Annotated in this window: 37 protein-coding genes (1 of these 37 cut by a window edge); 6 read left to right on the forward strand and 31 right to left on the reverse strand. The window is 37.3% G+C overall.

The window, feature by feature from the left end:
* The first annotated feature begins 333 nt into the window (after window positions 1-333).
* The gene (locus KO02_RS20420) at window positions 334-804 is read left to right on the forward strand and encodes an Lrp/AsnC family transcriptional regulator (protein WP_038701295.1); all 471 of its coding nucleotides are present in this window, start codon (window positions 334-336) and stop codon (window positions 802-804) included.
* A 488-nt stretch (window positions 805-1,292) separates the two neighbouring features.
* Window positions 1,293-2,372, forward strand: a complete 1,080-nt coding sequence (locus KO02_RS20425; protein ID WP_038701297.1) for a DUF6695 family protein — start codon at window positions 1,293-1,295, stop codon at window positions 2,370-2,372.
* Here KO02_RS20425 and ung read toward each other — a convergent pair.
* The gene (ung, locus tag KO02_RS20430) at window positions 2,369-3,043 is read right to left on the reverse strand and encodes a uracil-DNA glycosylase (protein WP_038701299.1); all 675 of its coding nucleotides are present in this window, start codon (window positions 3,041-3,043) and stop codon (window positions 2,369-2,371) included. The two genes, KO02_RS20425 and ung, sit on opposite strands and share 4 nt — an antisense overlap.
* A gap of 210 nt (window positions 3,044-3,253) precedes the next feature.
* Between ung and KO02_RS20435 the strand changes: the two genes are divergently transcribed.
* Window positions 3,254-3,793, forward strand: coding sequence for a tetratricopeptide repeat protein (locus KO02_RS20435; protein WP_038701301.1), 540 nt, complete (start codon window positions 3,254-3,256; stop codon window positions 3,791-3,793).
* Window positions 3,794-3,830: 37 nt separating this feature from the next.
* On the opposite strand, the gene KO02_RS20440 is transcribed toward KO02_RS20435, so the two are convergent.
* Both KO02_RS20440 and KO02_RS20445 read right to left on the reverse strand, forming a co-directional pair.
* Window positions 3,831-4,298 carry a hypothetical protein gene (locus KO02_RS20440; protein ID WP_144243364.1) on the reverse strand — a complete coding sequence of 156 codons (468 nt, stop codon included), beginning with the start codon at window positions 4,296-4,298 and terminating at the stop codon, window positions 3,831-3,833.
* A gap of 65 nt (window positions 4,299-4,363) precedes the next feature.
* A complete protein-coding gene (locus KO02_RS20445; protein ID WP_038701305.1) occupies window positions 4,364-4,843 on the reverse strand; it encodes a DUF4293 domain-containing protein in 480 nt (159 codons plus the stop codon).
* 126 nt (window positions 4,844-4,969) lie between these two features.
* On the opposite strand from KO02_RS20445, the gene KO02_RS20450 reads away from it, so the two are divergent.
* Window positions 4,970-5,506 carry a hypothetical protein gene (locus KO02_RS20450; RefSeq protein WP_051960109.1) on the forward strand — a complete coding sequence of 179 codons (537 nt, stop codon included), beginning with the start codon at window positions 4,970-4,972 and terminating at the stop codon, window positions 5,504-5,506.
* Window positions 5,507-5,582: 76 nt separating this feature from the next.
* Here the strand turns inward: KO02_RS20450 and KO02_RS20455 are convergent, their stop codons facing one another.
* From KO02_RS20455 to KO02_RS20560, 22 genes are all read right to left on the reverse strand, one after another.
* Entirely contained in the window at window positions 5,583-7,346 is a 1,764-nt protein-coding gene (locus tag KO02_RS20455; protein WP_038701308.1) for an ABC transporter ATP-binding protein, read from the reverse strand.
* Window positions 7,347-7,351: 5 nt separating this feature from the next.
* Window positions 7,352-8,113 carry a tRNA pseudouridine(38-40) synthase TruA gene (truA, locus tag KO02_RS20460; protein WP_200878575.1) on the reverse strand — a complete coding sequence of 254 codons (762 nt, stop codon included), beginning with the start codon at window positions 8,111-8,113 and terminating at the stop codon, window positions 7,352-7,354.
* 490 nt (window positions 8,114-8,603) lie between these two features.
* On the reverse strand, window positions 8,604-9,629 hold the full coding sequence (locus KO02_RS23000; RefSeq protein ID WP_051960111.1) for a PKD domain-containing protein: 1,026 nt from the start codon (window positions 9,627-9,629) through the stop codon (window positions 8,604-8,606).
* A 47-nt stretch (window positions 9,630-9,676) separates the two neighbouring features.
* Complete coding sequence (locus tag KO02_RS23005; protein ID WP_051960113.1) at window positions 9,677-11,047, reverse strand: DUF1735 domain-containing protein; 1,371 nt, start codon at window positions 11,045-11,047, stop codon at window positions 9,677-9,679.
* Between the two features lie 11 nt (window positions 11,048-11,058).
* Window positions 11,059-12,798, reverse strand: a complete 1,740-nt coding sequence (locus KO02_RS20475) for an alkaline phosphatase family protein (protein WP_038701313.1) — start codon at window positions 12,796-12,798, stop codon at window positions 11,059-11,061.
* 27 nt (window positions 12,799-12,825) lie between these two features.
* A complete protein-coding gene (locus tag KO02_RS20480; RefSeq protein ID WP_038703105.1) occupies window positions 12,826-14,442 on the reverse strand; it encodes a DUF5008 domain-containing protein in 1,617 nt (538 codons plus the stop codon).
* Window positions 14,443-14,465: 23 nt separating this feature from the next.
* Window positions 14,466-15,215 carry a fasciclin domain-containing protein gene (locus KO02_RS20485; RefSeq protein ID WP_158500321.1) on the reverse strand — a complete coding sequence of 250 codons (750 nt, stop codon included), beginning with the start codon at window positions 15,213-15,215 and terminating at the stop codon, window positions 14,466-14,468.
* A gap of 10 nt (window positions 15,216-15,225) precedes the next feature.
* Entirely contained in the window at window positions 15,226-16,770 is a 1,545-nt protein-coding gene (locus KO02_RS20490; RefSeq protein ID WP_038701317.1) for a RagB/SusD family nutrient uptake outer membrane protein, read from the reverse strand.
* 12 nt (window positions 16,771-16,782) lie between these two features.
* On the reverse strand, window positions 16,783-19,935 hold the full coding sequence (locus tag KO02_RS20495) for a SusC/RagA family TonB-linked outer membrane protein (RefSeq protein WP_235212298.1): 3,153 nt from the start codon (window positions 19,933-19,935) through the stop codon (window positions 16,783-16,785).
* Window positions 19,936-19,947: 12 nt separating this feature from the next.
* On the reverse strand, window positions 19,948-21,057 hold the full coding sequence (locus tag KO02_RS20500; RefSeq protein ID WP_038701321.1) for a DUF5007 domain-containing protein: 1,110 nt from the start codon (window positions 21,055-21,057) through the stop codon (window positions 19,948-19,950).
* A gap of 21 nt (window positions 21,058-21,078) precedes the next feature.
* Complete coding sequence (locus tag KO02_RS20505) at window positions 21,079-22,185, reverse strand: ATP/GTP-binding protein (RefSeq protein WP_038701323.1); 1,107 nt, start codon at window positions 22,183-22,185, stop codon at window positions 21,079-21,081.
* Between the two features lie 12 nt (window positions 22,186-22,197).
* Window positions 22,198-23,712: a RagB/SusD family nutrient uptake outer membrane protein gene (locus KO02_RS20510; RefSeq protein WP_038701325.1), complete on the reverse strand. Its 1,515-nt coding sequence runs from the start codon at window positions 23,710-23,712 to the stop codon at window positions 22,198-22,200.
* 11 nt (window positions 23,713-23,723) lie between these two features.
* The gene (locus KO02_RS20515) at window positions 23,724-26,663 is read right to left on the reverse strand and encodes a SusC/RagA family TonB-linked outer membrane protein (RefSeq protein ID WP_158500322.1); all 2,940 of its coding nucleotides are present in this window, start codon (window positions 26,661-26,663) and stop codon (window positions 23,724-23,726) included.
* A gap of 659 nt (window positions 26,664-27,322) precedes the next feature.
* Complete coding sequence (locus KO02_RS20520; RefSeq protein ID WP_038701327.1) at window positions 27,323-28,660, reverse strand: DUF5125 domain-containing protein; 1,338 nt, start codon at window positions 28,658-28,660, stop codon at window positions 27,323-27,325.
* Window positions 28,661-28,670: 10 nt separating this feature from the next.
* On the reverse strand, window positions 28,671-30,143 hold the full coding sequence (locus tag KO02_RS20525) for a glycoside hydrolase family 30 protein (protein ID WP_144243365.1): 1,473 nt from the start codon (window positions 30,141-30,143) through the stop codon (window positions 28,671-28,673).
* A gap of 35 nt (window positions 30,144-30,178) precedes the next feature.
* Window positions 30,179-31,702 carry a RagB/SusD family nutrient uptake outer membrane protein gene (locus tag KO02_RS20530; RefSeq protein ID WP_038701332.1) on the reverse strand — a complete coding sequence of 508 codons (1,524 nt, stop codon included), beginning with the start codon at window positions 31,700-31,702 and terminating at the stop codon, window positions 30,179-30,181.
* 10 nt (window positions 31,703-31,712) lie between these two features.
* Window positions 31,713-34,691 carry a SusC/RagA family TonB-linked outer membrane protein gene (locus tag KO02_RS20535; protein ID WP_038701334.1) on the reverse strand — a complete coding sequence of 993 codons (2,979 nt, stop codon included), beginning with the start codon at window positions 34,689-34,691 and terminating at the stop codon, window positions 31,713-31,715.
* 213 nt (window positions 34,692-34,904) lie between these two features.
* Window positions 34,905-36,530 (reverse strand): DUF6377 domain-containing protein, encoded by a 1,626-nt coding sequence (locus KO02_RS20540; protein WP_144243366.1) that lies wholly within the window; start codon window positions 36,528-36,530, stop codon window positions 34,905-34,907.
* A gap of 320 nt (window positions 36,531-36,850) precedes the next feature.
* Entirely contained in the window at window positions 36,851-39,136 is a 2,286-nt protein-coding gene (locus tag KO02_RS20545; protein ID WP_038701336.1) for a GH92 family glycosyl hydrolase, read from the reverse strand.
* A 19-nt stretch (window positions 39,137-39,155) separates the two neighbouring features.
* Window positions 39,156-41,450: a GH92 family glycosyl hydrolase gene (locus tag KO02_RS20550; RefSeq protein ID WP_038701338.1), complete on the reverse strand. Its 2,295-nt coding sequence runs from the start codon at window positions 41,448-41,450 to the stop codon at window positions 39,156-39,158.
* 4 nt (window positions 41,451-41,454) lie between these two features.
* Window positions 41,455-42,177 carry a basic secretory protein-like protein gene (locus KO02_RS20555; RefSeq protein WP_038701341.1) on the reverse strand — a complete coding sequence of 241 codons (723 nt, stop codon included), beginning with the start codon at window positions 42,175-42,177 and terminating at the stop codon, window positions 41,455-41,457.
* Window positions 42,178-42,401: 224 nt separating this feature from the next.
* The gene (locus KO02_RS20560; RefSeq protein WP_038701343.1) at window positions 42,402-44,720 is read right to left on the reverse strand and encodes a GH92 family glycosyl hydrolase; all 2,319 of its coding nucleotides are present in this window, start codon (window positions 44,718-44,720) and stop codon (window positions 42,402-42,404) included.
* A gap of 254 nt (window positions 44,721-44,974) precedes the next feature.
* Here KO02_RS20560 and KO02_RS20565 point away from each other — a divergent pair, with 254 nt between their 5' ends.
* Complete coding sequence (locus KO02_RS20565) at window positions 44,975-45,166, forward strand: cold-shock protein (RefSeq protein WP_021190047.1); 192 nt, start codon at window positions 44,975-44,977, stop codon at window positions 45,164-45,166.
* Window positions 45,167-45,378: 212 nt separating this feature from the next.
* Here the strand turns inward: KO02_RS20565 and KO02_RS20570 are convergent, their stop codons facing one another.
* The 4 genes from KO02_RS20570 to KO02_RS20585 form a co-directional block, all read right to left on the reverse strand.
* Window positions 45,379-46,626 carry a glycoside hydrolase family 88 protein gene (locus KO02_RS20570; protein WP_144243367.1) on the reverse strand — a complete coding sequence of 416 codons (1,248 nt, stop codon included), beginning with the start codon at window positions 46,624-46,626 and terminating at the stop codon, window positions 45,379-45,381.
* Window positions 46,627-46,871: 245 nt separating this feature from the next.
* Window positions 46,872-48,779 carry a heparinase II/III family protein gene (locus KO02_RS20575; protein WP_038701346.1) on the reverse strand — a complete coding sequence of 636 codons (1,908 nt, stop codon included), beginning with the start codon at window positions 48,777-48,779 and terminating at the stop codon, window positions 46,872-46,874.
* A 3-nt stretch (window positions 48,780-48,782) separates the two neighbouring features.
* Entirely contained in the window at window positions 48,783-50,489 is a 1,707-nt protein-coding gene (locus tag KO02_RS20580) for a RagB/SusD family nutrient uptake outer membrane protein (protein WP_038701349.1), read from the reverse strand.
* A gap of 10 nt (window positions 50,490-50,499) precedes the next feature.
* Window positions 50,500-53,706 (reverse strand): SusC/RagA family TonB-linked outer membrane protein, encoded by a 3,207-nt coding sequence (locus tag KO02_RS20585; RefSeq protein WP_051960118.1) that lies wholly within the window; start codon window positions 53,704-53,706, stop codon window positions 50,500-50,502.
* Window positions 53,707-54,378: 672 nt separating this feature from the next.
* On the opposite strand from KO02_RS20585, the gene KO02_RS20590 reads away from it, so the two are divergent.
* A complete protein-coding gene (locus KO02_RS20590) occupies window positions 54,379-55,215 on the forward strand; it encodes an urea transporter (RefSeq protein ID WP_038701351.1) in 837 nt (278 codons plus the stop codon).
* A 173-nt stretch (window positions 55,216-55,388) separates the two neighbouring features.
* Here the strand turns inward: KO02_RS20590 and hmpA are convergent, their stop codons facing one another.
* A complete protein-coding gene (gene hmpA, locus KO02_RS20595) occupies window positions 55,389-56,594 on the reverse strand; it encodes an NO-inducible flavohemoprotein (RefSeq protein ID WP_038701353.1) in 1,206 nt (401 codons plus the stop codon).
* A 375-nt stretch (window positions 56,595-56,969) separates the two neighbouring features.
* Window positions 56,970-57,671, reverse strand: the 3' portion of a protein-coding gene (locus KO02_RS20600; RefSeq protein WP_038701355.1) for a chloride channel protein. 564 nt of this gene lie beyond the right edge of the window; 702 of the gene's 1,266 nt are visible here — the last part of the coding sequence; its start codon lies beyond the right edge, outside the window — the gene reads right to left on this strand; its stop codon occupies window positions 56,970-56,972.

Genomic DNA, 57,671 nt, shown 5'->3' on the forward strand with positions numbered 1-57,671 from the left:
TCACGGTTTAAAAAATTGCACATAGGTAAAACCCACAATCTTCTGAGCTACAAAGTTACGATTTACAAGCCAATAAATCGTTACTTTTAGCAGTTACAACGCTCATTTTGATGAAAAAAGTGACAAAAGTCACTTTCTAGGCGCTCTAGGCTTTACCTACTGCTCTTTTTTTACAAACAAATGATTCGACATAGTAAAAATCTATATTATCAAATGACATATATCAATTAATACTATATGTAAAATTAAAAATCAAAATCACACTACAACACCAAATTAAATTTGGAACAATTCCGTATATTTACAGGATATCACCAAATCAATCTTATAAATATGCCTTTTTTACCAGATAAAACAGATTTAAAAATCTTAAAGCTATTACAAGAGAATGGCCGAATCACAAACTTGCAATTAGCATCTAGCATAGGGCTTTCTCCTGCTCCAACATTGGAACGTGTTAGAAAACTTGAAAACTCGGGATTTATCAAAAGCTATCATGCCTTTGTTGATGAAGAAAAATTGGGATTGGGTATTAAATCATTCATCCAAATCTCCTTGGATTTCCATACACACAATGCTATTCCTGAATTTGTAGCTGCTGTCAAGATGATTCCAGAAGTTACAGAATGTCATCACGTTACTGGGAGTTGCGATTTTATGCTGAAGGTCTATGTCAAGGATATTAAAGCATACGAGACTGTGATTATGGAAAAAATCGCTAAAATTCCTTTCGTAAAAACTTTTCAGACCATGATGATCATGTCTACGAGTAAGAAGGAGCCTATTATTCCATTGGAATATTAAGAAAATCTAATACCAAAATTTTTTTATTCATACACGTTATATCGGGTCATATTGTCATTTATTTGGTGCAAGTTCAATTGTGTTCTCTATTTTCAAGATTATCTTGCAGCTTAATCAGCGACAATAAATCAATATTCAAAATTATATTTAGCAGTAAAATTACCACGTTTAAAGGTTTTAAGGCCTTCAATATAAAACAAGATGAGATAGCTATTACTCATCTTGTTAATCCTCATGCACATCCATCATTCATACAAGAGGCTTTATTTAAATTAACCGGTCTCAATTCTCCTTAATAACCACGACTAAAACCCTAACTTTTACTTTCCCTCCTCAGATGATCCAATATTAAATATTGCGTCCAACCAAACGATAAAATAATCAATTCATAAAATGACATCATAACCTAAAGTATATAACTGCACTTTGGGAGTTGGATATGGTAAAAAAGTCAATAAATTAAATTTTATTATCTTTACCAACCCATTATGACAAATAATACCGTATCATATCATGATTTTGCTTTCATCCTCTCTTGGCCTGATGCCACGATAAGGGGAGATGAGAAATGGATGATGTTTTTCAAAAAAATAGGGATTGTTAAAAATCTGAATTTCAAAGTTGGACATACCGGAATTGTCCTTGTCTCTGCTCAGACAGGAGAATTATTATATTATGATTTTGGTCGATACATTTCACCTCGAGGATACGGCAGAACTAGATCAAAGGAATCAGACCCACTGTTGAATATTCAGATAAAAGCGACCTTCAATGGCGATAACATTTCAAATGTAGCAGCAATTGCGTCTCACTTTGAAACTATGAAGATGGCTATGCAAGGAAGTGGGGAGCTGTACTTTTCTATTGTAAAGGGACTTAATTTCACACAAGCAAAAACATTTGCCGACAAGTGGGTCGAAATCGGATCATATCCTTATGGCGCAGTTGCGAAAGGCAACAATAACTGTTCGCGTTTCATTACACGATTACTTTTTGCTGCTTCTAAAGAATTTCACTGGTCGCACCCGATTAATTTCCCCGAAACGATAAAGGCGAGTCCTATTAGTAACATTGTCAACTCGGCAGAAAACAAGATGATTTACAGCTACTCGTCGCAATACGGTTTACAAAAATTCCGGATGTCACGTGTACAGTCTCTGCTATTTCTGATTAAAAAGCTAAGCGAGAATGTCTACAGCAAACAAGCTGCTTTACTACCAGAAGACATTAGTATAGGCGGCATGCTTCATAAGCATAAACCAATCGATATACCTGAAAGCGCACAATACTTGGGAGGTGTGGGCGAAGGTGCATGGTTTGACTTTACCCTTCTTAAAAGCAATCAGCTATTGATTCAAAGATTTACAATTACCGGGATTCTTGAATATGCTATTATTGGTGAAGCTGAAGAAAAGTTAATGTCTACAGCAAACATAAAAATCACTTACGACAGTCACCTTTTAGTCACCCATATCTTACAAAATGAAAAGAAGATAAAAATTAGACATCTACAACACATTTCTATGCCCGAACTAGAATCATTACTCAAAGAAGAACTGATTGCCTAAACCAATTTCCAATCTATTGGCTTCTCTCCATGTTTTTCTAAAAAATAATTAGCCTGTGAAAAGTGTCTTGATCCAAAGAAACCACGATAAACAGATAGTGGTGAAGGATGTACGGTCTTTAAAATTAGATGCTTATTGGAATCGATTAAGTTTGCTTTTTTCTGCGCATAAGCTCCCCACAACATAAATACAAGCGCTTCTTTTTCATCTGAAATCTTTTGAATAACCTGATCGGTAAACTTTTCCCATCCTTTTTTCTGATGAGAGCCTGCCAAATGGGCATTAACGGTTAAGGTCGCGTTTAACAAGAGTACGCCTTGCTTGGCCCAATAAGATAAATCGCCTGATGGCGGTATCTTAAAATCTGGAATATCTGTTTCCAATTCTTTGAATATATTTTTCAACGACGGTGGTAAGGGGATTCCTTTAGGAACTGAAAATGATAAACCATGCGCTTGCCCGTCATTATGATAGGGATCTTGGCCTAATATCACGACTTTCAAAGCGCCAAAGGTGGTGAATTTAAAAGCATTGAATACATCTTCTTTAGGAGGAAACACAAGTCCATTGTCCCTTGCTTGCTGCACAAAAAAAGTAAGTTCAACCATATCAGGCTGATCTAAAAGCGGTTCCAAAATAGGCTCCCAAGATTTATCAAAACGTTTTTCCATATCTTAAACTTAGACAAAGTTGTTTTATTAACAATTCTATTTGTTCCATAATTAAACAGATTTCTCTATCTCTCCTCTCGCAACAAGAAATGATTTTTAGAGGAAATATACAATTTTACAAAATAACAACTAAACAAGTTGCTTTAGCGCACAATTTAACGGATATTTGCAAAATTAAACTCGGTATACATTTACATTAAATATAGACTTATGTCAAATCTTGTAAGAATTATTATTAGCAGTGTGCTATTGATCGGAACTGTCGCCTTATTTTGGATTGGTCAATGGGGATGGGGTATTTTAGGGATATTCTTGACAATAATCGGATTTGTCACCGTATTCTTCCATGAATATATGCTATTGGCGCAATGGTTTCTGCGCAAGCAAGATATGCCAAAGGCAGAAAAATGGTTAAATAAGATCACTAACTATGAAAAACAATTGATTCCAGCACAATATGGTTACTACAACATGCTGATTGGATTGATCGAATCGCAACGTGCTCCAATGCAGGCTGAAAAATATTTCAAAAAAGCGTTAACTTTAGGTCTACATATGGACCACAACATCGCTTTAGCTAAACTAAGCTTAGCGGGTATCGCTATGGCAAAACGTAACAAACGAGAAGCAGAGAAATATTTGCAGGAGGCTAAAAAAGCAGATAAGAGTAAATTGTTATCTGATCAAATCAAAATGATGAAAGATCAAATGGGCATGATGGATCGCCAACAGATTCGTTATAGCAGATAATAACCATACTGGTAACGCGTATTAAACGGCTGTTCAATTACAATTGAACAGCCGTCTCTATATAATGTCCTTCCTCTTCACTATCTTCAAATACAACAAGCAATTCTTTTGGTTTTCCTTTTACCCAATTGAAAACAACAACCTTCATAAGAACGGGTTCATCCATTTTCATGAAGTAATTCATGTAATTTTGTTTATCTTCCAATTTCACCAAAACATTTCCCAATCCTATTGTTCCAAAAAAATGCTTTTCTCCCTTGATGTCAACAGCCTGTATACCGTATGTATTCATTTTCAATTCACGTCCTCCTTTTGTATAAGAGGTTAAAAATAATTCGATTGAAATTGTTTTCTTTTTAGCATCGACTTGCACACTTTTAACATCAATTTGAATATCATCAACAATTAAAGGTTCCTTTTCTATTTTATCGGACTGTGCATACGAAAATTGTCCCAAGAACAGCAACATGCAAATTGTGGTGAAGTATTTTATAAGAGTTTTCATTTTTTAAAATTAAAAAAAGCTATGTCCTATAGGCATAGCTTTTTAAATAAAATTATCTATTCTAATTAACGTAATCGATCGGCAGATTTTATTAATTTCTCATCTTTACGAATAGCACCTAAAGCTAACGATAAAAAGATAATGGAAATAGGCAGTAAGAAGAAGCCTACACCTATAGTCGCTGCTCCTAAAAACTGATTCACTGTCACTAAGTGACCACTAGCACTTGAATATAACCATACCGCAAATAATATGATCAATACAACATTGAGTAAAATCAATTTAATTTGAGTCTTACGATTCTTAAACTTAAAAATTGTAAAAATTGGCAATAAGCCAATAACTACCGTTGCTATTATCTGTAAGATGTATGAAATACCGGTCTCATGTGTAGGCAAGCCTGCTGAAGTGCCATAAACACCGGTTACCTTAACATCTTTTCCAAGACCGACTAAATCATTATAATGCACATATGGGAATAAAAACAAACCAAACAAAACAAGTCCGGCCACGAGCAAATAAATAGTTTGAATACGTTGAATCATTTTTTATAAATTGATAGTTACAAATATACTATTATTTTAGAACCGACAAATTGACGATTACCTAAAGCTTCCCTCAAATTAACAATTAATTCCAACATTTGATTGCCGAATTTTTACTTTTGCAACATGTTATATATTTATGGCGCTACAGCACACGCTAAAGTTGCTGTCGAAACTGCAGAAGAACTTCAAATCGAGATTGCAGGACTTATAGATAAATCCTTACTAATCGGCGATGTTTTTGATTATCCGGTTACACTTCATCATGAGTCAAAAGATGAAAATGAAGTTTTTTTTATTGCGGTGCACGATTCAGGTTTACGTCAACGCATCGTGTCGGATAATCATAGTTGGGATTACATTTCGCTCATACATCCAAACGCCTATGTTTCTAAAAGAGCAGAGATAGGTCATGGTACCATTATCTTACCCGGTGCCTCAATAGCTCCAGACGTACAGATCGGCAATCACTGCATCATCAGCAGCAATGCTGTTATTGCCAGTAATACAATCATTGAAGATTTCGTCACGATAGGGCCCAATAGTAGTATTGGAAGTCATGTGTTGATCGGGAAAGGTTCTGAAATAAGTGGGAACATCTGCATACCTGCTGAAGAAACTATTATGAAAGATAGCTTTATCGAAGCAACTTTTACCTTATAAAATCCTAAAATCACAACAGCCATCTCCTTTAATAAGAGATGGCTGTTAAGGATATGAATCAAACTTATATTTATTATTATATTCCGGCAGAGTGAAACTGCAAATCATACAGTTTTTTATAGTACCCATCGATATTGAGCAATTCATGATGTGTTCCTATCTCCATGATCTCTCCCTTTTCTAATACAATGATCTTGTTGGCTTTTTGAATAGTCGATAGCCTATGAGCAATTACGATGGCTGTTCTGCCTACCATCAAATTGTCAATAGCATGCTGTATAAGCTCTTCTGTTTCAGTATCAACAGAAGACGTAGCTTCGTCCAAAACCAAAATACGAGGATCGTGTACTAACGCACGTATAAATGAAATCAGTTGTGCCTGACCTGAAGATAAAGTAGCTCCTCGCTCCTGCACCTGATAATCGTATCCACCTGGTAATCGCATGATAAAATCGTGTGCACCAACTTGCTTAGCTGCAGCAACAATGGATTCTCTAGTAATCTGCTCATCATGAAGATCAATATTATGCAAGATAGAGTCTGAGAATAGAAACACATCTTGGAGCACCGTTGCTATTGTTTTCCGAAGATAGTTTAGATCATATTCTCGAATATCGATACCATCTAACAAGATTTGTCCCTTATTGATTTCATAAAAGCGACTCAAGATGTTAATCGTTGAAGATTTCCCCGCGCCAGTAGCCCCTACTAGGGCTAATGTTTCTCCTGGAGCAACTTTAAAGCTCACATTACGTAACACCCAACTTTCATCATTATAAGCAAACCAAACGTTTTTAAATTCAATCTCACCACGAATATGATGAGGCTGTAATGTGCCAGCATCTGGTGTGTGCTCATCGGTATCTAGTACCTCAAAAATACGTTCTGCACTCACCATCCCCATCTGCAACGTATTAAATTTATCGATCAGTTCTCGAACTGGTCGAAAAATCATATTGATATACATGATAAAGGCCACTACCACACCTGGTGAGATGACATCTCCCAAAATCTGCTTAGACCCAAACCACACCAATAAACCTAATGAAATGGCCATGATGATTTCCAACACCGGGAAAAAGATAGAAAAATACCAATTGGCACGAATATGTGCATTCCGATGGTGCCCATTGATTTCTTTAAATTTTTCCATTTCCTGCTCTTCACGGGCAAAGTATTTGATAATCCCCATACCAGAGATATGTTCTTGTAGGAAGGTATTCAAATTAGAAACCCATTTACGCACATCTTGAAAGGCAGATTTCATAGCTTCCTTAAAGATATAAGTTGCAGCGACCATGAGTGGCATTGGAATTAAGACTATTAAAGTCAATCTCCAATCGGTATAAAACATCACTGCCAGGATAACGACCAACTGTAATAGATCGCCTATAATTTGAATCAAGCCTTCTGAAAAGATATTGGATATCGTTTCCAAGTCAGAAATGGTCCGTGTAATCAATTTTCCTAAGGGAGTCTGGTCAAAGTACTTTAATCGTAAGCGTGTGATGTGATTAAAAACCTCTATACGAATATCGCGAATGACCGATTGCCCCAGCGTATTCGTCATTAAAGTATGATAATAGCGTACGGAGGTCTGTACAATAAGCAACACAATCATCAGGATAAACATATAACTCAGTCCTGATGTATTGAATTGTAAAATATATTTATCCAAGGTATATTGGATTAATATAGGCAATGCTGGCGCTACGGCCGCCAGTAAGATGGTCAATACAACGGATATCCAAAATATTCGCCCATAGGGCTTCATATACTTGACCATCCGACGCAACAAATTCACATCATATGTTTTTCCTACTATTTTCTCTTGACTCACTTTTTTTAGTTTACAGGGTAAGGATAGGCCACTTCCGTCAAATATAAGCCATGAGCAGGAACTGAAGTCCCGGCCATAGAGCGATTTTGACTCGCAATGACTTCTTCCATAAATGAAATAGATTTACCTTTTATTCCGATTTCTAATAATGTCCCCACGATCGCACGGACCATATTACGTAAGAATCGGTCAGCTGTGATGTGGAAGACGAGCTTACCTGTGTCTTCCCAGACCCATTCAGCCTTTGCTATCGTACAAATATTGGTAAAAACTTGCGTATTCGATTTACTAAAACAACTAAAATCCTGTGTTCCTAACAAGAACTCTGCCGCCTTATTCATTTTTTCAACATCAGGTATATCCCTTAAAAATGAAGAATAAGCATATGTAAAAGGATCTTTATCAAAATGAAGATGATATTCATAGGAGCGACGTACTGCATCGAAACGTGCATGCGCATCCGCATGTACGTCCATTACGGACTTCACTGCTATATCGAAGGGCAATAAACCATTCAAAGCATAAAGAAAACGTTCAGGCTTAGCCAGAATCCCAGTTGGATCCGCATCAAAATGAACGAACAATTGCTTGGCATGTACACCCGCATCTGTTCTTCCAGCCCCGATGGTTTCAGTCGGCACACGCAATAGAATTGCTAGAGCATCATTCAATCGCTCTTGAACAGAAATGGCATTATTTTGAACCTGCCAACCATGGTAATTTTTCCCAAAATAAGCTACCTCTATAAAAAATCTACATTTCTCCATTTTCAAGGACAAAGGTATGAATTAGCAATAAGATACAAGAATACTGAAGGTATATAACTGTCGTAATAAACTCATAAAATGACAGTGGGCATATATTTCACAAAACAATTTATTAGCTAAATATCAGCACTTTAATAAAAAATAAAATAATTTCTGTGAAATTTTAAAGTTTTTATTATGTACAGAAATCATGGTACTCCCAAATATGTTGCCGTTCCTTTTCATCTTCAATTACTAAAACTATATTTGAAATTTCAGCTATAATTGTACAGAAAATGTCTACAAAGGTATGAAAAGAATGTTTTTTTAAGGAGATGGGGAAAGTCTCAGATTTAAAACAATACTAAGGATAAACAACATATTTAAAACCCTAATAAACAGCTGTTTTAAATATGTTGTAAAAAATCAATTTTCTAATTGAGCATTATGTCCAAAGATCAAAACAATTAAGCTCCCATTGATGAACAGAAGCTTAATTGTTATTTTATATTTATCTCGGAAGTTCTAAAAATCGCAACTCCGACATTTGGTAGTTACCACCATCTCTAACAGATGTGATCAAATACCTATAGTATATAAATTCCCTTACATTATTAAAGGTATATGTTACGGATAAGTTTCTTGCATCAAATAACTGATCTTCTTGCGAGTCTAAAGTAATCCACTTTTCTCCATCATCAGAACCTTGGATTTCCCAGTTTTTAGGATCTCTGGTGTCTGCATCATTTCCAGATGTTAGTGTATAAGCATTAATGATTCGAGGTTGATAAAAGACAAATTGCGCAAAATAAGGCATCCTTACTTCACCGACAAAAATTTTAGTTAATACATCATTATCGATTAATTTTTTTGATCCTTCATTTGCATCTGCGCCCGAACTATTATCCTGCGATACGGTGAAAGTATTATCAATATTAGTCCAATCCTTTACGATTCCTAAATCCGTAAGCATTTTATAAACTACCATTTTTGATCCTTTTGGCGTATATGCATATAGGGTATAATCGGCAAATGTACCTATAGGAACATTAATATTAGTAGATTTATCCTTTGAGACGAGGCTTCCATCTATTTTACCTTTTATCCATCTTACGCTATCAATGGCCACTTTAGTTTTAAAACTCAAATTAAGATTTCCGTTTCCTCTTGATGTTGCATCAAATTCCAGCAGTTTTTCGGGTTCAATTTTAATTACTTCTTCTCGTTGTGCCCAATCTCCGTTCTTATTCAATACCATTAACTTGATAGTAAATGCTCCAGTATTTAAAAAAGTATGTACTGGAGTGTTATTCGCGGAAGTACTATCATCCCCAAAACTCCATCTCGTCTCAGTAAAATCCAAACCTTCATTGGTAAACTGAAATGTAAAAGGATCATCTGCTGACACTTGCTTAAAACTAAAAGACGCTTGTGGATTTGGCAATTGAATCACTTCTTCTACCACTACATCATCCTTACTACAAGCATACATGCCTAATAAAAAAGCACAGCCTATTAATAAATTTATTATTTTCATCTATTTGTTTTATTTAAGATAATAAAATCCAACTTTCATATTTTCTTTTACAAAAACTCTATCATACGCCATTCTGAACACTGGAACAAGTCACTTCCTACATTTTCAGTAATGTCAAGTCGGTAATATTTGTATATTCCGACCTTCTGAATATTAAATCTTCGGGTCAAAATACGTGTTGGAAAACTTTCCTCAGATCTCGAATCGATTGTTACCCAATTTTCACCATCGACAGAAGCTTGTAAGTCCCAACTTTTAGGATCACGTTCAATTGCGTCATTGCCAGATGTTATCGTATAAGATCCAATTTTCACATCTCTGGGGAATGTTAATTGACATTGTAGATCACCAGCAAAACTACCCATTAGAAATTTTGTACTCACATCATCATCCACAAATTTCAAACTTCCCTCACCCGAACTTGGACCATCATTATTATCCTTATTTACAGTAAGTATGGCTTCCCCAGTGACATCAAACTCAGCAACACGCTGACAATCGATCAAGATTGTTGTATAAGACTTCTGAGAATTAATAACATGTAAAGTTGGATCTTTTAAATAAATTGTTAAAGCAAGATATTTATCTTTATGCTTTAAGATCACATCCCATGGAATAGAAATTCCAAAATCAGCCGTAGACTTATTACTCAATACTCTAATTCGCGATCCTAATGAGAATTCAGAGCTCGTTAGTCCGATTGTATTTTTGGGTAATTTCCCATTTTGTATCCATTTAGCAATTGAATCTGTCGTAGACCGGATTTCAACATCAAAAGCGCGACTTGGAAAAGAGGCCAATGTAACACCCAAAGGAATGTCAATACCGGAAGGACTCGCGTCATAGTTTTCATGGTTACTAGCCAAAATTATATCAGCAGGTGTATTGACAATACTTAAGTAATGAATATCTGTATCGTCCAACAAATCTTTTGAATCTAACGTTACAATGACACTATTATTCGGTCCAATATTATTTCCCTTTCCTGGATTTGTCAATTTATACGAGAGTGCAAATGATTTCCCATATATGCGCTCTATTTCTGTACGTGATATCGTCAATTCGAAGGATGCTGTATCTGTCCCGTACTGGAACTTCACCACATTCGGAAACGTAAATGCATTATTCGGCAAAGCAACAACATCCTTTAGTACCCCCGCCTTAATTAAACTATTAACCGTATCGGTATTCAGCTGAATCTCTACATCAAACGTTTTAGAGGCAGGTGCACTTAATTTCACGCGCATCGGAACTCGAACGTAATCATTGGTTTTAACAAGGTCAGTGCCTGCACCTTCGGCATTAACCTCAACATCCCGGTTTTCAACAAGCTTGAAAACATCAAGATTATCTTTTGAGCATTTCAAAAAACAGAAACTACTCAAAATCATTATAAAAAATAAATGTATCTTTTTCATTTTTTTAAATTTTATTTATCCACCCAAACACGACCATCCAACTGCCAGCTTTCTTGTCTTGGTATCTGTAACCAACTAAAAATCTGAGCTGTTATATCGGTATTCTTCGGCACCAAGCTTCCTAATATTTCTACAGAGGGAGCACACAGAAAGTCATTTAATTTAGATATCTCAAAATTGGTATTACTTAATTTTAAGTTGTTCCCAAATAAGCCAACATCGTAAATCATATTATCGTTGACACTTCCTTCCACAGGCCAATTAGCAGCCATATAATAAAAATAAGGGTGATCTTCACCTACCCCAATCTGACAGTTATATTGGGTAAGAACTGATTGTGGTAGAGCCGTTTTCCAAAAGCGAACATCGGCTATATAGAAATCACCTCTATTCCAATTATTTCCTCCGTTTAATAGTCCCAACCGAAATTTAGCAAGATTGTCCAGTGCACCCCAAGAGGTAACATCCATCTCATTACCCGGAATCCCATTCGTATAGGTCTTAACCATTCTGTTTCCATCGTTATTAATATAACCAACAACTGTAATGTTATTCCAAGTTGCATTATTAAGTTTCGAACCATTTACTTCCCCACTTCCATTGGGACCTTTTGCATTGAACGTCCAATAATCATCTTTGAAAAACATGACCCATCCATTGCCAGGTGACCCTGACTCCCAGACATCACGCTTTCCAATAAATGATGGATAATCAGGGAATTTGTATGTATTCTGAGGGCCTTTGTTTTTCTTTACTTTTAATTCTATTGTAAATTCAGCATCCTTATCACCTAAATTAAATAGATGATTATCTCCTTCTGCAATTTCAGCAGCGAGTCCATCTTTAAATCTGGCAAAGCTACCATTAAAGCGGCTTCCCAAATATGGTTTATTGACATAACGTGAAGAATACTTCGGCGAATAAAATATGGTAAATGTATTGACATTGGGATTACTGAAAACGGTATTATCATTTTCATTATCAGGTATTTCAAAAGCCCCACCTTTACTTGAGGTGATAATTATTAACCAGTTTTCTTTCTTATATGTAGGTCTTTTTTCCAATGCCTGCACCATTTCACCAACTTGTTTGTCAAAGGTTTGTATGGCATTTTTATAATTTACATTACTATTATCATATCCCCCAGTCATCCCTGCTTTATCCACTTCCGTAAAATGTCCCGTTACCATGGTTATGTCAGGTTGCGTTAAACCTTCGAGCACTCCTTTAACGACTCCTTCATCATTAACCTCCAACTTCGCATCACTTTCAGGAGCTAGGTTCTCTATAAATAGCGAGGAACTTCCATATATTTTAATGACCGCATCTTTCTTCAATTCGGTAATTCTATTATACACGAGTGGAAAAGTTTTAAAATTATTCCCATTAAAATTATTCCCCGTTACAAGATGCTTCTGCTGATTAACTCCTGTTATGATATCGGCTAAATCTGCACCAGTACTGGTAGATTCATCGTGTTCCTGACTGAGAGAAGACCATGAATAAATGGAACGGTCTAATAATGCGTTCATATTCGGAATTTCAGCAGTCCGAACAGATTCTCCCCTAGCTCCGTCAGCTATCAAGAGCAGTACTTTCGGTTGACCATACACTAAGTCTACCGAATCTGTTACTTCTGAAGATTCTGGAATCAGTCTATTAAACTTATCCTGACAAGAAAAAATTGTGGTCATACACAATAGTGTCAACACCCACCATCCTTTCTTTCTTTTTCTATATTGGTTTTCCATATTGGTTATATTTAGGTTATAATAGGTTTATTGTTCAAGTTTAATGCGAATCAGGTTTTTTACTTCTTCATTATTAAAGCGATCAAAACTTCCCATGAGAAGCAAAGCTCGTTTGCCATCTTCTGTTTTTGTTTCCACGATCTTATTAAGAGCTCCATAGAATAATCCTGTTGTGTTGTAATCTGGATTGAGGGCACCATCGGGGTTCAAAATCATAAAACCACTGCGCGTGACCTGGTCATATTTAACGAAATCACCCGAAACCACAATAAGGCCATCATTCAATTGTGCTGCAAAGTAAGGGTTGCCCCCCTCAAAAGTTTTTACTTTAAAGCTATCATCTAATGTACCATCAGCCTTCAACATCGCTACCTGCACCGCATCTTTGCCATTATATTTCTTAAAGGCACCAACAATTAGGTATTTATTCAATTGTTCATTAAAAGTAACTGAGATAACGTTATAATCTGCACCAACACCCGACGCATTAAAAGTAGGATCAATAGTTCCATCTGCATTTAACCTCGTGATATATCCCTTACTTTGATCATCAAATTTTGAAAAAGAACCATAGACAAGTAATTTACCTTTTAAAGGGCCAGTCTTATGAAATAGTGAACCTACTGAACCATTAGCCCCAGAAAACGGTTTACCATCGGCCTTAAATCTAAAACTTTTATCTAATTCTCCATTTTTATTTAACCGGGCTACATGCCTTATTTCGGTACTATCTAAAATAACCGTGTCACGTGTTTCCAATTTATTTGGCTTATCATAGGTTCTTCGAACGTAGAATTTAAAGTTACCTGTCGCTAGTACTTTATCTTCAGACTCATAAATATTACTCACAAAGCCATCAAATCCACCATTAAAAGTTGGATAATATTTAGTCGTATCCAATTGATCTGGCCTGCGGAATGGCTTAATTCCCATCGTATCAATCGTGCCTGTTAAATTGATTCTTGTTAGATTACTAATATTTTCTTTCCGCTGATCATATCCAGAAAATGAACCTGCTAAATAGTAAAAATTATCAAGGCGAATAATACTACTTAAAAAATTATTGGCTCCAGTCCCAATCCGGAAACTAGCATCATAAGTGCCATCAGGAAACGTTCTAACCAAACGATTTATAGGTCGAATAATACCTTTTCTATTATAGTCCGTAAATCCACCTATATAGATCATTTTCCCATCTTCTAAAAACAGCATATCACTGACAGTACCATTTGCACCAGTTCCTACTTGAAATGTTGGATCTATACTAACAGTTCCTAAGACACTAAATTTGGGACCAAAGAATACCACGTCATCAATGGTGATCGATACCACTCCCGTACTTGCATATGGAGGTACTTTGAGCTTGACATGCTCCGCTGTCATTTCCAATATTTCGGCCACTTCACCATTGAACTTAATAATGGCTTTATCTTTATATTGGTCCAATCCAATAATTCTCATGGTCGCCTCAGAACCTGGTTTACCAAATTCGGGTTTCATTTTATCAGTTGGATTTAATTCAATATCTAACGGAGGCATTCCTTCTTCATACGGTGCGGAGAAGTCTTTATCATCTTTATTACAAGCGCTTATCAAGCATATAAAAAAGAAAAACAATCCGCAATTTCTTATGTATTTCATCATAATTAACATAAATAAAATGATTCTTAACGTTTACTCTCTAAAATGTCATTCATTATTTCATCTTGCCTATAGCCAAACTGTGCTCGTGTATAATCTAAGACATGCACGACACCATTTGTAGGTTGGATATCTGAAGACGCAATGGGTATCGAGAACCAATTATTAGGTTGAGACACATCTCTGATATACGATATATACAATTGTCTATAACCCATATACTTTAATATCGTCTCGCCATCGACAGCATCGTGAAATTTAACTCCGATGTTACAGACTGCATTTCCTAAGGATGTATAATTCTGGCCTTTGTATATGTTTAACAGGTCGAAATCGATTTGCGGATAATCTGCCAATTTACGTTTGTCATTGAACATATAACGTTGCAGGTATTTTCTCCAAATCACGCTATCCACATCTGCTAAAGTCGATATGGTATCACGGCCAAAGAAGTACAATACTTCATTCACACCTGAGGGATCGGAATTCATATCTTTACGAGCCAATCCAATTAGTTTTTTTATATTTTCGTCTCGAGGGGCAAAAAATGTAAATTCCCTATTTTTAAACTCTTCTTCCAAACCAGCCAAACGAATTATGGTGGCAATAGAATCAAATTCTCGGGGTTTAGCATCTAAGTAGTCCATTATCGACCCTTCGAAATTGGCATTTGCCAATCCACCATCCACATAGTAATCATCTTGTTTACAAGATCCTACAAAAATCATAAAGAAAAGTGCCGGCAGTACTAATTTATATTTAGAAAAATTTCTCATAACAAAGCGATTAATTAATACTTGTCCAATATTCATTTAAAACAATCTTTGGGTTATAGTTTTTTGCAGATGCATCAAGAGGCCAAGTCCATGCCCTACGATTATACTGATCCAGAGTCATGGGATTCATTGTCCACTGCGAACTCAATATGCGTCGTGTACGAATTAAATCAAAATAACGAATGCCTTCACCTATCAATTCACGGCATCGCTCTTCAAAAATAAAATTCTTAAGCTCTTGACCTCCAGCCCCCGAATATATAGCCGCTTCAGCTCTATTTCTAACTAAATTTAACACAGAAATAGCTTCAGATTCTCTCGCAGGTCCCAATTCTGCTAAAGCCTCCGCCTCTAATAACAGCGCATCGGCATAACGGAAAATCATAAACGTATTATCTGGATTAGAATCTTCATTCCCAGAGGCGAAAACGTTTGCTGCATATTTTTTCAAAACAAAACGGCCATCATCGGCATACATATCTTCAAACCAAAGTTCTTTTCTTTTATCTCCTCCTCCATTTACAGGGTAGATCCTATTCATAAATATAGAAGAGTAATAGGCAATACTAAATTGGGCATTAAATCGAGGAAACTTATATGGCCAGCGCAAAAAATGATCCCACAATGGTGCATAAGCATTATTTTGATCCGTATAGTTAATTGATCTGTAAAATTCAAAAAGTGATTCTTCGGTACGTCCTTTAGTGACCATCGCCCAACTTTCAGGGTTTAGCGGATACAGTCTATGTACATTACTTTTTCTCAGCTCATTTCCCAATGTAGCAACACCTTCATAATACTGCGCTGAATTAGCCCTATCAAAGTTGGCATTCCACATTTTCATGTGCATCAATAAAGCAATAATACTCCCTTTACTTGCGCGAGCGCCTCTTTGTGCAGGATCTCCAAATGACCAAGGCATCAAATCTTTAACCGATTCTAGATCGGCAATACATTTGGTAATAACGGAAACCATATCTTCCCGTGGAATTTCTTCAGCAAAATAAGGCTCTGTATAATACACCACATCTCCATAGAGTCTTACCATCCAGAAATAGGTAAAATTGCGCATAAACGTCGCTTCGGCTACATATCTACTTTTATCAGTTCCTTCCACACCAGGGATACCCTCTTCTAATTTGGAAATTAAAATATTACAACTTTGGATAACCTTATAATAGTTATTCCATTCAGTCACTTTATACATGGCATAACCAGAATATGGGCCACTTCTTGAAAAATTCACGACATTTAACATGTTATTCTTTCCCAATTCTGCGAGTATCTGCCTATCTGTACCTGATGTTAATGCGGGGAAAATCTCACCAGAGCGTGCTTCTCCCACTCCACCCATCACCCATGACTCATTTATTTTCTCAAAAAATTGGCTATAAATTCTTGCAATATTTGCTTCTACATCCGACTTCGTTTGATAGAAATTATTACCCGTTAAACGATCGATAGGTTCAACCGTCAAAAATTTCTTACAACTACTAACGCTTGATATTAAACCCACTAACAAAGCGATTTTAATTATTTTATTTTTTAGTCTCATAACATTGGTCAATTAAAAATCAATATTCACCCCCACATTATATTGTCTCGGGACAGGGTAACCAGCGGATGCATCCCGCCCTACAGAAGTCACATTCTCTGGATTGGGACCACTATATTTAGAAAAAGTCATGATATTATCAGCAGATACATAAATCCGAAGTCTTTCTAAACCCATGCGTTGCGCTGCTTTTTTGGTAAACATATAGGATAAAGCAATATTATTGATTTTAAAGTAGCTACCGTCCTCTGCCCATAGATCCTGATCAAATCGGAAAGGGCGGATGTTTCCGAATCTTCCATAGTCATAAGCATAAGGGTATTTCGCTACATCGCCAGGTTTTCTCCACATATCGATATCTTCCAATGGGACTGTTGCTTTTGTTCCAAACGGATCCCCCATCAATCCTAAACGTTCTGCCAGAGCGTTATTCAAGATTGTTCTTTTAGCTGTATAAGATCCATACATATTCAATCCAAACGTTCCAATAGTTTCATGCGCATAATTCAGATTAAACTGCATCCCTCCTGTAAATAATGGTTGTGAATTACCCGTTCTAGCGAAATCATTATCATTTAAGATATAATTACCATCCAGATCGGCAAAGATTGGATCTCCTGCTTTAAATTCTGTTCCATTATCCATACGGTAACGACGCCCGGTCACTGGATCAACAGGTACATCAGCATCCGTACTGTAGACGCCTCTATTTAATAGCATATAATTTGACATCGTAGGCGTTCCCACACGATAAACTATCATTTGTGAATACTTATTATCAGAATCACTCTCCCAACGCACGAACTGTCCTCCATAATGACTCGGCAGCTTCAATAAAACATCTTGATTATAGGCTCCATTAAAACCAACAGACATCGTCAATGGTCCCTGCGTTAGGGGTCTAATCATCACAGATAGTTCATGACCATAATTGGCAATTGCAGCTGTATTACTATTTATTTTATCAAATCCCAGCGAAGAAGAGAGTTTCTCTTCAAACAGCAGGTTGTCCACTTTTTTGTAGTAGGTATCATATGTCACTTCAAGTTTATTTTTGAAAAAGCCTAAATCCAATCCTACATTATACTGTGAGGTTGTCGTTGGCTTTAAGTTGGGATTGGGAATTTGTTCGTAATTAATTCCAATTCCGATTTGGTCATTATAGCGACCTGTGATATCATATTTTCCATACACCCGTTCCAACGTACTATTGGGCATGACATTAATCCCCCAACTCGTCCTAATCGACAAGAGGTTGATCCAATCGATATCCTTAATAAACTCTTCATGAAAGGCATTCCAACGCAAACCCACTGCAGGATTTTTTGTAAATAAATTGCCAAATCCATTTTGCGAGGAACCATCCATCCGGTAGGATAAATCGATTACATACTTTTTCATGTAATCATAAGATCCTGATAGGGCAAAAGATATCGCTTTTTCTCTACCAAAACCGCGTCTTAATATACCACCACCTCTAGAGAAATATCCATCAAAACCTAGTGGTCCTTCAAACTGATCATTGGGAGTCCTAGCCTGTTTAGTGGCACCAGATTGTTTTTCTAACGTCCGTATCTCATTAAATAAGTTGAAGAAAATATTATGTTTTTCTTTAAATGAATGACTATAGGTAATCGAATTCCGATTGTACAAGCTATTATATTGACCATTGAAAGAATATACCTGTGCAAATTGATTATTAGCAGCTGCAGGCGTAAATGTATCCTCATTATCAGCAGTTGACTCGTAGCTAAAACTAGTGGTCGCTCTTAGTCCAGCAAGAAACTCATAAGAGGCCTCAATAAATGGCTTAATAGATTTTGATGAATTACTATTCCGCGTGTTTAAGGCTGAATTGAAACTGGAAGACGCGAGGTAAAAAGAAGGTCCTGGTAATAAGGTCGAAGTCATCCCCCCATCCGCTACACCGGTTTGCAAAATACCAAGTCCATCACCTTTACTTTTAGTACCTAAGGAACCGTTTATTTGAGCAATAAATTTGAATCGGTCGTTTGGATGATATTCAAAACGCATGTTGGCCAAATAACGATCAAATCCTGTATTCTTAATAATTCCATTCTCATTGTAATAATTTAAATTGGCTTTATAGTTGAGTTTTTGATTCCCGCCATCAATGGCAACGTTATGCGTCTGATTATAGGTGGTAGCATAATAAAGATCTTGCCAATTGGTAGAATTGTTATAATAAGCATTTAAACTGTCAGACAAAAAATAAGTTTCCGATATACGATCGATGTCGAATTGACTCATCGCATTTCCATAGATTTGCTGCAATTTAAGTCTACGTTCTAAGTTACCTCCTAAGGTTTCTCTTAATTTTGGAGGTGTCTTTAAAAAGAAGTTTCCAGTATAACGGACCCGTGGAACTTCCGAATTCCCTCTTTTAGTCGTTATAATGATGACTCCATAGGCTGCCAAAGACCCATATAAAGAGGTCGCTTGCGCATCTTTCAATACCTCTATACTTTCAACATCCTCTGGTGGGATCAAGGATAGCGGACTGATTCCTGGCCCTTGTTGCGAAAGTCCCAGTTCGCTCGCACGATCTGCATCCATCGGTACTCCATCAATGACATATAACGGTGAAGTTGGCGACAGAAAAGATTGGTCTCCAGACCCGGATACACTTAAGGTAGATAAACCCCTGATCTGTGTTGACCCCCTAAAACCAGGCGCACCAGTATTGACTTGGATATTTAAGCCCGGTACTTTACCTTGCAATAAACTCTCGACATTTGCCGCCGGTACATCTTGAATATCTTTACCACTAATCTTTGTGGATGCACCAGTTGCAGTTTCACGTGCTCTAGCAACATAACCACGTACAACAACCTCATCCATTTGATTGTTAAGGTCTTTTAGTTTAACAGTCAAATTCTTATCATTACGGATAGTTACTGTCACATTATCATATCCCATCATCCTAAAGGAAATATTGGTTCCTGTTGCGGCAGTCAAACTAAAGATACCACTCGCATTCGAGGAAGTCACTTTTTGCCCGTACCTAATGGTCACACCGGCTATTGGCTTACCACTGGTATCCACCACCTTTCCATCTATTGTTACTGTTTGTGCAAACAATTGAATCGTCAGCAACATACAGATCAAAAATGGTATTAATTTATAAAGTCGTTCTAAACGCATAACAATATTCATTTATTCGTTATCAAATTTTGGATTCTCTCTCTTGAAGTGGAAAACCACTTCCCAATCTCCTTGGGTTAAAATTTTAAAGTTTAACCCAAATCTTGAAGTCGACAAAAACCCACCAAAGCCTATTCTAGAATAACCAAATTCAACCTTAGCATTATCAGAACTTGTATAAGGAGTGGGATAATTTGTCAACGGGATCGGATATGCTACGTCATATTGCACATACTCGCTCGTTCTGACACGATTAAATCCATGTACTAATTCATCCCATTTTGTTTCATTAAAATTATCGGGGTTAATGGGTTTATTATCTTTATCCAAAAAAACAAAGCGTAAATTATGCCCATTCCCACCTTCAAAACGTCTGATATAAACCACTAGGTCTTTATTCACATCATCTGTCTTCAACTGTTCATCAGAACCTGCTCCTACGATATTATCCATAAAAGAGGGCCTGATATAATCTCTTTTCTTAGGATTTTTAGGGTCACTTGGATCTGGGGCCTCAAGGCCATTGTAAGGATTTATATCGGTTGAAGGTTCGTAATCGCGAACCCGCCACGGAATAATTTGAAAATCCTTAATGATGGTATTTCCTCCAGTATTGGAAATCTTTACATCAAAATATCGGATATCTTGAACCAAATCAATACTATCTGCTGAGCGAGGTGTGACCAGATCATCTGTTGACGTATTCCATAAAACAAATAGACCAGTAGAATCGACTTCCATCAAAGGTTTCATCACCAATTCACGTTTAGCCTCTATTTCTTCAAGAGATCTTTCCTTTCCATCATACAATGCTTTCCAAATAAAAGTAGGTTTCACTTGAAAAAGATCCGTATATGGTTTCCCATCACCATACCTTGGATTAACGATTTCAAAATGCAAAGGAGTTGTCGAATGGTCATTGTTAATCGAGCCAAAACGTGTTGTTCTACCCAATACTGGATAAAAGGACTTTGTTTCATAATTAATATTAGGACTCAAAAACTCCTTTTCCTCCGGTAAATTATATAGTTTTTTACAACTTGTTGCAGCAAAACAGAGCAAAAATATTACCGCTAGACAAGTTGGCCCCTTTATGATTTTATGGGCATTAATTCTTTTCATATATTTTATCGTTTATAAAGCTTACTTGCTTCTATTCATAGTCCAGTCAGCCAATTGAAAATCATTTCCACCATACATACGTGCGATATTCAAACGATATGTTTTATATCCTTTCGTATTTTTGAATGAGAATACTTTCAACTGAAATCTTTCTTCAAACTCTTGATCACTCAGTTTGTCCAATAAATCCCATTTCTCAGACTCTTCATTCCACCCCTGCAACGTCCAATCCGTAGGATCACGATCTGCAAGATCATTGGCGGAGGTCAACGTATAGCTATTTGCTGCCACTAACTCAGGGAACTCCCATTCAATATAAAACTGTCCAGGACTTGATAAGAAGAATTTAGTTTCTGGGTCGCCATCAAATACATGTTTAGAAGCTTCCACCGCATTTGGTCCACCGCTTGTTTCTTTGGATGCGTTAGGTGTTCCGCCAATGGTTTTAAATAAGTTTTCTGGTGGTGGTACATAAATCACTTGGCTAACGAACTTATTAAAACCAAATACATGATCTGCAGCAAGTACGTGCACAATACCATTATCGGTTTTTACATTGAGGGAGCTTGTTTCAGTCGTTATCCAATTTCTTTTAAAAACAGATTTACGCGTATCCGAAAAATTCATTGTCATCGGTCCTCCATCAATAAAACCTGAAGAGGTTTGTTTAGCTAAATCAATATGCATAGGGTATCCATAGCGCACACCGTATGCTTCTTTACCATCTTGATTTGTAATCGAATCACTCGGTATACTACCGCGCAAGATATATTGGCACAATAAGGAGTCCAGCACTGTTAATTTGACTGAATTTAGGTATTGTGGCGATTTATCAGATAAACTTAACGTGTTGTTTAAGTTTTGTAACGCCATCTGAAAATTCGCATTGGTCAATGCAAATAGTGTAACAGAACTATCGCGCATTAGCCCTTGTAATTCTATACGATCGATTACTTTTATCAACGAATCATAAACTCCAGGTTTGCTTTTAAGATAATCATACATATTACCCTTATAGATCGGTTCATTTGGAGTTTTAGCATAATAGCCCTTATCCTTTGAGCAGGAAAAAAAGAAGATTCCTGAAATCAAAATTAAAAACCAATATTCCAATTTGTTATTTTTCATACGTTAGTTCTTTTATTTCCAGTAAGCATTCTGTGTAATAAGTTTATTCTGATCCAGCACATCTTTGGCTATAGGCCAATATATACCATCATTTTCAATGAGTTGAGCTAGCTTTGGATTGTCGTGTTTAATTTTTTCACGACGAATCATATCATACCAACGGTGACCTTCTCCCATCAGCTCCCTTTTACGTTCTAGGAAGATGGCATCAACTAAATCACCATTTGCTGTTTCGCTATAATTTTTCAATCCCCGGCGGCTTCTAATTTCATTTAATAGATCGATCGCATTGTTCGTTTCTCCTAAAACTGCCAATGCTTCTGCGCGCAACAAAGCGATATCTTCCAACCGAGTCAAGACTGTCGCGCTGGTAAATATTCTAAAACTCGGGTCAGAGCTTCCTCCTTGAATACATTTGATTTTACTGAAAATGGGATATTTACCATTAAAGTTTCGGAAATACACCTCTGTATTTGGATTACCCAAAGTATCAATACTGAATCGTTGATCTTTTTTTTCTATAAAAGTTTTTAAGATATTTTCTTTTGTCATATACAGATCTGGCGTCGTTTTATTCACAACAGGTGCTGCTAATGTCAATTCTTCAATATGCCCGGTAAAGGATGCTTCCACATGAGACCATATATAACTGAAACCAAAGATATGTTCAGGTCTTTTCTCAAAGAAAAATCCATTTCCATCTGTCAACGCAGATGTTGATATATAGAATGATCCAGCTTTATTATAATTCGTCATGACAAATTGAGAATACGCTGCAGCATCGGCATAATTTCCCTGCCATGCTGCAAGATGGGTCAACAAAGCATAAGCCGATAGTTTTCTCGCTAAAGCCCCTTGCCAACGACCCGATCCTTCATTGTAGTAATTTCCGATCTGTTGCTCATCTCCTGTACTGTAGGAGTAAGGTAAATCTTGAGCTGCTTCAAACATTTCTTTTTCTATCCAAGCATATAATTTCAACTTATCTTCTTTTTCTTGATTTTCGAAGCTACCATCATGCGATGAAGTTATCAAAGGAACATCTCCCCATATTAAAACCATATTATAGTAAGCATAAGCTCTCAAGAATCTAATTTGTGCAATGTCTACAACCAAATTATTTTCGGTATAGCGTTTATCTTTTTCTCTTACGTCAGGAGCACGCTCTAAAAACAAGTTAGCTGCATTGACAATGGCAAACCATCTTCTCCAATTAGACAAAGCATTTAACGACTCATAATTAGCCTTAAGATCATGATTCATGATGGCTTTCAGATCTTGTCGATTTGGACTTTCATAATCTCCAGACCGGACCTCACCATAAAGCCAATAGGCATTATGATCATTCAATGCAGCTTTTGTTAAGCCATATACGCCTATTAGTGCGGCTCTAGTATCTTCGAGCGAATTCCACATATTCTCTTCTTTAACTGATCGCGTGGAATCTACATCAAGCATTTTCTTACAGCCCGAAAAAAGCAGCAAGAAGGTCAACAAGAAGCAATAAAAACTAAGGTATCTTTTCATATTTTATAATCTTAGAAGTCAAATTTTACACCCAGCGTATACATGCGAGGGATTCGCATTGTCGCTCCATTATCATAGCCTGTATAATCAATGATTTCAGGATCAACTCCAGAGTACGACGTCAGGGTCAACAGGTTATTAGCCGAAACGTAAGCATATACATTTTTTATCTTATCCTTATTTCCATTCAACAATTCGGTGAAATTATAGCCCAGTGTTACGGAGCGAAGTTTAATAAAAGAAGCGTTCTCCAAAAATAAATCCTGATCAAGTTGGTAAGGCATGACTGTGCTCCATGGGTTATACAAAGGATATTTACTGTAGTCTCCTCTTTTTTCCCAAAAAGTAATCTCTTTGATTGCATCCAAGTTTCGACTGCCCTCATTATTAATAAAATCAAATCGATTGGCCATCTCTTGATTGATGACTTTTCTACCAAGATTAAAATAAAGATTAAAATTGAGGTCCCAATTTCCATAAATCAATCGATTGCTTAAATTTCCAAAAACAGTGGGTAGTTTATGTCCTTGAAGTGTACGGTCCATATCATCGATGCGATTATCTCCATTCTGATCTTTCCACATCGGGTCACCTGCTTTCATAGCAATACCATTGTAAGTCATACCTAAGGGTACTTCAGCATCTGACTGATATAAACCTTCATTGTTCAGCAACCAGTATTGATCGAGTGGCTTACCGACTTGGAGCAAGCTATTTCCAAGAATTAATTGATCCAATCCATTCGGCAGAGCTTTTAACTTATTTTGATTGTGCGAAATATTAAGTACTGTCGACCAGGTAAAAATATCGCGTTTCACAGGATCTATACCTATTGTGAAATCAATCCCTGCATTTTGAACATCCATTCCGGGTTGATTGTTCGACTTATAGCCATATTCACTAAAAGCGGGAATCCCTATCATCTGATTTTTCGTTTGTTTCAAATAAAAATCCACCGAAACAAAAAAATTATTCTTGTAGGTTGCAAAATCAAAACCTAGATTACCTTGATCGGTATATGCCCAAGGCAGATTATACCCGACCCAGCCTGATTCATATGGTCGTACTAGTGCCGCCATACCATTATACCCAGCCACTATTTGATTACCCGTATACCCTATTTGAGAAACATAATTTGGCCCTTGGGCAACATCATCAAAGGTATTTGGCAATCCTATTCTTCCTAGACTCAGGCGAGCAGCCATATTTTTCACGCGATCACTAGATTGGAAATAGCTGTTTTTCAGATTCCATTTCGAAGACAATGAAGGTGTAAATAACCAGCGAGAATCTGGTTGCGCATTTGAAGAGCCATCTGTTCGCAACACTAAAGAGGTCTCCAGTTTTTGATCATAGTCGTAAGTCGCCTTTCCATAAAATGACACCATATTATGCCGCGTACGATCGATAAACTTGAACACCAATTCCCTCGGAAAAGCTATGGGATTCAAATAATTTTCAAGATTTGAATCATCTTCCAATAGATTTACTTTAATAAAATCATTAACTCCTTTATAAGCATAAGCGTAATTATAGCGATAGGTATCCCACTGTAACGTATTTCCGACTAGGAGGTTTAAATTGTTTTTTTCATTTATTTTCCAATCGTAATAAATCTTATTTTCAAATAAAGCACGTTGATTAAATCCATTATAATTTGAAGCAAAACTATTGTTTTCCATCAATTTACTGTGAAAAAATTGATCTCGATACCCTTCATTATAATCAACCATTCCTGTTGATAAAAAATGAAGATTTCCAAAGTCTAATTGCAAATTAGCAAAGGCTTGAGCAAGATTTATTTTATTATTATCAAATCCTTTGTTATATAAGGATAAATAATCATCATAGATTAATTTATTAGGTGCCAATGGCGCCGATAAATCTGGAAAATAAGCCATTTGAGCAAATCGATCCCTAAGGTTACGGTTTCGATTACGGTCTGTACGGTTAATATTAGCTTGCGTAGTGAATGTCATCCATTTTAATGGTTTCATATTCAATCCAAATAAGGCATAATACTTATTCAGTTTTGTGTGATCGGCAACCCCTTTATCTTGGGATGAACCCGCCATAAATTGAAAATTAGCACGTGGACCACCTCCAGAAAGATTCGTATTGATATTATGTAAAAGCGCATTATTATAATAAGAATCTGTCCAATCAGATTTACCAAAATAATTTGTGTTCAACGAATCGCTTAGATACAAAGGATAAGAATCACCTTCATCATACTGACCATTGGAGCTATATAAATCATAAAATTGCTGTCTGAATTTATTTTCAAAATCACCATTAATAGTTGTTACCTGTGGTTTTTGTGCAAAACCGGTATACATATTCACCGCAATTCTATTCGTTTTATCCGCCTTATACGCTTTCGTTTTGACAACAATCACTCCATGCGCAGCATTAGGACCATAGAGTGCTGTAGCGGCCACATCTTTCAGTACTTCTATAGACTCAATTAAATCAATATTGATATTGGTCAATAAATTTGTCGCAGGACCGATCCTTTCGAGATCATAGGACTGGACGGCATAAGCAAAAGGATGTTCACCAATCATGGGTACCCCATCTATAACGACAAGAGGCTGATTTTGAAACACATCAGACTCGGACAACAATGGTCTTGAAATTCCTCGGAAGAACATCGGTTGCTTGGTTCCTGGCTCGCCAGAAGATTCATTAATGAACAATCCTGTATTGTTAGCCTTCAGGAATTGCTGCAATGAGGTTAACGGTAATGTGGATACGGAAGATATGCTTACAGCGTTTATTTCTGACCTTGGGATGCCAAACACTGAATCTAGCTTTACTTCTGCCAAACTCGCCCCCAAAGAGTCCACAACTTGCTGATTTTCTTGATTTTGAGCTACAACATGTAGGCAGCCAAAAATGCAATTCCATCCTAAAAAAATGATTTTCTTCAAATCCTTTCTTAAAATCATGTACATATTGATGTTAGTTAATTTAGGTAATTGATACTTCAATGGTATATGGTCACAATAATTCCGAAAGAATATTTCGTCATATTAAAAATAATATAACATAATATTAATTAATCTTTCAAAAAATAAAGAAAATGTAGCCTACACCGAATTAAATACTTGAATTTTCATAATTAATATATTAGTTTATAAAACGTTTTAGCAGATTGCAACAAGGAAAGACCTTCTCAAAATCTTCAAAAACTGTTATTTGGTTGTTAGTTATACAATTGGTTTATACTACTTTAAAAAATAGTATATGTAAATATATATAAAAAAAAATATTATCGATCATTTTTTTTTATAATTTTTCAAATGCTAAACTGGTTTATCTACTTTAAAACAGCAGTTATACAATCACTTTTTGAGAAAAAAATGGAATTAACTGCTATTTAGCATATATTACGTAAAAAGATAACGTGTAAAAATATTCACATTTGGGGGATAATTTAATCGATTAAAATTACAGAAAAGTGTGATACACACTAAAATTTAAAAAAAAATGCTAAGAATAAATCACGATTTATAGCATAACTTTTTTGATATCACTCCCTTATCATCAAAAAAGCCTTTACTCGATTCTCGAGTAAAGGCTTCTATATATTGTCATATTGTTAGGTCTATTTTTTTACGACCTTTAAAATTGCTTTACTATTTCCTTGACTTAAATCTACGGTCAAGATATACGTATCATTTAACGTAAGTGTTTTTCCTACAACAATCCCAAGATTACCATTATCACGGCCATTTGACCCATTACCTATAAAAAATAAATCACTATCCGTACTGATATTTTCAGCGCCGAACTCACCTCCCCAATCTTTTTGATGAAAAAATTTAAAATTGATATTATCGGTATGGATTGACTCTCCCGCTTTGACCGTTATTTGATATTTCTGACCTCCGATAGGCAGCATACATAAAGCCTTACCTGGATTCCAACCTACCTGATTGTTTGTCACGTTTGGTTTGCCAACTCCATCGCCAATGATCCAAATAGCCCCTGTACCATCATCCTTCAGTTTTGCTAAATTATTGCCATCCATTGCTTCTACAATGAAGTATTTTAATTTAAAATCTGCTGTCACCCGATACTTACCATTTATACCATTGAAACTCATCGCTCCATCAGCTTTTTTAGTGAAGTAATCTGAATCGATCCACCAGTCCGTTAAATCTTCGATCCCATCTATCTCAACAGCTGTCCCATTTTTCAACTCCAATTCTCCTTTGAAGTACTCATCGTCCACACGACTGAATAAAATTCCATTCATATAGATATTGATAAATGGCGCAGCTGCATACGTAAGGGTATTGAATTGTATACTATAGACTCCAGAAGTTAAATTTGTAAAAGGTATTTCTGCAGTAGAACCTTCATCTACGCTATTATTAACCCATCCAAAATTTATAACATTACCTTCCGTGCCTACCTTTGGTGTTTGAATATATGCCTTTACGGCATTTGGAAAGTTTTCTGTCGCAGCATATTCATTTGGACCGATTTTTTCCATACGGTAAGATCTTGATTCTGTCACCAAATCCAAATAAGGAAAATCAGGTCTACTCAAATCAATCTCAAAAGATTGTTCAGTCACTTTTTGACTGATATTCTGTAGGATAAATTTTAATGTCGCTTTCCCATTTGGGATATTTTTATAAAATGGAATGAATATTTTTCCACTATAATCCCCATTATTTTTTGTACGGATGACCGTTTCAGAAACCTGGTCATCTGTATAGAACAATTGGACTTTTACAGTAGATAAAGCGATTTCTTGATCTGTAGCGTGAAGCTGAAAGGATAAACTGTCTCCAAAGTGAGCTGATGAAACAGCTGACTTCACTTCGAGCTGCGGATGACCGACTTGATAGGAATATTTCTCATCCTTTTTACAAGAATACAATACCGAAATGGCTGCAGCACCAAGGAGAATATTTAAAATAAGTCTTTTCATAATTCTAGTGTTAATTGGCCCATCGATAAGAAACCACAGATTTAGCAGGTACTTCATAGCTAAAGTGATTCTTGGCATCGTTAATCGTAATATTTCTATTCTCATCAGCATCATTCAGCAGCACGATTGCATAAGAGCCATCCTGATTTTGGAAAGCGGTGTAGACCAATCCCTCTGCGGTATAACCACTTGCTCCAATACGTACTGCCCCCGATTTCACTACCGATGAAAGATGACCAACAATGTAGTAATGTGAATTACGTGTGATGGATTTAAAATTAGATGTACTGACATCCACAGCACCATAACAAGTCTGGCAGCCTCCATCGCGATTTGGTCCTTTATCTGTATCTAACATTAAGTTCCATACAATAACCGCTTTACTCCAGTTATTAACCGTCCCAAGCGCTACCTCGCGCATATCTTCCATTAATCTTTTTTCGAGATTACGACCGTCATTCCATTCACCGATGGATGTTTCTGTAAAAACAAGTTCCTTATCAGGACGTTGACTATGAATATCCAACAATTCGGCTTTATCTCCACCATAATTGTGAAATGCTGCTCCAGTTATAAAAGCTGCTGCGGCAGCATCATTATAGATTTTTACAGGATAATCATTTTGATCAGCGATGTTATCATAATTGTAATTATGATCAAATGCATAAATCTTTGTGTTTAAATCAGATGCTTTCAATTGCGGTCCCAATGCTTGTTTGATAAAAGCTTGTTGCTCTTCCCATGTCATATATAAAGAAGCTGAATTCCCCCTATTTAAGGGTTCATTTTGAACCGTTATGGAAGAAATATTGATTCCTTCCTTTTTCATTGCCTGTAGCCATTGTACAAAATACCAACCATAATCTTGATAATACTTAGGATTCAACTGGCCACTAGTCCATGAGTCAAAAGGTTTTAGATCGGTCAAATTATTTACTTTCATCCATTTAGGTGGTGTCCATGGAGATCCCATGATCTTAATCGATGGATTGATGGCTAATATTTCTTTTAGCACTGGTAGGATGTACTGCTTTTCTTCCGATTGTAAAGCAAAATTTTCTTTACCTTCCGTATCCCAACAGGTATACTCACTTAATGAAAAATCCGAACAACCAATGGCAATTCGTATATAGTTCATACCCATACCATTTTGATCAGAGAAAGTTTCTGTCAAGAATTTTGTACGATCTTCTTGTTTCATCTTCATCAGATTATAGCAAGTAGATCCCGTTACCGCAGCACCAAAACCATCCATTGTCTGGAATTTCTGTTTCGGATCTATCGTTATGGTATTGGGAGACATGTTAAACTTTGTACTGAAATCCACAAAGCCTTTATTAAAATCCTGAGAACGGGTATTTGTGGTTGTATAAATCGTCACATCCCCCTTATCTTTTATCGATTCATTTGAAGAAGGAGTATAGCTATCGTGGTTACATGATGTTGTGGTGATTAAACAAGACAACAAGAGTGAATATATCATAGTACTGTTATATATAAGTTTCATAAAGTTTCAAATTAATATCCTAGATTTTGCACTAAGTTGGGATTCTCGTCAATTTTAGCTTGCGGCACTGGTAATCTATAAGAATATTGATTAAAAGGGTAAACCTGTGCTTTGCGCCCTTTATCTTTTGCAAATACAGCATTCATAACAGATTCAACTTTATCCAATCGTACTAGATCAAACCAACGTTGGCCTTCGAAAGCCAGTTCCAACCGACGTTCTTTTAACAAAGCATCCAACATGCGTTCCTTGCTTGCACGAGTGGCATTGTCCAGTGCAGGAAGTTTTACGCGATTACGTACACGATCGATAATGCTTGCCGCTTCCATTAAATTGGGACTTGCTTGCATAATCAGCGCCTCTGCTTTCAACAATAATAGATCGGCATAGCGCAGCTTAACAATACTGCTCATTCCTGAGCGCAGCTTAAACATAAATGGGTAATGAGATGCGGGATAGTAATTACTCCAAGTAGCCACATAGTAGACGATGGACTGATCCATTCGGATTTGATCACCTTCATTTTGATACGTTTGTATTAGGTCACGCGAGGGAGTCACCCATTTGGCCCAGGTAAAACTATTATCATAATTGGATAGGTCACGACCAAACATCCAAGTGGCCCAATTACCTGATCCTGGCATAAATTGCGCCTCTAAGATTGACTCTTTTGTATTACGCTGTTCCAGATCTGAATTTGCGGCGTTAAGCGCATATAGGTCCGAATAATTAGTATTAAGATCAAACCCGTCAGCAGCAAGAGCATCAACATACTGGATAACTTTAGCATAGTCACGAATCGGTTTTTCAGCATATATTTTCGCTAACATCGCCTTGGCAACTGACTTTGTAAATCTCGTTTTATCGGAGACTGAATTACTAGGAGCATCTACCAATGCTTCCAATAAATCCTTTTCGATCTGCAGATATGCTTCCTCCTCTGTATTTTGAAAAGGAAAATACTGTGGATAAACCTCTTCAATATTTTCTGATGTAATATCACCAGCCTGCGTCGTGATGACAGGAATAGATCCAAAAAGACGAACCATATCAAACATCGCCAAAGCTCGGAATATTTTAGCTTGTGCCTTATACGACTTGATCTGCGAATCACTGACCGACTTATCCGCCACACTATCAATATTGATGATCAATCGATTGGCTCGAGCGATATCCTCTAAATATCTAGCCCAATCACGATCTATAACTGAATTTGAGCCCTCAATCGAGTTATTTTCAAAAGGCAATACCTCTGCCCCCGTTGTTCCTGCATAGGCGTTATCTGCATGCGACTCGGAGATGAGCAACAAGTCCATATACCAATGTTCTTGTCGATCACGCATTTGTTGATAAATACCCGTTAAGAAGTTATCAACTTCACTCTTATTCTTAAAAACAATCTGAGATCCTGTTTCGGTTTTACCTTGCGATTCATCCGAATAACCATCAAGCGGGTCACGATTTAAAGAACATGAAGAGACTAATATTCCTATTGACAATAAGAATATGAGTGGATTTCTATATATATTATTCATCACAATTCAATTAAAATTCTACATTTACCCCAATTACAAACGATCTACTTTGTGGATAAGTTCCCCAATCTATGCCCTGTATCCGGCCAGAGTTTCCATACTGATTGACCTCAGGATCCATACCCGAATATTTCGTCCATGTCAGCAGATTACTAGCAGATAAGTATGGTTGTATTTTTTGTATCCCAATACGTTTTAACCTTTCAGGAGCAATAGCATAACCGAGTGAGATATTTTTCAATCTCAAATAACTACCATCTTCAATAAAATAAGTAGAGTTTTTCATATCAAATCCAGCTTTAGGTACGTCGGTTATCTGACCAGGGACTCTCCAACGATCTAATACAACGGAGGTCTGATTGCGACCATCATACATACCTTCAGTTTCCATACGGCTCGCATTAAAGACATCATTTCCATAGGTTCCCTGGATGAAAATACTTAAATCGAAATTTTTCCATGAAAAGCTATTGGTCATCCCATAAGTGAATTTGGGATTTGGATCTCCAATGTAGGTACGATCAGATGATGAAATTTTATCATCACCATTCAAATCACGATAGATTAGCTCCCCTGTCTCCGGATTGACGCCGTCACTGATATAACCAAAGAATCCACCCAAGGCACGTCCAGGTTCATTTCTAACCGCATAATCGTGTACGTTATCATTGGTCATGGCATCGTTATATATTTTTTTCAGCACTAACTTATCAAGGCGATTCTTATTAAATGAAATATTAAAATCGGTGTTCCACGTGAATTGTCCAATAAGATTTTTTGAACCAAGTGCAATCTCAAGGCCCTTATTTGTCATTTCTCCCTCATTCCGCTTAATTACACTAGCTGCTGCTGAACCCGCAGGTAAAGAAACCTCCATCAACATATTAGTGGTTTTTTTATAATAATAGTCCAACGTTAATGTCAACCTATTTTGAAAAGTCGCAACATCGACCCCTATATTTGATTGCGTTGTAGTTTCCCAAGTTAAATCTCTTGTTCGCAATGTATTAGCTTGAGTAATATTTGGCACAGCGTTTTCCTGTCCAACTTTAAACCATTCTATTCTTCCGATACCATTAAAGGCTAGATAAGAGTAATCTCCAAGGCCCGATTGGTTACCTGTTTGTCCCCATCCTCCTCTTATTTTAAGATCATTGACCCAGTCGACATCTTTCATGAAATCTTCAGCGGAAAGCCTCCATGCTGCAGAGATTGAGGGAAAATAACCCCAACGATCATTTGGATTTAATTTCGAAGAGCCATCTCCGCGCATATTTGCAGTCAAAAGATATTTACCATCATAATTGTACATAGCACGTGCGAAATAGGACATAATCCCCCAGTTGGATGCACCAGAGCCTGTACCATTCCAAGCAATCATATTAGCAGCGTTCAACGTTTGTATTAGACCGTTTGCATAATGAGAACCATTGATATAGCTATTGGAATATTTAGAATCCGTCCAAGAGGAACCTGCCATCGCTTCAAGTGTATGTTTACCAAAACTTTTATTATAAGTAAGTACATTATCCCAAGTCAACACCGTGTTCATATTTCGATTATCCGACGCTTCTCCATATTGATTTCGTCCCCAAGTCGTTGTCAATGGGTCTAAAAATGTAGTTGCCAGGCCATTTCTTCTATCCAAGGTAAAAGAAGATTTAAAATTCAGATCGGGCATAAAAGTAATCAAAGCACTACCTGATGCCAATATTCTATTTTCACGATTATTATTATACTTTGTTCGTGCCAGATTTTCAATAGGACTAGTAATATTACTTATTCCGTAGAAGTTATTATAGTAACGATCAGGAAAGGTACTGTCCCATATTGGCGCATATGTTGGCGTAGTAATCACTGAAGTCACTACCCCTCCTCTATTGGACCCTAAACCAGCAGTAATGCCGTTATCATTATAATCCGAATAGGTTATATTGGCATTCACCTTTAACCATTTTCGAACCTGATTATCAATATTGGCCTTAAAATTATACCGTTTAAAAAACGAGCCTTTTAATGTCCCTTTATCATCTGTGTAGCCTCCCGATAAATAATACCTTAACTTTTCGGTTCCATCGGAAATGGTTAATTGATAATTTTGTTGGATACCCGTTTTATAGGTCTCCTTAAACCAATCTGTTTGATCTGTCAAGCCGACAGGCAAACTTATCATCCCAATTTCATTTTGGAGTTCACGATATTGTTCGGTATTGAGTACATCTATCGTATTGTTTACGAAATTGGAGGTTAATTGTGCTCCAAATGTAATTTTCCCTTCTCCTACTTTTCCCGTTTTTGTTGTTATCAAGACTACTCCATTAGCAGCTCTAGAACCATAAATTGCAGCAGAAGATGCATCTTTTAAAATTTGGATATCGGCTACATCATTGGGCGATAAAAATTTAATATTGTCTACTGGTACTCCATCTACGACATACAATGGATCATTGCTACCATTAAAAGAGGTTGTTCCTCGCACACGGATATTCATTTCAGCACCGGGAGCACCATTCGGTTGAATGACCGCAACACCTGCAGCTTTACCTTGAATTGCCTGACCAACATTGACAATAGGTCTTTTTTCTAAATCTTTAGTGGATACCGATGAGATTGCAGTAGTTACATCTTTCCGCTTAACAGTGCCATAACCGATCACCACAACATCATCCAATACATTTTCTGAAGCGTCTAAAAGAACCGTTAAGTTATTTTGCACAACCGGTACTTCTTTTCTATCATAACCAACATAAGACAGTAACAGTGTACTGCCTGTTGGAACCGATATTTGAAAACGTCCATCCTCCTGAGATGATACGCCATTAGTTGTTCCTTTTTGAACAATTGTGACTCCTCCAATTGGCTTCTGATCTTGAGCGTTCAGTACGCGCCCATTAACCTGTATTTTCTCTTGAGCGAATGTCGAACCGATCATCGCCAAGAAAAAAAATATCCAAATAAAAGGAATTGCTTTCTTAGTAAAGAAAATCATAAGTATTTATAAAATGGTTTTTATAATTTAGTTTGAGAACTACTCAAAATAGTATAGGAGTTCCCCCGCTCCCTTACTGAAACAAAGCTACTGGAAGCCCACATAGAATAAAAGGGGGGAAAACTAAAAAGTACCACAAATTAAACGCAAACAACTAATTTACAGGTAATTAATGATATATATCAGGTCTAAAAAGTACCGAATCAACAACTATTATCGATCAATAACAGCAATTTGACGCACGCGATCTTCAAAATCCTCTCGATTTCCGATGGCTTTATTCCGTACTTTGGTTCGGTAATTATAGACCGTCCGTAGGGAGTACCGCAAGAAACTCGCAATCTTCACACTATCCGAAATTCCTAATCGAATCAGTGCAAAAATACGAAGTTCGGTATTCAACAGCTCACCTTTTTTGGGTAAAATTTGTTCATCTGGAGTTATCAAATTATTAAAATCTGAAACAAAATTTGGGTAAAGGTTTAAAAAAATACGATCAAAATTAACATATAATTGTTGCACTTCACGTTCTACCATCTGGGTCGATTTCAATTGATCTCTGATGGCATCCCATTGTTGACTGCTTGCTTTCTTAAGAAGAGCTTTCCGAATTTCTTCCATCTTGTCAATATAATTGGAACAAAGGTCAAAAAATTGAGCAATGTACTCTTCCTTTATATGATTGGACTCTGCTAATTGTGTATTCTTATCGTTGATATCATCATTCAGCTGCCTTAGATTAGTATTTGTTGCGGAAAGCTCCTCCCGGATTTTGCGCAACCGTTGTACCTGTCTGAAAATAATAACCAATCCCATGATTAAGATCAGTGATAAGAAACTGATAATTACCAACATCATTTGCAATTGTTTATTTTGGGTATTGATCTTTTTTTGATACGCAGCGTTAATAATTGGATAAAAAGAAGTTCCTTCTACAATACGATAACGAACATTACATTCCATAGCGTCATCAATTGCCTTTTCTATAAATTTAAAGGCATGATCAAACGCTCTCAGTTCATAATATGTCAATGCCAGATCTTGCAAGGATGCATTATCTCGATTCGCAATCTCAATATCAGCTATTGCTGAAAGTGCAAAATAATACCGTTGATATGTAATATTCTTTTCCTGCTTATAAATTAAACCTATGAAATATGCAATGAACGCCCTTTGTTCGGAATTATCCTGATGCTCCATCCACATCGCTTCGAATAAGCCTTTCGCCTTTTTGCGCTGTCCCTGAAACAAGGTCTTAATTGCAATGGTACTTTTATAAAGTGCAGATTTGGGGTCAAGCACCATCAATAAAGAATCTCGGTAACGCTCACTCGCTTGATAATATGCTGCACGGTTGTTACTTTGGCCATAGTGGCTGTAGAAAGCACTATAACTATCATAGTACTTTGGCAGTATGGTCTTAGATAGTTTATCGGGATTCAATTGCTTCAATATGTCTTCAGCTTCAATATAACGACCTATTGTCGAAAAGATCCACGCCATATCCAAGTCAATCGAAACAACTACAGAGTCTGGAGCATGCAATGCCAACTGCTTACAAAGCATGATATAATGTAGTGCCGAATCTGACTGAAACTTTTTATAACTATTGAATATTTCGTAACTCTTCTCTAGATAAGCACGCTTATCATTTTGAAGTGTTAATGCCTCCTGCTTTAGCCTCGCGATATCATTTTCTCTTTTCTTAATATAGAGCCCTTGATTTTCCATGACATAATCGAGTTTTTTATATACACTCGTACTGTCACTCAAATCTTGAGCAGACACACTTAAAATAAAAAAATAGAATAAAAATAGAATAGGTAAGCGTTTCATCATTCTTTAGGGTTTTCCCACAGTCCAGGATAAACTTAGATAAATTTACTTAGATACACAATACAATTACGTTGATAAAAATAGTAGGTATCTTTAGTAATTGAGGACAGGGGAAGTAAATAGCTGGTACCCTGATAATCTAACAAAAGAGCGTGGACAATAACTATTGCCGCACGCTCTTATTGATAAACATATATCATCCATTAAATAGCTAACATAAATGAAAATTTCATGCCGCCATAACATCCTAGTCTACTAACTTCCCAACATAATCCAGCATAAAATTGAATCACATAGGCCCCTCATAGCATAGGACCTTAAAATTACAATTTCATCTTACTGAATGAGTAAGGCGCATCGTCATCCTTAATTCCTCTATTTTTATTAGGTTTCTCAGACATATCAAACTGTATTTTCGCACCTTTCATAAGGTCTTTATATCGAAAAAAGTTCTTCGTATAGATTTTTCCATCTACTTTCACCTGATTGACATAAACATTATTTTTATATTGGTTTTTCGCGTCAATCTCCACCACATTACCATTCTGCAGATTCAATTTGACAGACTCAAATTGAGGCGATCCCAGTACATACTCTCCCGAACCTGGGGCCACAGGATAGAAACCCAATGCTGAGAATACATACCATGCAGAAGTTTGACCATTATCTTCGTCACCACAATAACCATCAGGCGTTGGTAAATATAGATTATCCATTATTTTACGAACCCAATATTGCGATTTCCAGGGTTCAGCAGCATAATTATACAAGTAGGGCATATGCTGAATGGGTTGATTACCATGTGCATATTGTCCCATATTCATGACTTGCATTTCACGCATCTCATGGATCATACTCCTACTCTTCATCCCTTCGTAGCTAGGAATCACAAATACAGTATCCAGCATCGCGTTAAAAGCCTGCTTTCCCCCCATGAGGTCTATCAATCCCTGTGGATCATGAAAGACACAGAAACTCCAATGCCAAGCATTACCTTCTGTATATTCTTTCGACCACGCACTTGGGGCAAAAGGAGTAATAAAAGTTCCATCCGATTTTTTACCCCGCATCAACTTTGTTTCTGCATCAAATAGATGTTTATAATTCATAGCTCGCTTTGCATACACCTCAATTTCTGACGCCGGTCTACCCAGCGCTTTTCCAAATTGATAGATACTCCAATCATTGTAACTATATTCTAAAGTTCGTGCTACATTTTGATTGATATTCTGATCTGTAGGTATATATCCCAATTGATTATAAACCTTATAACCAAAACGTCCCGTAGCTGATATTTTCGGATGAGATTGGTTCGCTCCATGCTGTACCGCCTCCCATAATAAATTCGCATCATACCCCTTTCTACCTGTAATAAATGCATCAGCAACAACAGCTGCAGAGTTATTCCCAATCATCGATTCACGATGGCCTGGAGATGCCCATTCTGGTAAAAACCCGCTTTCTTTGTAAGCATTTACCAATCCTGCTTGCATACGGTCATTCATCTCTGGGTAAAGCAAATTTAACATAGGAAATAAGCTTCTAAATGTATCCCAAAATCCCGTATCGGTAAACATCTCGCCAGGAAGTACTTTTCCATTATAAGGGCTGTAATGTATACGATTTCCCTGTGCATCGATTTCTGAAAAGTCACGTGGGAATAACGTAGATCGGTATAAGCACGAATAAAAGGTCTTTAATCGATCGGCATCTGAATCTTTCACCTCGACACGCCCTAGCACCTCATTCCATTTTGCTTTCCCTGCCTCTGCAATCTCATCAAACGTTTTTCCTTTTACTTCCTTAAGATTAAGTTCTGCCTGCTCAAAACTAATAAAAGAGGATGCCACTCGCGCGATTACTTCTTCACCACGTTTTAAGTTTTTAAACCCCACTATTGCCCCAGCATGATCATCCTCCAGTTCAAGTAGATTACTGTTTATCGCTCCACTTTTTACTGCAGATTTAAAATCAAAAGCACGGTCAAAAACAATGACAAAATAGTTTTTAAAGTTATCTGGCACTCCACCACTATTTCGTGTATTGTACCCGATAATCTTATTTTCTCCTGGAATTACTTTTATATACGATCCTTTATCAAAAGCATCAATAACAATATTTGCCTGCTCGGTCCTAGGGAATGTAAAACGAAAGGCAGCTCCTCGCTCTGTAGGTGTAAGCTCAGTCGTCACATCATAGTCAGCTAGATAAACACTATAAAAATACGGTTTCACGATTTCTGCCTTATGCGAAAACCAACTGGCACGTTTCTCCTGATCAAATACCGGTTCACCCGTAGTGGGCATAATGGAAAATTGACCATAATCATTATTCCATGGGCTTGGTTGGTGAGTCTGTTTAAATCCTTTGATTTTATCAGCGGTGTAGGTATATACCCAACCATCCCCCATATTTCCTGTCTGAGGAGTCCAAAAGTTCATTCCCCACGGCATTGCAATAGCAGGATATGTATTGCCATTGGATAACTCATACTTAGATTGCGTACCAATCAGTGGATTCACATAATCCACTGGACTAAAGGGTTGTGCTTCGACTCCTTGTAAGACAAAGAATAAAGCAATTCCGCCCATCACTTTTTTAAAATTCATCATTTTAATATTTATTTAGCTACTTAACAGGTTTATTGGACATCTCAAAAACCAGTTCAGCACCATTCTTAATCGCCTCATAAGAAATTTTCAAATCGGATAAAGACTGACCATTTAAACTTACTTTTTTAACATAGAGATTCTTTTCTGACTGATTCTTCACTTCTATTGAAATTGTTTTTCCATTTTCTAGGTTAATCCTAGCCGATTTAACCAATGGACTCCCTATCCAATAGGCATCATCCCCTGGTGCAACTGGATAAAAACCCAAAGCTGTAAACAAGTACCAAGCAGACATCTGACCGCAGTCATCATTACCACCTAATCCAGCATGTCCGTTGTGGTATTGATTGCGGATAATCTGACGAACTCGAGCCTGAGCCTTCCAAGGGCTTTTTGTCAAATTATAAAGGTAGGCAACATGGTGCGATGGTTCATTGCCATGTACATAATTACCAATGATACCATCTCGCGTTATATCTTCGGTATGCTCAAAATATTTATCAGGTAGTTCCATTGTAAATAAAGAATCGAGATAATTTTCCAATTTCTTCATCCCTCCCATCATATTCATCATTTCCATAGGCTGATGGGGCACATATAAGCTGTAATTCCAGGTATTGCCTTCGATAAATCCCTGACCATGTGTCTCCAAAACATCAAACTTTGCTCTAAATATTCCATTTTCATCTTTAGGACGCATAAAGCCTATCGATGGATCATAGACATTCTTCCAATTTTCTGCTCTTTTTATAAAGATTCGGTAAATATCCTCTTTTCCTAATTTTTTAGCCAACTGTGCGATACACCAATCATCATAAGCATACTCAAGCGTATTCGAAACCGAAGTTCCAGAAATCCCTTCCGGTACATAGCCCATATCGATATATGCTCCGATACCTTCATAGCGACGTGTATTTGCCGTTTGAACACAGGCAGCCAATGCGGATTCCGCATCACCTTTATAGACTCCTTTCAAAATAGCATCTGCCACTACCGATACGGAGTGATAACCACTCATACACCAATTATCATTGGCATAATGTGACCATATTGGCAACATTTGCAACACGCTTTGATCATAGTGCGCCATCATCGAGGCGACCATATCGGCATTACGGGCAGGATTGATTAGATTCATAAGTGGGTGAAAAGCGCGAAAGGTATCCCAAAGAGAAAAAGAGGTATAGTTTGTAAACCCTTTTGCCTGATGTATTTCTTGATCTAAGCCCTTATATTCTCCATTCACATCCATATATACTGTTGGCATCAGACTGGCATGGTACATCGCAGTGTAAAAATTAACCATATCTTCTTTGTTCAACATATCAACCTGAATTTTACTCAGCTCTTTTTCCCAAGATTGTTGCCCTGCTTTCACATACTTTTCAAAATCCCAGTCGTTGGCTTCTTGCTCCATATTCAAAAGAGCATTTTTCATGCTAACCGGACTCAAAGCAACTTTCATCATAACCTCTTCGCCTTCCTTGGTGTCAAAATCTAGATTTAGTTTAATTTGATGTGCTGCTAGATCTGGGAAATTGTCTTTTTGATCAAACTTACGCCAAAAGCCTCCGTAGACCTGTTTTCCATCTTCATATTTAGCGCCATAATTTTTAAATGCCTTCGACGTTTTTATTGCGAAGTAAACTGTACGTGTACGAGCCCAACCATTTGTTTGGCGATAGCCGACTAGAGTAGAATCATTCAATACCCGCACTACGGTCCATACATTTTTTCCTTCGTAGTTATATATTCCCGCTGTCAGATCCAGTATCAAATGTGAGGCATCGGACTTAGGAAAAGTATAACGATGTATCCCCACCCGGGTAGTGGTTGTCATTTCTGCTTTAATCTGATGCTTATCCAGCATTACACTGTAGTAGTTTGCTTCAGCAACCTCATTGGTATGCGAATAGGGAGATCGATATCCATCTTGTGGCCGATCGGCAGTACCTGGATTCAACTGTACTTTCCCTTGCGTAGGCATTACCAAGATATCACCAAGGTCTGCGTGTCCTGTGCCACTAAAATGTGTATGACTGAATCCAACAATTGTTGGGTCATCATATTGATATCCGGCACAATATTTATAAACATCACCATTATATTGACCATTCACAGCATAAGAAATGGTATCCGTATCCGGGCTCAATTGCACTGCCCCAAAAGGGACTGTTGCACCAGGAAAAGTATGTCCCATACGGGCAGTACCAATCAAAGGTTTTACATATTGAATTAAATTGGACTGTTGCGCCTGTAGTAGAGCGGGGATAAGTAATAATCCCAAATATAGAAGTCGTTTTCTGAACATGTCTTTAGATTTTAAGCGACGGATGTTGGCTATAATCAGCCCATAATTCTTCGAGTGTCTTACCCGTTTGATTTTTCCAAAATACATCAGAATAAGTTTTATTTCGCATTGCTGCATCTAGATTTTTAACAAATCCCCTTTTATTGTTTTTTTCAATCCAAAAAAAGAAGCGAGCAGTGACACGGTAAGAGTCCGTGTAATTTTGGTTATCATTCCATTCTGGCAATTTCCAATTAGCACCTGCGTTATCGATGCCATTGACAAATCGAACATAGTCGGCAATTCCTTCCGTAATCCACCACGGGCCCGATTCATTAGGATAGCCCTGCACAATATGCATCACTTCATGTGTGACCACATCAATGTCACCTGGATTTTTGGCAAACCACTCGGGACTGTAGCGCACGATTCCTCCAGCAGTAGCTGCAACACCTTTATAATCTGGATCGATAACAAAAGACACTTTCTTCATGGTGTTTTTATTATATGTTTTTGCCAATTTAGGATAATTTACAAAGAAGGTATTTACTAACCTCTCTTTCAGTTCTGGGTTAAAATTCTCATCCTTATTGATCCAGATCAGCGTATAACCTTTTCTTGTCATACTATCCGTATCAACAGCCACCTTACGGTCAAGGTCTGTATGTTGCCAATTATCTTGTGCAAAGGTTATTTGACAAGTAGTCAAACCTAATACACATCCGACTATTTTAGTAAAATTCATCATTCTAGTTTTTATTATATGAATAAAAAGATACACTTGTGCATACTACACACAATTTCGTTTTAAATTAAACATGCTTAAAAAAGCAAAAAGGGTTGAATCATAAACATCCAACCCTTCCACTAACTAACTAACTAACTAACTAACTAACTAACTAACTAACTAACTAACTAACTAACTAACTAACTAACTAACTAACTAACTAACTAACTAACTAATCCTATTCACTATTTCTTCAATTCCGTTGTCATAGAATAAGGTGCTGCAGCTTTAGATGCACCGCGTTTATAGTTTGGTTTATCCGACATATCAAAAGTTAAGGTTCCACCTTTTAACAACTCTTTGTGGCTCAACCAGTTTTTAGCGTACGATTTGCCATTTACCTTCAGGTCATTGACATAAAAGTTCTCTGCACTTGCTTTATTACCGATAATTTCCAACGATTTACCATTTTCCAACTTCAATGTTGCCTTAGAAAAAAGAGGAGCACCTAATACATATTCGTCCGTAGCAGGGCATACTGGATAGAAACCCAGAGAAGAGAAAACATACCAAGCCGAGGTCTGACCATTATCTTCGTCCCCACAGTAACCATCAGGAGTCGCCTGATACATACGATCTAAGACCTGACGTACCCAATATTGCGTTTTCCAAGGTTGCTCACTGTAATTATACAAATAAATCATATGTTGGATAGGTTGGTTACCATGAGCATATTGCCCCATATTAGCAATTTGCATTTCACGAATTTCGTGTATCGTACCTCCATAATAACTATCATCAAAAGCAGGAGGCTGCACAAATACCCTATCTAACATCAAGTTGAATTGCTGATCTCCGCCCATCAAACCAATCAAACCTTCCACATCGTGGAATACACTCCAGGAGTAATGCCAGCTATTACCTTCGGTGAATGCATCACCCCATTTCAATGGGTTGAATGGACTTTGAAATTTACCATCCTTATTTTTACCACGCATCAAATTAGTCGAAGGATCAAAAAGATGACGATAATTTTGTGCTCTTTTTGCATACAGATCAATATCTGCTTGCGGTTTATTCAATGCTTTAGCTAACTGATAGATGGTAAAATCATCATAAGCATATTCCAACGTACGCGCCGCATTTTCATTAATACCCACATCGTAAGGGACATAGCCTAAATCATTATAATAGTTAACACCCTTACGACCAACAGCCGTCATCGGACCTTCATTGTTGGCGCCATGTTTTAATGCCTCATAAAGCGTATTGATATCATAACCTCTTAATCCCTTAATATACGCATCAGCTACCACGGAAGCCGAATTATTTCCAACCATGATATCAGCAAAACCAGGGCTACTCCATTCAGGTAAAAAGCCACCTTCTAGATAAGCATTTTTCAACCCTTCCTGCATTTCAACATTAATAGATGGATATACTAAGTTCAAGAATGGATATAGCGCTCTGAAAGTATCCCAGAAACCAGTCCCACCAAATAAATGGCCTGGTAATATTTTTCCGTTATAGGGGCTGTAATGAACCTTTTCGCCAGCAGCATTGATTTCATATAATTTATTCGGAAAGAATAGCGTACGGTATAGCGTCGAATAAAAAGTTCTCATTTGATCGACATTATCACCTTCTACCGCTAAGCGTCCCAAGGTTTCATTCCAGATCTTGCGACCATCTGCTTTTACCTCATCAAAGCTACGCGTTCCCAATTCCTTTAAATTAAGCTCAGCTTGCTCCGCACTGATAAATGAAGAAGCCACACGAACCTGAACCGGTTTATTTTTATCCTTCACTTTAAAGCCCAAAATTGCTCCTGTTTGATCAGCAGTAGATTTCAATTTTCCTTTAAAGCGTTCCTTACCTTCCCATGTAGAGTAATTATCAAAGGGCTGATCAAAAACCAATACAAAATAATTCTTGAAATTGGTCAAATTACCACGCGAATAACGCGTAGAATAACCGATTACCATATTTTTTTCTGGAATAATTTGTACTTCGGATCCTTTATCAAATGCATCCAACACGATAAATGCCGAATCGGTTTTATTAAAAGAAAATTTAAAGAATGCTGCGCGCTCAGTAGGTGTCAGTTCTGCTGTCACGTCATGATCTGCGAGATAAACCGAATAATAATAAGGCGTTGCCTTCTCCGCTTTATGAGAAAACCAACTTGCTCTTTCCTCTTGGTCAAAAGCTGCCTTTCCTGTAACAGGCATCAAGGAGAACTGACCATAATCATTCATCCAAGGCGAAGGTTGATGCGTTTGCTTCAATCCTCTTATTTTATCAGCGGCATAAGTATATTGCCAACCATCTCCATTTTTACCGGTTTGGGGTGTCCACATATTCATTCCCCAAGGCAAACCAATAGCGGGATATGTATTTCCATTGGATAATGATGGTTTAGAATCAGTACCCATCAAAGGATTAACCAAATCAACCGGATCAACGTGTTTCCCATTTAATTTCTGGGCAGACACGATACTCGTACAAAATAAGGATAGGCTCAAACTACATGCTATCCCCCATTTTAGGGTTTTAAAAATCATATATGATACATTAAATTGACATAAACTAGGTATTCCTACAAAAAAAAGAAGAAATAATTGATTTAACGAGAATAAAGATAAAACCTTTTAGCAATAAATGAAAATAAAACTTTCACAAGGAATCCTCCCTATCTTCTTTATTACAAAGGGAGTATAGGCTAAAAGAATTGTCATATGAAAGTCTTTTTTAGTTTCAGCTGGGAAATTATTAACATATTTACCCTATCCTTGCATTAATATAATTTTAAAATAAAATGAATAAAGGAACTGTAAAGTTTTTCAATGAAACTAAAGGATTTGGTTTTATTACCCCTGAAAATGGCGGAGACGATGTATTTGTACACATTTCAGGCTTAAAAGACCAAGTTAGAGAAGGCGATAGCGTTAGCTACGAAATTGAAAACGGAAAAAAAGGCTTAAATGCTGTTAATGTAAGAATAAACTAATTACTATTATATTTTCTTGCAAAGCAGCTTCCTCATCGGAAGCTGCTTTTTTTTTGTTACAAATAGCAGGTTGCCATTAAAAATGATAGGCTAACATCCTAATAAAACTTATTGCTGTATACTTTCTTAACAAAACATGCTCAAGAATACTTAAATCCTTGAGCACATTTTAATAAATGGGTTAAAACAGAAAATACTACTATAAATCTTTCTTATTTCAAAGCCGCCAATCGCGTCATACCTTCTAAATAATAATAGTCTGCATAAACCAACGGCACATCAATCTCTGAATTATGAGGTATACTTCCCACGCTATGCTTCAATAAAAATCCACCATTCGTACTATAATCAGCAAAATAAGCCGGTCCAGATAACGTTTTCAAGGTAGTCTTCGCAAAATCCAAATAAGCTTTACTCTCTTTTCCCTTCGTAAAAGTAGACAGGTCTACTAATGCCGATGCAACGACCGCAGCAGCAGAGGCATCTCGCGGTATATAATCAAGCTTCAAGTATGCAAAGTCAAGATCTGAGCGATAACCTTCCTGTAACGCATTAAAATCCCAATATGGAATTTTATCCTTTGGCAGGTTTTTATGATTAATATAAAAATTTGCAGCAGCTTTAGCTGTTTCTAAAAACTCTATTTTCTTGGTTTCCTTGTACATCATCGTAAAGCCATAGATTGCCCAGGCTTGGCCTCTGGCCCAAGTGGAATTATCTGCATAGCCCTGATTCGTTTGTCTGTGGATAGCCTTTCCATTTTCATCATAATCCACCACATGGTAGGTACTGTAATCCGGACGGAAATGATTTTCCATGGTTTTCGTAGCATGACTGATTGCAACATCTCTAAATTTGGGATCTCCTGTGATATCCGATACATAACACAACATCTCCAAATTCAGCATATTATCAATAATTACAGGATACTGCCAAGTTGTTTTGCCATCCCATGATTTTTTCTGATTCCAAGACTTTATCAAACCTACTTTAGGGTCATATCTTTTCAGGGCCGTATTTGCCGAATGAATAATAATCTCTTTATAAGCTTCAACCTTTTTTGAATCTTTTAAATATTTAATTGCATTTCCATAAGAACAGTACATCACAAAACCGATATCATGATGTTGATCCAGATTTTTAGCTTTTTCCAAGGCCTCTGTCCATTTTATCGCCTCATTCTTTGTTGCCTCATCGCCTGTTTGATGGTAGATATACCAAAGGGACCCAGGAAAAAATCCGCCAGTCCAGTCCCATTCACTCGTTACCACTAATGCTCCTTTTTTATTGATCGTACGTGGGAAGTTGTTCAATTTATCAGCTTCTTTTGCTAAGTAAGCATACTGCTTTTCTGAAGCTTCAAAGCTTTTCTTGATAAAAGGCAATTTAATTGGTGTAAAGCTTAGGGCTAATCCCGCTACCGTCAGTCCCAATAGAGGAATTAACATTTTTCTTTTCATAAGAATCTTCATAATATAATTAGTAAACACATAATAATCTCTCCATAAAACAGCATTTCAATATCATTTACGTTATCCCTTGTTTAGAATAACACAACAAATGCCCATCATTACTTTGCCAAATCAAAGTTAAAAAAGATAATGGTGCCGATTACCATGAATCTGCCCCTACACAGCTCACATAGCATCACGGACGCTGGTGCCAAATAAACCCGACAGTACCGTTCACGATCTAGTCATTCAAATTATTTGACTGTAAATATATAAGTTCCTTTCTCTTTTATTTTCTTCGCTTTCAATGATAATCTAAAAATGGCATCACCCCAGACCTGACTTAGTCGAATATCATCCTGAGGAATAGCTTCAACTGCAGCTTCAAATTCCGCAGCATTATATTCCAGATGATACTTCCCCCCGTTCAATGCAATCTTTCCCTCAGAAATAACCGGTTTTTCAGCAAGTAAAAAATGAATCACATTGGATACTGTAGGTGTTTTAAGATCAAATTTATCTATTATTTCCAATACCCCGTTTTTTAACTGATAACTGCGACCCCATGAATTGACCGCTGCCTGACTTGAATATGCACCTGCAATATTTAGTTTAAACAATTTTTTCTTCGGATCAAATGAAACATCTTGTGCCTTATATGAAGCTCCGAAGACTTGATCATGGCCATTGATCTGAGGTAAATTGTGGTAACCACTTTGCATCGACCAGATGTCATAACGTTCATTACTAAACGTCTTCTTATTATATGTCCCAACACCAGCGTCGATGAAAATAGGTTTTTCAGCCCGATATAGGATAAATGTTCCGATATCGTTATGATTATGGCTTTCGTTATTATAACCACCCTTAGCTGCAAAAAAACTATCGCCTTCCTTCATATATAAAAATTCCGTTTGCGGATACCACTTGTAGCTGTTGGTGGGAAGTCTTCCCGATCCATTTTTTATTTCACTCAAACTCAATAGATCTTCCAAAGTACGAAAGATATCACGGTCAGCTTTAAAAGAAAGCTTTCTTTTAGTCTCCAAATACCGTGCAAAATCGATCATTTCAGCGCTGTTTACCGCCTTTCCATATCGGAATATCAAATACGGATCACCACCACCTTTTGCAGAAGCATCGGCAAAGTTTACGACCCAATTATCACCGCCAATATACGATTGTGCAATATATTCACCCATATTGCGCACCACAGGTTGATTGAAAATATTAATTTTATTACCAGTGGCATCCGCTAGGATCTTAAGATAATCATAGAGTTTCCCTGCTGCATGTCCCCAATATGAAGGACCTTCTTCACAAGCACCATCTGATTTGACATAATTAATAAACTTATCGACAGATTGCATGGTTTTATATATACCCATACGCTGTCTATCGGCATCATCTTCGATGAGCAATAAACACGTAAGCACATTAAAATTACACCATGGATTCCAGTTATTGACCATCTGGTCCTGTTTTCCAGCAAGTGCCTGCCACCACATATCATTACGTTCCAAGTAGGGTGTGATGACCCGGTCCTGAATTGATTTTTTCAAGCGCTTGCTAATTTCAGGATTGATCTTATCCATTTCAGGTTGCAGGTAATAATAGATCCAAGAAAGCATAGACCCCATATCTCCCGCAACTAAATCTACCACCTGTGTTCCTTCTTGTGGTAGTGTACGCTTTGAGGATTGAAAAGCAGGCAGATGTGCAGATAACGACCATGTACTCATCTCTGTAAAGTACCATGTTCCATTTATAATCTGATCTAGATAACGTCCTTTTCCCTCGGCGAGTTCTGCCAAAAATAAATGACTCAATGCTATCGCATTTTCATTCATTGGTTTCTCCATGATCACACGTGACCCTGTTCGCTCATAGGCCAGATAATCTGAAGCTTTCACCACCTGCCACTGATAGTCTAAATAGCTGTTTCCCTTTTCTATTATAGAGGTTGCCACCGGTTTGGTCAGCTCAGACCAAGCTGTACGATCCTGATAACCTGGAAATGGAACCCATTGTCTAGTAGGTAGCAGATCTCGTTGGATATCTGCTACCTGAAACTTTCCTGTCAATAAATTAAGTTCGTCCGCCTTTACTACTGAACAAACACAAGTCTGTATAAACAGTAAACATATCCATATTTTTCTCATAATCTACCAGCCTTCATTTTGAGTTAAATTCGGATTGATTTCCCTTTCTTGTCCAGGTATCGGCCATAGTTTATGACGTGTTTGATAACCTCTGGTGAGCAAGTTATCCCCTACGATACTTTCCTCCACAAATCCCTTTGAAACGGTCTCCAACTGACCCCAACGTTTAAGGTCAAAATAGCGCCAGCCTTCACCCGCCAGTTCAACTTTTCTTTCCAGACTGATTCTTTTTTGCATCTCCTGCTTTCCTGTCACCGCCAGAAAAGAAGGACCACTATTCAAGCCCGGCATCTCTGAACGCGTACGTACTTTATTCAACTCGGTCACCGCTTTGCCCAACTGTCCATCTTCGTTATACGCTTCCGCAAGCATCAGATTAACATCTGCTAGTCGTATTAATGGGAAATTAATAGGCGTATGCGCACGATCTGTAATCGCTCCTTTGAGATTCCCTTCAGGAACAAATTTCCGCCACACATACGTCATCCACCCTCTATTATTACGGATTTGACCAAAATTTTCGTTCACACCCGTTGCCAATATCAATTGCATCATTTGTTCCTTATTGGCATTCCAGCCCAAATAATGGGAGTAAGGAACAATCAACGTTTGATTTAAGCGAGGATCACGATTTGCATAAATTGTACGAAGTAAAGCAGTATCAGGGACCTGTGTCAGCGTTCCATTATTCTGTGTGGATACCATAGCTTTTTTCTTGACACCATTATCGGCATTATAGTTTGCGATATGTGCATCCCAGTTAAAAGTAGAACCATCTTTATTTTCATAACTATCTGCAAAACGCGTGCTTGGCATCACGTTATTCCAATCGCTACCAAAAGTAGATCTTGTGCCCATATAGAAAGCCATTGGCATACCATACGGAAATCCTGTTCCACCTAGATTCTGAATCGCGAAGATCATTTCCGGGCTAGCATCCCCATCCATAGTAAACAACGAAGCATAGTTACTGCTCAAGCTATAGCCGTAACTGTTACTTTTATTATTAACAATTTCTTCAAAATCAGCGATTGCACCCTTCCAATTTTTCGCATAAAGCTGTACTTTTCCCCTCAGGGCATATGCTGCTCCTTTTGTCACACGTCCATAAAATTTGGATTCATAGGTGACAGGCAAATTAGCAATTGCAAAACTGAGATCATCCAGTATAAACTGAAGAACTTCTGCTGTCGACGCACGTTCCTTTTTCAAAGAACTAAAATCTTTATTCAAATCGATGGTTTCATCATAGATAGGAAGGTCGCCAAACAGATTATTTAATTGAAAATACATCAGCGCTCTCAAAAATTTTGCTTCCCCTATAAACGTATTTTTCTTCTGATCGTCAATTTCCATTTTTTGAATTTGGGCAATGGCATGGTTACAGCGTTGTATTAAATCATAACCCGTCTTCCAGCGTCCCACAACGATACCCGAACGATCAGTAAATGTTCCACTAATGATTTCACCCATACCAACCGGGTCGTATCCTATACCAATGTCTGTAAGGCAATCGTAAGAAAATTGTAATCCAAAACCATTTTCCTTTTTCAAGTCATTGTAACATCCCAGTACGCCCGCAAGCGCCTGATCTTCATTTTTCCAAAAGTTACTTGAGCTAACTTGACTATATGGTGAGGTATCCAACTTATAGCAAGAGGACAATACCAAACAACCTGATAGTAATAATATTGATGTTATTTTGTTCATTTCATTAAGCTTAAAAAGTGAGACTTAAACCAAATACAGCCTGTTTCATTGTTGGGTAATTGGTACCGCTAACCTCTGGATCAAATCCTTTATACTTGGTTAGTGTCCAATAATTTTCCAATGATCCAAAAACGCGTAAGTTCTGTACAGAAATACGTTTCGTGAATTCATTTGGCAAAGTATATCCGAGCTGTATGTTTTTAACTCTAACAAAAGATTTGTCTTGCAACCAGAAATCACTATTTTTTGTATTGCGTGTATCCGTATAAGGCATTAATTTCGGAAATTTCGCATCTGTACTTCCATCTACCCATGCCCCATTCGCTATTTCCTGATTGACCTGATATCCCCATCTTACCGTCGGAGTGTAATATAGATCGGTATAAACCGCTTTGTTTCCCGCATTTCCTTGCAATAGAACAGCTAAGTCAAATCCTTTATAATCAACTCCTACCGTAAATCCAAAAGTCATGCGCGGGGCAGTACCATGTCCCACCGCAACACGGTCATTATCATTGATGATACCATCACCATTTGTGTCCTTATAAAGTAAATCACCTTTCTGCGGTGTACCATAGGAAGCAAAAGGATTCAGTTTATTGTTAGTTGCAGGATCCACAGGAGCATTGTCAATAAACTGTTGTACCAGTTTCATATCCTCATCCGTCTGCAGCAGACGATCAGTCAATAGGATGTATTGTGTATTGATTGCATACCCTTCTTGAATCAAATTGGAACCTGATATCGATTTTTCAGTACCTTTAAATTTCGCAACTTTATTGTCAATAAATGTAAAGTTACCACCGATATTAAATTTAAGATCTTGGCCTATTTTATCACTGTAGTTCAAACTCACTTCAATACCTTTATTCGTCACCTTTGCCGCATTGGTACGTGGAATAGTGGCATCACCAACGACTAAGGGAGCAGGTAGATCAATTAAGATATTGTTGGTAGTTTTGTTAAAAACATCGATAGATCCCCGTAATTTATAATTGAATAAATCAAAATCCAGACCCGCATTTAGGATACTGGTACTTTCCCATGTCAACAAACTATTACTAAGTCCTGTCTGTGCAAAACCCACAAATAGTTGATTGTTCAGCACATAGTTACTGGAGTTGTAGAGTGTCTGATATTCATAATTATTAATACCGCTATTTGATCTGAAAGAACCATCTACAGTCCCATTATTGCCTAGAGATCCATAAGAAGCTCTAAATTTCAAAGTTGGCATCCATGCCACGTCGTAAAAATCTTCCGAAGACACTTTCCATCCGATGGATGCAGAAGGGAAAGTTCCCCACCGATTCTTACCCGTCATGAAGCGCGATGATCCATCTGTACGCAGATTCGCTTCCAATAAATATTTATCATCTAAAGCCAAGTTAATACGGCCAAAAAATGAACGTATGGTCCAATCTGTGATATTACCAGAGGCAGATGCATCCATCGTCGCCGCATTCAATACACTCAATGATGGATCTATCAAATCCAATTTAGACGCTGCAAACCAACCGTCTTTAAAATATTCTTGACTCGCACCCACCATCACATCATATTGCAAACGATCATTCATCGTCTTGTTGGTGTAACGTGCTATACCATCCATGTAATATTTATACGACTTGATCGATTCGTTGGTGACCGAAGTCCTACCTGTACCTGCTATCGATACCGAATTGCTTAAGAAATTCCAACGATCATTAAAGACAGGTTGTGAATAGATAAAGTCATCATTATACGTATACGTGTACGATCCCTCTATGGTCAGCCCTTTGATTGGTTTCAGTTTTCCAAAAAAGCGCGTCACAAACAGGTTTTTATTAATATCACCTTTCCGTGAATTGAGCCTATGCAACACGTTATTTGACTGCGGATCATCCTCTGGATTATTTGGAGCACCATAGCGACCATCAGGAGACCGCAACACCATGCCTGGAGTGCTGGCCCCAGCAAATGTAAACACATCATTAATAACATCTGTCCCTATATCTGTTTTAGAAACCAAGCCATTGATATTGGCACCTAAAGTTAACCAAGGTTTCACATCCGCCTCTAAATTGATCCGTCCTGTATGCCTTTTATAGGTTGCTTTTTCAATAATCCCAGGATTATCCAGCATACCATATGAACCAAAGAAGCGTATTTTTTCACTTCCTCCAGAAAAGGAAAGGTTATGGTTCTGGCTAAGATTCGTCTGAAACAATGCATCCACCCAATCTTCGTTCGGATATTTCAACGGATCTTTTCCTTCATTTTCTCGCCATAAATCAATTTTTTCCTTCGAAAATATCGGAGTAGCCTTTGGATCACCATTGCGATATCCCTGATTGATCAACTCCATATAATTTGCATAATTCGAAACCATCTGGATTACATTGGCGGGTTTTTGACTTGAGAAGTAATTGTTATAATTTACTTTAAACTGTTCCGATTTCCCTTTTTTTGTAGTGATTAAAATAACCCCATTTGCAGCACGCGAACCATAGATAGATGCCGAAGCAGCATCCTTTAATACAGAAATACTTTCTACATCCTGTGGGTTGATTAAATTCATATCACCAGCTACACCATCGATGATAACCAATGGATTGGAGTTATTCAATGTCCCTTGTCCACGAACCCGAATTGTACCGCCATCGGCTCCCGGTCGGCCAGACCCCTGATTGACATACAAGCCTGCTGCTTGTCCAGCCAATCCTGCAGAAAGCGAAGTCACAGGCCTACTTTCCAATACGTCAGTCATTTGTATAGTAGATACTGCTCCCGTTAAATTTTCCTTCTTCTGCGTACCAAACCCAACCACAACTACCTCATCCAATCCTTTCGAATCAGATTGCATTGTTATCGTTACAGCACTGTTGCGATTAGCGGTGACTTCCATAGGTTTATAACCTATACTGGTCACCAATAAAACTAGGTCATCTTCTTTACTATTGATTTCAAAACTACCATCTTCGCGAGACGAAGTTCGGCTGGTAGTACCTTTAATTTGAATAGTCACCGATGCAATCCCCGATCCCTGTACATCGACAACTTTTCCTCTAATCGGAACTTGAATAACAGAATTCCGAAATTCTTTGTTCAGCAAATGGAAATCCATCGCTTGACTTTGCAAAGTACTACCCATTACAGCAGTCAAAAGAAAAGTACCATAAAAGGAATATTTCATACTCCAATTACGCTTCCCTAGCAGCATAAATTTTCTGTTCATATTAGGTGGTTTATTAAAGGGTTTATAATATTTACCAACCCCAAGTTAGGTTATTTAGACAATCGAAAAATGTAAAATCAACGCAATCGATTTCGAAATAAAACAACAAAAGAACCTCCTAAAATGAATTATAAACACATTTCAGGTTTCTTTTCGCGGTAAAGTCAAATGTATTAACCGTCTAATTACACCACCTTATTCATTAAAAAATTGATTCAGCTCTTTATACACCCAATACAAAAAAAACTTTTCAACTATTACCGGGTTCTCATGCAATCTAGATTCTTAGATATGAGCTCTGAACTCCTTTTTTTTAATTAAATTTGACTCATCATATAGATGCCCTTAATCCTAAGGAAGAGATAATTCATGAAATCCCCATTGTTAATAGCTCTTGCATGTTCATTACTTACCAATAGTATTGCGCAAAACAGAACATCCATACTATTGGGTAAAAACTGGAAGTTTTCAAGACAAGAAGACAGCACTTCTATCCAATTTTGATGTTAAAAAGTGGTAGTCGGTCACCATCCCCCATGACTGGACCATATATGGTTAATAAAAACAAAGGCTTCTCTACCGAAGTCTCTGTTCCAATACCCTAAAAAAAGTACCTCAAACCTAGCTAGGGACAAGATTTTGATTATCCCTACATTTCTCTATCTTTGGCGGATGATCAAACTAACCAACCTTATCCTCCGCGGCTTTGGACAAATCATGCTACAGAATAATCCCTATACAGGATTATTATTTTTGGCAGGTATTTTATACAATTCATGGCTCTTAGCATTAGCAGCCATAGCGGGATGTATCATCAGTACAGCGACCGCCTATGTTTTAAAATTCGATATAAAAGATATCGAAAAAGGGATATATGGATTCAATGGCGCCCTTACGGCTATCGCTATTTATTATTTCTTTGGATTCAACATCCTCAGTACTGCACTCTTGGTGGTAGGATCTTCATTATCTAGCATCCTTCAATTTCAGATTAAAAGAATCATCAACCCCTATACAGCACCTTTTATATTGGTTACATGGATACTCTTATTTATTGTACACTACCTATTGAAACAACCTTTAGTAAGTATAAATTCAATAGCTGGCGACACTTCCCCTATCCTCTTGACCATCGGCAATAGTTTCGGACAGGTATTTTTACAAGAAAATTGGATATCAGGTACCCTGATATTCATCGGAATCCTGATTAATTCACCCAAGGCAGCATTGTACGCGTTGGTCAGTGTACTGCTCAGTACCGTTATTTCAAAACTGGTCAGTCTTCCCGATTCACAGATCTATACGGGTCTAATTGGCTATAACGCGATTCTATGTGCTATCGCATTTTCAGATAGTAAACGTATGGCGACCCTTTGGATTATACTTTCCGTATTTTTAAGCTTATTCATTTTCGAATTCATTGGTTTACTGGGAGTGATTCCTTTGACAGCTTCTTTTGTAATCACGACTTGGGTAGAGAAATTCTTCATGAAAAAAGTCAAAATATAAATAGATACAACATTTTAATAGCTTTTGGTAATTAAAAGAAATTCAATATAACAAGAAACCCAGACTCGTTCGAATCTGGGCTTCTATATTTTATAGCACTGTACGATAACGCTCTATTTAATCAACATGTTATCAGCGTCCTCAGTTAGGTGTTTTTCATATGAACTTTTGGGTTAGTTCAACTGTAACGATGCAGGGCCGAATTCTTCAAAATGAATAGCTGATTTTGCCACCCCATTTTCCAACAAAAAGTGATAATGTTTCGAAATGAAAGGAGCAGGACCACAAATGAAATATTCTGCTTCAGCATGAATCACGTCATCTTTTATGCGTTCTAATTCTACCCAACCTTTATATCCGGAAGTCCCTGTTTCTGCTACATCATCGTAAAAAATATGATGATCGACTTGATTTGCTGCTGCAATTTCTGCAAGTCTATCTTTAAAAGCATGTACCGATTCATTACGACAACCATGCACCCAAGTAATTGGGATATTGCGTTCCGATTTACCTTTCACCAATTCCTCCAACATGGACATCAATGGCGTTTGCCCTACACCTCCACTGATGAATACTTTTTGCTTTTCATTCGCCGTATCAAGTACAAATGTACCTGCAGGAGCAGAAAGCTCTACCATATCGTCCACTTCAATAAAATCATGCAAACGATTACTGATCATTCCATCAGGATGTTTAGTCCCAGCTTCTCTTTTTACTGAGATACGGTAGTACTGACCATTAGGTGCGCACGATATACTATATTGACGGGGCTGTAATAAATTAAGTTCTGGTAAAAATAGACGTAGACTAATGTATTGTCCAGGTAAGAAATCAGCTACCTGGCCACCATCACTAGCGTACAAGTAAAAAGAGGTAATTTCTTCCGACTCTTTCACCTTTTGCTTCACTACAAATGGTCTCCAACCTGACCAACCTCCTACTTTTGCCGTTTGTTTATCATAGATTGTTTGTTCGTGTCCAGACATCAATGAGGCAAGTTGATTATAAGCCACTGTCCACGCCTCTAATAGTTCAGGAGTAGCACCATCTCCCAATACCTCTCCAATAGAAGCAATTAGATGATTACCAACAATTACATAATGTTCAGGACGGATAGACAAACTCGTATGTTTATGACCGATACCATTCACTACAGGCATCAATACACCTGGATTTTCAATATTTTCCGCATAAGCCAATACCGCCATCGCTAACGCAGTTTGTTGCTTACTGTTCTGTTGATTGCCCATATTGAACACATGCTTCAACTCGGGATTATGCTCAAACATACGTTTGTAGAAATGCGTTGTCAATAACACACCATGCTCTCTTAAAATAGGCACAGTAGCCTTCACTAATTGTTTTTGATCTGTTGTCATTATCATATACTTATTGAAAATAAAAGATATCTATATCTCTTATTTAGTTAAAAAAACGTTTCATCTATACTATGTTCAGATTATGATCAGCATACATCCTTCTACTACCCATACTTATTTTCATACCAGCCTGTAGCCATTATACAATCTCTCCATTGAAGACAGACAAATATAAAAACAATAAAAGACTTTTATATCTTCTATTAAGGAATAATGTGTACAAAGAACACAAATGACAATAAATCTACAAAATAAATAAACGTTAAAGGTTGGTATGATGTGCTACAAACAGCATAATAGATGTTACCTTAAGATTTTTCAATTCACAGCCTTAAAAAATCTTAGGAAATGAATGCAACTTGATTGGCACCAAACTTACTTCGCTATATCAGGGTACGTGTATACATTATAAGGACTGATTTTTTTAGCAATTGCATAGGCAATCCAAACAGCTAACGTAACAGGTATGAACAACGTATAAGCATTAGGCGCCATACTACATATTAAAAAAATTGCGGTCCATCTTCCATGGATAGCCGCCCCTAATGTCGAGGCAGCACCGATCAAGGCAAAGTTTAAAACCAATAATTCCAAACCAAATATGCTATTAAAGAAAAGTGCAACAGCGATTCCTAAAAAAGCTCCCGCTACTATACTCGGCGCAAACACTCCACCGTCACCACCAGCACCCAAAGTTAGCGCCGCTACGAATGGCTTCAACACAATAAGCAAGAGTAAAGAAATCGGAACCATCATCATTGTGCCAGAGCTAATGACATGAGAAAGCATTTCTTGAAGACCGTGGTAACTATCCCCATATAAAGCTGGAAAAAACAAAATAAGACATCCGATTGTTATGGCACCACTATTTACCCTTAAAAAATTATTACTTATTCTAGCAAATAACTGTTTACTTGTCAATACCAATTTCATAAAGTAAATCGCTAATACAGCAGACAAAGCAGCCAGAAAAAGCATAAAAGGCAATCCATACCAGTACCAATCTATTACTGGAAATGTTAGTAGAGGGGCGTTATCGAAATAATGTATACCTACAAACGCTACCGCACCAGCAAT

The organism is Sphingobacterium sp. ML3W, from assembly GCF_000747525.1.
In the GTDB taxonomy this organism is placed as follows: domain Bacteria; phylum Bacteroidota; class Bacteroidia; order Sphingobacteriales; family Sphingobacteriaceae; genus Sphingobacterium.

Bases quoted from the DNA above. Each gene is read 5' to 3' on its own strand.
- KO02_RS20420 (WP_038701295.1), top strand. From the start codon at position 334: ATGCCTTTTTTACCAGATAAAACAGATTTAAAAATCTTAAAGCTATTA.
- KO02_RS20425 (WP_038701297.1), top strand. From the start codon at position 1,293: ATGACAAATAATACCGTATCATATCATGATTTTGCTTTCATCCTCTCT.
- ung (WP_038701299.1), bottom strand. From the start codon at position 3,043: ATGGAAAAACGTTTTGATAAATCTTGGGAGCCTATTTTGGAACCGCTT.
- KO02_RS20435 (WP_038701301.1), top strand. From the start codon at position 3,254: ATGTCAAATCTTGTAAGAATTATTATTAGCAGTGTGCTATTGATCGGA.
- KO02_RS20440 (WP_144243364.1), bottom strand. From the start codon at position 4,298: ATGAAAACTCTTATAAAATACTTCACCACAATTTGCATGTTGCTGTTC.
- KO02_RS20445 (WP_038701305.1), bottom strand. From the start codon at position 4,843: ATGATTCAACGTATTCAAACTATTTATTTGCTCGTGGCCGGACTTGTT.
- KO02_RS20450 (WP_051960109.1), top strand. From the start codon at position 4,970: ATGTTATATATTTATGGCGCTACAGCACACGCTAAAGTTGCTGTCGAA.
- truA (WP_200878575.1), bottom strand. From the start codon at position 8,113: ATGGAGAAATGTAGATTTTTTATAGAGGTAGCTTATTTTGGGAAAAAT.
- KO02_RS23000 (WP_051960111.1), bottom strand. From the start codon at position 9,629: ATGAAAATAATAAATTTATTAATAGGCTGTGCTTTTTTATTAGGCATG.
- KO02_RS23005 (WP_051960113.1), bottom strand. From the start codon at position 11,047: ATGAAAAAGATACATTTATTTTTTATAATGATTTTGAGTAGTTTCTGT.
- KO02_RS20475 (WP_038701313.1), bottom strand. From the start codon at position 12,798: ATGGAAAACCAATATAGAAAAAGAAAGAAAGGATGGTGGGTGTTGACA.
- KO02_RS20480 (WP_038703105.1), bottom strand. From the start codon at position 14,442: ATGATGAAATACATAAGAAATTGCGGATTGTTTTTCTTTTTTATATGC.
- KO02_RS20485 (WP_158500321.1), bottom strand. From the start codon at position 15,215: ATGAGAAATTTTTCTAAATATAAATTAGTACTGCCGGCACTTTTCTTT.
- KO02_RS20490 (WP_038701317.1), bottom strand. From the start codon at position 16,770: ATGAGACTAAAAAATAAAATAATTAAAATCGCTTTGTTAGTGGGTTTA.
- KO02_RS20495 (WP_235212298.1), bottom strand. From the start codon at position 19,935: ATGCGTTTAGAACGACTTTATAAATTAATACCATTTTTGATCTGTATG.
- KO02_RS20500 (WP_038701321.1), bottom strand. From the start codon at position 21,057: ATGAAAAGAATTAATGCCCATAAAATCATAAAGGGGCCAACTTGTCTA.
- KO02_RS20505 (WP_038701323.1), bottom strand. From the start codon at position 22,185: ATGAAAAATAACAAATTGGAATATTGGTTTTTAATTTTGATTTCAGGA.
- KO02_RS20510 (WP_038701325.1), bottom strand. From the start codon at position 23,712: ATGAAAAGATACCTTAGTTTTTATTGCTTCTTGTTGACCTTCTTGCTG.
- KO02_RS20515 (WP_158500322.1), bottom strand. From the start codon at position 26,663: ATGATTTTAAGAAAGGATTTGAAGAAAATCATTTTTTTAGGATGGAAT.
- KO02_RS20520 (WP_038701327.1), bottom strand. From the start codon at position 28,660: ATGAAAAGACTTATTTTAAATATTCTCCTTGGTGCTGCAGCCATTTCG.
- KO02_RS20525 (WP_144243365.1), bottom strand. From the start codon at position 30,143: ATGATATATTCACTCTTGTTGTCTTGTTTAATCACCACAACATCATGT.
- KO02_RS20530 (WP_038701332.1), bottom strand. From the start codon at position 31,702: ATGAATAATATATATAGAAATCCACTCATATTCTTATTGTCAATAGGA.
- KO02_RS20535 (WP_038701334.1), bottom strand. From the start codon at position 34,691: ATGATTTTCTTTACTAAGAAAGCAATTCCTTTTATTTGGATATTTTTT.
- KO02_RS20540 (WP_144243366.1), bottom strand. From the start codon at position 36,530: ATGATGAAACGCTTACCTATTCTATTTTTATTCTATTTTTTTATTTTA.
- KO02_RS20545 (WP_038701336.1), bottom strand. From the start codon at position 39,136: ATGAATTTTAAAAAAGTGATGGGCGGAATTGCTTTATTCTTTGTCTTA.
- KO02_RS20550 (WP_038701338.1), bottom strand. From the start codon at position 41,450: ATGTTCAGAAAACGACTTCTATATTTGGGATTATTACTTATCCCCGCT.
- KO02_RS20555 (WP_038701341.1), bottom strand. From the start codon at position 42,177: ATGATGAATTTTACTAAAATAGTCGGATGTGTATTAGGTTTGACTACT.
- KO02_RS20560 (WP_038701343.1), bottom strand. From the start codon at position 44,720: ATGATTTTTAAAACCCTAAAATGGGGGATAGCATGTAGTTTGAGCCTA.
- KO02_RS20565 (WP_021190047.1), top strand. From the start codon at position 44,975: ATGAATAAAGGAACTGTAAAGTTTTTCAATGAAACTAAAGGATTTGGT.
- KO02_RS20570 (WP_144243367.1), bottom strand. From the start codon at position 46,626: ATGAAAAGAAAAATGTTAATTCCTCTATTGGGACTGACGGTAGCGGGA.
- KO02_RS20575 (WP_038701346.1), bottom strand. From the start codon at position 48,779: ATGAGAAAAATATGGATATGTTTACTGTTTATACAGACTTGTGTTTGT.
- KO02_RS20580 (WP_038701349.1), bottom strand. From the start codon at position 50,489: ATGAACAAAATAACATCAATATTATTACTATCAGGTTGTTTGGTATTG.
- KO02_RS20585 (WP_051960118.1), bottom strand. From the start codon at position 53,706: ATGAACAGAAAATTTATGCTGCTAGGGAAGCGTAATTGGAGTATGAAA.
- KO02_RS20590 (WP_038701351.1), top strand. From the start codon at position 54,379: ATGATCAAACTAACCAACCTTATCCTCCGCGGCTTTGGACAAATCATG.
- hmpA (WP_038701353.1), bottom strand. From the start codon at position 56,594: ATGACAACAGATCAAAAACAATTAGTGAAGGCTACTGTGCCTATTTTA.